The organism is Stenotrophomonas sp. STEN018, from assembly GCF_056760235.1.
Genome location: NZ_JBRREK010000010.1, coordinates 57,093 through 105,984 on the forward strand (window position 1 = coordinate 57,093; position 48,892 = coordinate 105,984).

Annotated in this window: 43 protein-coding genes; 14 read left to right on the plus strand and 29 right to left on the minus strand. The window is 63.4% G+C overall.

Annotation, left to right across the window (positions count from 1 at the left end):
* Positions 1-34 precede the first annotated feature (34 nt).
* From ACVOMB_RS05925 to ACVOMB_RS05950, 6 genes are all read left to right on the plus strand, one after another.
* The gene (locus ACVOMB_RS05925) at positions 35-322 is read left to right on the plus strand and encodes a hypothetical protein (RefSeq protein ID WP_481530336.1); all 288 of its coding nucleotides are present in this window, start codon (positions 35-37) and stop codon (positions 320-322) included.
* Positions 323-522: 200 nt separating this feature from the next.
* Positions 523-1,518 carry a C13 family peptidase gene (locus ACVOMB_RS05930; protein WP_481530337.1) on the plus strand — a complete coding sequence of 332 codons (996 nt, stop codon included), beginning with the start codon at positions 523-525 and terminating at the stop codon, positions 1,516-1,518.
* Positions 1,519-1,606: 88 nt separating this feature from the next.
* Positions 1,607-2,983 carry an ATP-dependent RNA helicase DbpA gene (gene dbpA, locus ACVOMB_RS05935; protein ID WP_481513569.1) on the plus strand — a complete coding sequence of 459 codons (1,377 nt, stop codon included), beginning with the start codon at positions 1,607-1,609 and terminating at the stop codon, positions 2,981-2,983.
* A gap of 36 nt (positions 2,984-3,019) precedes the next feature.
* Positions 3,020-4,111, plus strand: coding sequence for a sensor histidine kinase (locus ACVOMB_RS05940; protein WP_481530338.1), 1,092 nt, complete (start codon positions 3,020-3,022; stop codon positions 4,109-4,111).
* The gene (locus tag ACVOMB_RS05945) at positions 4,108-4,815 is read left to right on the plus strand and encodes a LytR/AlgR family response regulator transcription factor (protein ID WP_481530339.1); all 708 of its coding nucleotides are present in this window, start codon (positions 4,108-4,110) and stop codon (positions 4,813-4,815) included. Before ACVOMB_RS05940 ends, ACVOMB_RS05945 begins: the two co-directional genes overlap by 4 nt.
* A gap of 115 nt (positions 4,816-4,930) precedes the next feature.
* Positions 4,931-6,268: an acyl-CoA thioesterase/bile acid-CoA:amino acid N-acyltransferase family protein gene (locus ACVOMB_RS05950; RefSeq protein ID WP_481530340.1), complete on the plus strand. Its 1,338-nt coding sequence runs from the start codon at positions 4,931-4,933 to the stop codon at positions 6,266-6,268.
* Positions 6,269-6,275: 7 nt separating this feature from the next.
* On the opposite strand, the gene ACVOMB_RS05955 is transcribed toward ACVOMB_RS05950, so the two are convergent.
* The 6 genes from ACVOMB_RS05955 to ACVOMB_RS05980 form a co-directional block, all read right to left on the minus strand.
* On the minus strand, positions 6,276-6,608 hold the full coding sequence (locus ACVOMB_RS05955) for a hypothetical protein (protein ID WP_481530341.1): 333 nt from the start codon (positions 6,606-6,608) through the stop codon (positions 6,276-6,278).
* Positions 6,608-7,390 carry a thioesterase family protein gene (locus tag ACVOMB_RS05960; RefSeq protein WP_481530342.1) on the minus strand — a complete coding sequence of 261 codons (783 nt, stop codon included), beginning with the start codon at positions 7,388-7,390 and terminating at the stop codon, positions 6,608-6,610. The genes ACVOMB_RS05955 and ACVOMB_RS05960 overlap by 1 nt, the downstream gene beginning before the upstream one ends.
* Positions 7,391-7,424: 34 nt before the next feature.
* On the minus strand, positions 7,425-7,967 hold the full coding sequence (locus ACVOMB_RS05965) for an adenine phosphoribosyltransferase (protein ID WP_481516195.1): 543 nt from the start codon (positions 7,965-7,967) through the stop codon (positions 7,425-7,427).
* Positions 7,968-7,982: 15 nt separating this feature from the next.
* On the minus strand, positions 7,983-9,545 hold the full coding sequence (locus tag ACVOMB_RS05970) for a protein adenylyltransferase SelO (RefSeq protein ID WP_481530343.1): 1,563 nt from the start codon (positions 9,543-9,545) through the stop codon (positions 7,983-7,985).
* A gap of 51 nt (positions 9,546-9,596) precedes the next feature.
* Positions 9,597-10,289 carry a glutathione S-transferase family protein gene (locus ACVOMB_RS05975; protein WP_481530344.1) on the minus strand — a complete coding sequence of 231 codons (693 nt, stop codon included), beginning with the start codon at positions 10,287-10,289 and terminating at the stop codon, positions 9,597-9,599.
* A 160-nt stretch (positions 10,290-10,449) separates the two neighbouring features.
* A complete protein-coding gene (locus ACVOMB_RS05980; protein ID WP_054659637.1) occupies positions 10,450-10,659 on the minus strand; it encodes a cold-shock protein in 210 nt (69 codons plus the stop codon).
* Between the two features lie 309 nt (positions 10,660-10,968).
* Here ACVOMB_RS05980 and ACVOMB_RS05985 point away from each other — a divergent pair, with 309 nt between their 5' ends.
* On the plus strand, positions 10,969-11,454 hold the full coding sequence (locus tag ACVOMB_RS05985) for a YaiI/YqxD family protein (protein WP_481530345.1): 486 nt from the start codon (positions 10,969-10,971) through the stop codon (positions 11,452-11,454).
* 3 nt (positions 11,455-11,457) lie between these two features.
* Here ACVOMB_RS05985 and ACVOMB_RS05990 read toward each other — a convergent pair whose 3' ends face one another.
* Positions 11,458-12,327 (minus strand): pseudouridine synthase, encoded by an 870-nt coding sequence (locus tag ACVOMB_RS05990; RefSeq protein ID WP_481530346.1) that lies wholly within the window; start codon positions 12,325-12,327, stop codon positions 11,458-11,460.
* Positions 12,328-12,390: 63 nt separating this feature from the next.
* On the opposite strand from ACVOMB_RS05990, the gene ACVOMB_RS05995 reads away from it, so the two are divergent.
* The 3 genes from ACVOMB_RS05995 to ACVOMB_RS06005 all read left to right on the plus strand — a co-directional run bounded on the left by ACVOMB_RS05995 (position 12,391) and on the right by ACVOMB_RS06005 (position 16,414).
* Complete coding sequence (locus tag ACVOMB_RS05995) at positions 12,391-12,939, plus strand: YaeQ family protein (RefSeq protein ID WP_481508481.1); 549 nt, start codon at positions 12,391-12,393, stop codon at positions 12,937-12,939.
* A 6-nt stretch (positions 12,940-12,945) separates the two neighbouring features.
* Complete coding sequence (locus ACVOMB_RS06000; protein WP_481530347.1) at positions 12,946-14,136, plus strand: BaiN/RdsA family NAD(P)/FAD-dependent oxidoreductase; 1,191 nt, start codon at positions 12,946-12,948, stop codon at positions 14,134-14,136.
* A gap of 208 nt (positions 14,137-14,344) precedes the next feature.
* Positions 14,345-16,414 carry an EAL domain-containing response regulator gene (locus ACVOMB_RS06005; protein ID WP_481530348.1) on the plus strand — a complete coding sequence of 690 codons (2,070 nt, stop codon included), beginning with the start codon at positions 14,345-14,347 and terminating at the stop codon, positions 16,412-16,414.
* A gap of 301 nt (positions 16,415-16,715) precedes the next feature.
* Here ACVOMB_RS06005 and fabV read toward each other — a convergent pair whose 3' ends face one another.
* The 10 genes from fabV to ACVOMB_RS06055 form a co-directional block, all read right to left on the minus strand.
* Positions 16,716-17,975, minus strand: coding sequence for an enoyl-ACP reductase FabV (fabV, locus tag ACVOMB_RS06010; RefSeq protein WP_481530349.1), 1,260 nt, complete (start codon positions 17,973-17,975; stop codon positions 16,716-16,718).
* Between the two features lie 189 nt (positions 17,976-18,164).
* Entirely contained in the window at positions 18,165-19,133 is a 969-nt protein-coding gene (gene secF, locus ACVOMB_RS06015; protein ID WP_481530350.1) for a protein translocase subunit SecF, read from the minus strand.
* Positions 19,134-19,194: 61 nt separating this feature from the next.
* The gene (gene secD, locus ACVOMB_RS06020; RefSeq protein ID WP_481530351.1) at positions 19,195-21,039 is read right to left on the minus strand and encodes a protein translocase subunit SecD; all 1,845 of its coding nucleotides are present in this window, start codon (positions 21,037-21,039) and stop codon (positions 19,195-19,197) included.
* Positions 21,040-21,096: 57 nt separating this feature from the next.
* Positions 21,097-21,426, minus strand: coding sequence for a preprotein translocase subunit YajC (yajC, locus tag ACVOMB_RS06025; RefSeq protein WP_346498323.1), 330 nt, complete (start codon positions 21,424-21,426; stop codon positions 21,097-21,099).
* Between the two features lie 126 nt (positions 21,427-21,552).
* Positions 21,553-22,692: a tRNA guanosine(34) transglycosylase Tgt gene (gene tgt, locus ACVOMB_RS06030; RefSeq protein WP_481516207.1), complete on the minus strand. Its 1,140-nt coding sequence runs from the start codon at positions 22,690-22,692 to the stop codon at positions 21,553-21,555.
* Positions 22,693-22,766: 74 nt separating this feature from the next.
* Positions 22,767-23,768: an ABC transporter ATP-binding protein gene (locus tag ACVOMB_RS06035; RefSeq protein WP_481530352.1), complete on the minus strand. Its 1,002-nt coding sequence runs from the start codon at positions 23,766-23,768 to the stop codon at positions 22,767-22,769.
* Entirely contained in the window at positions 23,758-25,410 is a 1,653-nt protein-coding gene (locus ACVOMB_RS06040; protein WP_481530353.1) for an ABC transporter permease, read from the minus strand. The genes ACVOMB_RS06035 and ACVOMB_RS06040 overlap by 11 nt, the downstream gene beginning before the upstream one ends.
* Positions 25,411-25,482: 72 nt before the next feature.
* The gene (locus ACVOMB_RS06045; RefSeq protein ID WP_481530354.1) at positions 25,483-26,565 is read right to left on the minus strand and encodes a Fe(3+) ABC transporter substrate-binding protein; all 1,083 of its coding nucleotides are present in this window, start codon (positions 26,563-26,565) and stop codon (positions 25,483-25,485) included.
* 93 nt (positions 26,566-26,658) lie between these two features.
* A complete protein-coding gene (gene queA, locus ACVOMB_RS06050) occupies positions 26,659-27,702 on the minus strand; it encodes a tRNA preQ1(34) S-adenosylmethionine ribosyltransferase-isomerase QueA (RefSeq protein WP_481530355.1) in 1,044 nt (347 codons plus the stop codon).
* A 118-nt stretch (positions 27,703-27,820) separates the two neighbouring features.
* On the minus strand, positions 27,821-28,252 hold the full coding sequence (locus ACVOMB_RS06055) for an Lrp/AsnC family transcriptional regulator (RefSeq protein WP_282271858.1): 432 nt from the start codon (positions 28,250-28,252) through the stop codon (positions 27,821-27,823).
* 118 nt (positions 28,253-28,370) lie between these two features.
* On the opposite strand from ACVOMB_RS06055, the gene ACVOMB_RS06060 reads away from it, so the two are divergent.
* Positions 28,371-29,867 (plus strand): aminotransferase class III-fold pyridoxal phosphate-dependent enzyme, encoded by a 1,497-nt coding sequence (locus ACVOMB_RS06060; protein WP_481530356.1) that lies wholly within the window; start codon positions 28,371-28,373, stop codon positions 29,865-29,867.
* Between the two features lie 114 nt (positions 29,868-29,981).
* On the opposite strand, the gene ACVOMB_RS06065 is transcribed toward ACVOMB_RS06060, so the two are convergent.
* The 4 genes from ACVOMB_RS06065 to ACVOMB_RS06080 form a co-directional block, all read right to left on the minus strand.
* Entirely contained in the window at positions 29,982-31,406 is a 1,425-nt protein-coding gene (locus tag ACVOMB_RS06065) for an efflux transporter outer membrane subunit (RefSeq protein WP_481530357.1), read from the minus strand.
* Positions 31,400-32,137, minus strand: a complete 738-nt coding sequence (locus tag ACVOMB_RS06070; protein ID WP_481530358.1) for an SDR family oxidoreductase — start codon at positions 32,135-32,137, stop codon at positions 31,400-31,402. The genes ACVOMB_RS06065 and ACVOMB_RS06070 overlap by 7 nt, the downstream gene beginning before the upstream one ends.
* A gap of 130 nt (positions 32,138-32,267) precedes the next feature.
* Positions 32,268-35,438: an efflux RND transporter permease subunit gene (locus tag ACVOMB_RS06075; RefSeq protein ID WP_481530359.1), complete on the minus strand. Its 3,171-nt coding sequence runs from the start codon at positions 35,436-35,438 to the stop codon at positions 32,268-32,270.
* Positions 35,439-35,544: 106 nt separating this feature from the next.
* Positions 35,545-36,741 carry an efflux RND transporter periplasmic adaptor subunit gene (locus ACVOMB_RS06080; protein ID WP_481530367.1) on the minus strand — a complete coding sequence of 399 codons (1,197 nt, stop codon included), beginning with the start codon at positions 36,739-36,741 and terminating at the stop codon, positions 35,545-35,547.
* A 513-nt stretch (positions 36,742-37,254) separates the two neighbouring features.
* Between ACVOMB_RS06080 and ACVOMB_RS06085 the strand changes: the two genes are divergently transcribed.
* Entirely contained in the window at positions 37,255-38,277 is a 1,023-nt protein-coding gene (locus ACVOMB_RS06085) for a LysR family transcriptional regulator (protein WP_481513544.1), read from the plus strand.
* Positions 38,278-38,352: 75 nt separating this feature from the next.
* Here ACVOMB_RS06085 and ACVOMB_RS06090 read toward each other — a convergent pair whose 3' ends face one another.
* From ACVOMB_RS06090 to ACVOMB_RS06120, 7 genes are all read right to left on the minus strand, one after another.
* Positions 38,353-38,832, minus strand: a complete 480-nt coding sequence (locus ACVOMB_RS06090; protein ID WP_481530368.1) for a hypothetical protein — start codon at positions 38,830-38,832, stop codon at positions 38,353-38,355.
* A 211-nt stretch (positions 38,833-39,043) separates the two neighbouring features.
* Positions 39,044-39,646 carry an inorganic diphosphatase gene (locus ACVOMB_RS06095; RefSeq protein WP_481530369.1) on the minus strand — a complete coding sequence of 201 codons (603 nt, stop codon included), beginning with the start codon at positions 39,644-39,646 and terminating at the stop codon, positions 39,044-39,046.
* A 13-nt stretch (positions 39,647-39,659) separates the two neighbouring features.
* Positions 39,660-40,988, minus strand: coding sequence for a purple acid phosphatase family protein (locus ACVOMB_RS06100; RefSeq protein ID WP_481530370.1), 1,329 nt, complete (start codon positions 40,986-40,988; stop codon positions 39,660-39,662).
* Between the two features lie 59 nt (positions 40,989-41,047).
* Positions 41,048-42,157 (minus strand): phytase, encoded by a 1,110-nt coding sequence (locus ACVOMB_RS06105; RefSeq protein ID WP_481530360.1) that lies wholly within the window; start codon positions 42,155-42,157, stop codon positions 41,048-41,050.
* Entirely contained in the window at positions 42,154-44,670 is a 2,517-nt protein-coding gene (locus ACVOMB_RS06110; RefSeq protein WP_481530371.1) for a TonB-dependent receptor, read from the minus strand. Before ACVOMB_RS06110 ends, ACVOMB_RS06105 begins: the two co-directional genes overlap by 4 nt.
* 300 nt (positions 44,671-44,970) lie before the next feature.
* The gene (locus ACVOMB_RS06115) at positions 44,971-45,483 is read right to left on the minus strand and encodes a hypothetical protein (RefSeq protein ID WP_481530361.1); all 513 of its coding nucleotides are present in this window, start codon (positions 45,481-45,483) and stop codon (positions 44,971-44,973) included.
* 28 nt (positions 45,484-45,511) lie between these two features.
* Positions 45,512-46,078, minus strand: coding sequence for a hypothetical protein (locus ACVOMB_RS06120; protein WP_481530362.1), 567 nt, complete (start codon positions 46,076-46,078; stop codon positions 45,512-45,514).
* A 273-nt stretch (positions 46,079-46,351) separates the two neighbouring features.
* Here ACVOMB_RS06120 and upp point away from each other — a divergent pair, with 273 nt between their 5' ends.
* Together upp and ACVOMB_RS06130 are read left to right on the plus strand one after the other, a co-directional pair.
* Complete coding sequence (gene upp / locus ACVOMB_RS06125; RefSeq protein WP_481530363.1) at positions 46,352-46,984, plus strand: uracil phosphoribosyltransferase; 633 nt, start codon at positions 46,352-46,354, stop codon at positions 46,982-46,984.
* A 164-nt stretch (positions 46,985-47,148) separates the two neighbouring features.
* Complete coding sequence (locus tag ACVOMB_RS06130) at positions 47,149-47,544, plus strand: PsiF family protein (protein WP_481530364.1); 396 nt, start codon at positions 47,149-47,151, stop codon at positions 47,542-47,544.
* Between the two features lie 79 nt (positions 47,545-47,623).
* On the opposite strand, the gene ACVOMB_RS06135 is transcribed toward ACVOMB_RS06130, so the two are convergent.
* Positions 47,624-48,514 carry an MBL fold metallo-hydrolase gene (locus ACVOMB_RS06135; protein WP_481516222.1) on the minus strand — a complete coding sequence of 297 codons (891 nt, stop codon included), beginning with the start codon at positions 48,512-48,514 and terminating at the stop codon, positions 47,624-47,626.
* Positions 48,515-48,892 lie beyond the last annotated feature (378 nt).

Here is a 48,892-nt window from a genome sequence, read left to right on the forward strand (position 1 = left end):
ACTGCTGGCTGTCCGCCATCGCGCCGGGTGCTGTATGGACTACGACAAGTTACGGGATAGCTTCGACGTTCTCGCGCAGCAGGTCGTGCAGGACGCCACCTCGCTCGGCGAATACGAGCGCAAGCAGAAACTGCTGGAGATGCATCAGCTTGTCGACAGGATCGTCGAGGTGGTGCCGGACGATGATGAGCAGGCCAGCATCCTGTGCCGGCTGGAAGCCCTGGTCTACCGTGCCAACAGCGCCATCAATGCCGCCGAGCAGCTTGAAAACCTCAGGAAGAAGTCCGCATTGGCCTATGGCTGGTCATTGCAGGAGGACTGAGCATCAATCCGATCGACAGGGAATTGCCCTGACGGCATTTACCCGGTCGCAGCGCGCGCTGCAGACATCCGCAAGCCGACCACTACGCATCCAGGCTTCAACTCCGGCACCATAGCCATCAAGGCGGCCTGCAGGCAGCCACTGGATGCAGCACGGTCAGCTCGACCTTGCCGCCATACCCACCGTCATGGATAACGGCAATGGCAGCCCAACGCAGCTCGCAGCATTCCCCTCCTCGGCTGATCAAAGCCATCGCAAGCGTATTGCTGGCGGCCTGTGCGGCTTGGCCAGCATTCGTCAGCGCAGCGGAAGAGCCCGCACGACAAGCCACCACACCCAAGCTTGAAGGTAGCCAGCTCACGATGCTGGACGCCGCATTGGCAGGCCTGCCAGCCCAGCGCCCCGGCGTGACCGATATCTACGTACTCGGCGTGGCCGGTGATGCCGATGAAGATGTGTTTCCCAATGAAGTGGCCTACCTGCAGGAGCTGTCGGCCAAACGCTGGGGCGCCGAAGGCCGCATGATCAGCTTGGTCAATCAGCCAGCCTTAGGCCAAGGCGGAGCAACGCCGGTCCTGGCTACCGCCGACAGCATCAGTCACGCATTGCACGGGCTAGGGCAAAAACTGGACCCCAACGAGGACGTGCTGTTCCTCTACCTGACCAGCCACGGCCTGCATGACAACAGCGTCTACCTGCACACCGGCCGCAACCAGGAAGACTATCTGGCGCCGGCGCAGCTTGCGCAGATGCTGGACGACGCGCGTATCGGCAATGCAGTGGTCGTGGTCTCGGCCTGTTTCTCAGGCGCTTTCGCGTCTGCACTGCGGTCTCCGCAGCGGATGGTGATCACTGCCGCACGCAAGGACCGTCCGTCCTTTGGCTGCGGCAATACCGATAGCGCCACCTGGTTTGGTCGCGCCTTCCTGATCGAGGCCTTGAACACGACCAATGACTTCGCCCGGGCTTACACGCTGGCCGCTGGCAACGTGCGGCGCCGCGAGAAAGAGCAAGGTGAACTTCCTTCCGAGCCGCAGTTCCAGAACGGCAAGACGGTAGCCGCGGTGCTGGGACAGTGGCGCGCAGGCTTGCCGGAGGTGCCCGTCGTGCTCTACCCCTTCGTCTACCAGCGCCCATCCGGGGCCAAGACCGTCACCCCCAAAGGCAAACCAGCCACCAGTAATCGCAAGGGCTGAATCCGGTCCGGGAACCGCCAGATGAAGCCTGACGCCAACCCCATTCAGGATGGCGAGCGCCGCCGCCCGGCTTCTGCGAAAATATGTCATGACTGACTTCTCTTCCCTGCCGCTGTCGCCGGCACTCGCTCCTGGCATCGACGCGCTGGGCTATACCTCGATGACCCCTGTACAGGCGCTGGCCCTGCCGCCGATCCTGGAGGGCCGCGACGTAATCGCGCAGGCCCCGACCGGCAGCGGCAAGACTGCCGCCTTCGGCCTGGGCCTGCTCAACCGGCTCGACCTGTCGATCAGCCGCACCCAGGCGCTGGTACTGTGCCCTACCCGCGAACTGGCCGACCAGGTCGGCAAGCAGCTGCGCAAGCTGGCCACCGGCATCCCAAACCTGAAGCTGCTGATCCTCACCGGCGGCATGCCGCTGGGCCCGCAGTTGGCCTCGCTGGAAGCACATGACCCGCAGGTCGTGGTCGGCACCCCCGGCCGCGTACAGGAACTGGCGCGCAAGCGCGCACTAAACCTGGGTCAGGTCCGCACCTTCGTGCTGGACGAAGCCGACCGCATGCTCGACATGGGTTTTGAAGAACCCATCCGCGAAATCGCCGGCCGTACCCACAAGGAGCGCCAGAGCCTGCTGTTCTCGGCCACCTTCCCGGAAGCGATCCGCGAACTGGCGCGCGCCCTGCTCAACGAGCCGGTGGAAGTGACCATCGATGGCCAGGCCGAAGCACCGGCTATCCAGCAGCTGTTCTTCGAAACTGAGCCGGCCAACCGCCAGAAGGCACTCGGTGGTCTGTTGCTGAAGTACACGCCGGAATCGGCCGTGGTGTTCTGCAATACCCGCAAGGACGTGGACGAAGTGGCCAACTCGCTGCGCCAGTTCGGCTTCTCCGCGCTGGCCCTGCACGGTGACATGGAACAGCGCGACCGCGACGAAGTGCTGATGCAGTTCTCCAACCGCAGCTGCAACGTGCTGGTCGCCAGTGACGTGGCCGCACGCGGTCTGGACGTGGAAGACCTGGCTGCGGTGGTCAACTACGAGCTGCCGACCGACATCGACACCTACCAGCACCGCGTTGGCCGTACTGGCCGTGCCGGTCGCAATGGTCTGTCGTTGAGCCTGGTTGCAGGCCGCGAGCGCAGCCGTGCCGATGCGCTGGAAGCGCAGCAGGGCAAGCCGCTGAACTGGCAGAAGACCCCGCTGGCAACCGCGCGTCCGGCAGAACTGCCGCAGGCAGCAATGACCACCCTGCGCATCGATGGCGGCAAGACCGACAAGCTGCGCGCTGGCGACATCCTCGGCGCACTGACCGGTGATGCAGGGCTGTCGGCCAAGGCGATCGGCAAGATCGACATCTTCCCCACCCGCTCCTATGTGGCTATTGCCCGTGAGCAGGTTGGCAAGGCCTTGGCACGGCTGGAAGCCGGCAAGATCAAGGGCAAGCGTTTCCGCGTACGCAAGATGTAAGCAGGTGCCGGCCCAGCCCGGCGCTTGCACGCACACATGTCTACCCGGCCCGACTCCGGCACTTCCAGTTCTACTGGAGACACGCATGCCACGGCATTCCCGTGGCGTGCAGTAGGTGCCGGCTGGCTGTTGCTGAGCCTGGTCACCTTGCCCGCGGTGCAGCTGACCGGGCCTGCGGCAGGCAGCACGACACTGGCCTCACTGGCTCGCTCGCTGCTGTTCCTGCTCGGTATTTACAGCCCCTGGCTTCTGGCAACACCTGGTCTTTGGCAGCTGTGCGCACGCTGGCCGCTGGGCATGGGTGGCGACACCAAGGCGGCGAGCAAGCTGCTGGCCGCCGGGATCTGCATCATTCCGGCGCTGTCGCTGGTTGGCTGGCTGTTCGGCTACCACCTCTCACAACTGGCGCCGCCCCGCGCGCTGCCGGACAACTGGCCGCACGCGGTTATCGCCACAGGCTTGTTTGCGCTGCCCACCTATATCGGCGTAATCAGCATCGGCCAGACACTGGCCTATATCCGCCGCTATCGCCGCCGTGGCGAACTGCTGGCACAGGCGCGCGAACAAGCCTTGCGGGCACGGCTGAATCACCATTTCCTGTTCAACGCACTCAATGCGATTGGCGCACTGGGTTACCGCGATGCCGAGCGCGCTGACGCTGCGTTGGCGCAGCTGGGTGAGTTGTTACGCAATCTGCTGCAGAGCGAGCCCTTCGTCGCCCTGCGCGAGGAAGTGGCGCAGGCCATGGCCTTCGTCGAACTGCAGCAACTGCTGCAGCAACAGCCCGTACAGGTGCAGCTGCAGGCCAGCGCCGATGCATGGGATGCGCGCGTACCCAGCCTGCTGTTGCAGCCATTGATGGAAAACGCCGTGCGCTTCGCCAGCGCCGCGGGTATGGACGACGCCACGATCAGCATGCAGTTCGAGTCGCGCGATGATCAGCTTTGCCTGCAGATCCGCAACCCGCTTGGCGACGCCGCAGCCGGCATGGGCATTGGCCTGCAAGCCAGCCGCGAACGCCTGCAGGCGATCTACGGCGAACGCGCCACGCTTCAAGCGCAGCGCGACGGCGCGCACTACCAGATAAGCATCCAGCTGCCACTGGTCAGCAGCGAGCAGGCCGCATGATCCGCACCCTTCTGATCGACGACGTGGCCTTGGCCCGCGACAAACTGCGCCATCTATTGAGCGCGCACCCAGACATCCAGATAGTCGGCGAGGCGTCCAGCATCGCCCAGGCCCGCACGTTGCTCGCAGCAGCACAGGTCGAACTGTTGTTATTGGATATCCAGCTTCCCGATGAAGATGGCCTGCAGCTCGCGCGCAGCCTGCCCGCGCCTGCACCAGCCATCGTCTTCACCACCGCCCACGCCGAGCACGCGCTGGCTTCCTACGAGCTCGGCGCCATCGACTATCTGCCCAAGCCACTGGATGCGAGTCGGCTCGCTATTGCGCTGGACCGACTACGTCGGCATCTATCACGCGAAGTCGTCAATCCGCTGGCACCACTTTGCATCCGCAATGGCAGCCGCAGTGACTACGTGTCACCGACCGACATCGACTACATCGACAGCGCTGGCCACTATGCCTGCCTGCATGTCGGCAAGCAGGTGCACCTGTTGCGCGAGAGCATCGGCCGGCTCGCCGCGCAGCTGGCGCCAGCCGGCTTCGTACAGGTGCAGCGCGCGGTAATCGTCAATTGCACACGGGTGCGCAGCCTGCTGCCTCGACGCAATGGCGACGCGACGCTGGAACTACTCGATGGCACCCAGCTGCCATTGAGCCGGATTTATCGCGAAGCGTTCGAAGCAAAGATGGGCAAAGCCGGCTGATACGCGCACGGCTCACGCCAAGCCTGGCACTACCTGCACCATTGCTGGCGTCCACCTGTTCCATTGCATTTCCTGCAGCGGCAACATCGCAGGCCGCTCATCGCTCACAACACCCATGCTCAAGCATCTAGTGCTTCCGCTGCTGCTCAGCTGCAGCTCCCTCGCCCTCGCCGCCGAACTGCGCGTACATCCCGTGGACGGTCCAGCCGATCAGCCGGTACAGATCAGCGTTGCCGGGCTGCTGCCAAGCCAAGCCGTGAAGCTGCAGCTTTCCATGCAGGACAGCAGCGGCAACCGCTGGCTTGCACACGCCAACTACCGTGCCGATCACAACGGCATCGCCGATACCGCCACTGCTGGCGCCGAGGCCGGCAGCTACGCGGGTGTCGATGCGATGGGATTGTTCTGGTCGATGCGGCCGGAATCGGGCAAGGGCCGACCCACGCCACTGCCCATGCGCAACGAAGCCGACGGCCTGCGCCATGCGCCAGCAACGATGCAATTGGAGGCTTTCGTCGATGGCAAACGGATCGGTGATCAGACATTACTACGGCGGATCAACGCGGCCGACGTCATTGCCACGCCATTGCAACTGCACGGCGTGGTGGGAAATCTCTATCACCCTGCAGGAGCCCTGGACGATGGCCGCCGACATCCTGTCGTGATCACCCTGGGCGGCGCCGAAGGCGGCATCGATACCGCGAATCTGTATGCCGCCTGGTTGGCGTCCAACGGTTTCGTCGCCGTGGCTGTTGCCTATTACCGGATGCCCGGGCTACCCAAGGATCTGATCCGCGTACCGATCGACCCGGTCAGCAGCACGGTCGACTGGCTGCGTACCCAATCCTTTGCTGGCAAGGTCGGCGTGATGGGCGGCTCCTGGGGCGGCATCGTGGCGATGGCGACAGCAGCACATGATCCACGTCTGCAGGCGGCGGTGTCGTGGGTGGGCAGTCCCGCGCCGTTCCGTGGCATCCGCCGTGATGTGCCGCCGGCGGATTTCCGTGCCGTGGATGAGCCCGCTTTGAGTGTTGGCGGCCGCGATCTGCCCTTCCTGCCTTACGTGGAACAACTGAACTGGAATCACCCCGGCCCACACGCTGCAGCATTGGAGCAGGCGATGCTGCCGATCGAACGCATCAACGGCCCACTGCTGCTGGTCGCTGGCGGCGACGATCAACTCGGCGTCTCCGGCGAGATGGCGGCGCTGGCGATGCAGCGCCTGCAGAAGCGCAGCGAACCGCAGCCCGACGTACTGCTCTATTACTCGGACGCCGGCCACCTGATCACTCCCTTCCTGCAACCCACCACCTTCCGAAGCGACACCGGCCCTTACATCCCGGTCGGCGGCACCGCCGAAGGCTATGCACGCGCCGACCGGGAAAGCGGCCCCGCAGTGCTGGCATTCCTGCGGCAGGCGCTGAGCGAAGGGGAAATCCGGCTGACCCGCTGAGTCTGCTTCAGGCAGCGCGAGCGCGCAGCGTCACCCGGAATGCCGCAGCAACAACCGCTACGCTGGCCGCAACAAACAGCGCCAGCGCGGCGGCCTCACCCATGCCGCGATGGATCAGCAGCAGGTACACGCCAATGCAGGTCGCCATAGCAAACAACGGCCAGGCAACATGTCGAAATACGCGCCAGAGCAACACCACACTCAACAGCCAGCCACAGGCAAACGCCACCGGGTCCAAGGCCGGCGAGAATTCATACACATTGCAGATGACGAACCAGGCGCTCCAGCCGAGCATCGCCAGCAGCAACGCCAATCCACCCAGCCACCGCGCGGCGCGCATCAGGCAAACACCGCCACGCTCTGGCGGCCGCGCATCACCACCCGGCCCTGCTCATCCCATACCTGCATGTCCTGCGACGAATAGCCATCACGCGCATGCTGGCTGAAAGAGCGCAGCAGGAACCATTCGCCCTGCGGTGCAGGTTCAAGCAGCTCCACGTTCCAGGTGATGGAGCTGATCGGCGCAGGCGCACTGAAGCTGGTGAACGCTGCCGGCGGCATCGCATCGCCCATCGCGATCAAGGCTACTGCCGGATCAACCTGACCAGCGTCGCGATGGCGAATCCAGGTCAGCAGCTCCGGCACTTCCGCAGCGGACACCGGCTTCGCACCACCGGCAGGACGCATCTGGAAGTTCTGGGTAAAGGCCGGTGCGAAAGGCATCGCCGCCATATCGAAATCACGGTATGCGGCGTGCCCCTTGGCCGGCAGTTCGCCGGCGAAATCATGCGCAATCGCGCTTTCGCGGGCGCGGCCGAACACCAGCGACAAGCGTGCCGCCAAGGCATCGTCGGAGTACACGTCAACACCGACATTCACCACCGACTTGCCCTCACGCAGCACCGCCGGCACGAAGCGCAGCAGGCCCGCCGCAGGGCCGATGAAGGTCACCTGCATCGAGCGCAGCGGCGGCAGCTGTTCTGCATGGCTCTGCATCGCCGCGGCCACACCCAGCGCACTGAGCACGCCGCCGTAAGCGGTACGCCCCTGGCGCCAACTGTCAGGGAGCAGCAGCCCTTGTTCAACATCGAAGGAAGACAGCAGCTCGCTCAACGTCGGCATTCGGAACTCCGCGGATTAGGGATGGATCAGGTGCTCAGTAAACCAGTGTAGCGGTCAGCGGCAAACCATCCGGCCAGCGCTCACGGCCACCCAGGCCATCCAGCTCGACCAGCACCGCCCCGCCGACCACCTGCGCCTCAAGCTGCGCAGCCAGCTGCAAGGCGGCAAGCAAGGTGCCGCCAGTAGCCAGCACGTCATCGACCAGCAGCACGCGCGCGCCCGGCGGCGTTGCGCCGACACTGACCTCGATACGATCGGTGCCGTATTCCAGCGCGTATTCCTGTTTCAGGGTCGCACCCGGCAGCTTGCCCGGCTTGCGCACAGGTACGAAGCCCACGCCCAGCTCCAGGGCCAATGCGGTGCCAAGAATGAAACCGCGCGCCTCCACACCGAGTACCGCATGCAGGCCAGCATCGCGCCAGGGCTCGGCCATGGCCTGGACGGCGGCACGGAAGCAGGCGCCATCACCCAGCAGCGGGATGATGTCCTTGAACAGGATGCCGGGCTTGGGGAAGTCGGCGATGTCGCGGATCGGGCGCGACCATTCGGGGTAGGCAGAGGTGGTCATATCAGTCATTCAAGAAGAAAGTGCTCAGGAGCTGCACGACAGCATCGAGCAGCCGGCGCGGTCGCGCGCCCATTCTGGGCGCTTGCCGGCAAATGCCTCGCGCCCGGGCTGTTCGTCGTAAGGATGCCGCATCACGCCCAGCAAGTCCGTGATTCCAGCCAGATCGCCTTGTTCGGCACGGTCGATGGCCTGCTGCGCCAGCCAGTTGCGTAACACGTACTTGGGGTTGGCGGCCTGCATGGAATCACGGCGCTGTTGCGGCGGCTGCCCAGCGGCCCGCACGCGTGCCGCGTAGCGCTGCAGCCACTCGGTCAACGCCGGCAGCACCTGTTCGCGCGCTGTCGGCGAGTAGAAGGCCTGCTCCAGCGGGGCTATCTCCGGCGCGTTGACATCAATGGCCGCCAAGGCGCGGAACGCCAGCGTCATGTCCATTTCGCCTTCCTGCAGCAGTTGCTGGAACTGCGCCATCAGCTCGGCGTCGCCGTCGCGGAATTCGCCCAGGCCGAGCTTGGCGACCAGATGCGCGCGCGCTTCAGCTTCGTAGCGTTCACGGAAGCCATCCAATCCAGCCTGCAGCGGCGCCACCTCGGCAAACAACGGCGACAGCGCCTGCGCCAGCCGCACCAGATTCCAATACGCCACCTGCATCTGCGTGCCAAAGCGGTAGCGGCGGCCCTGTGCGTCGGTAGTGTTCGGCGTCCAGTCCGGATCGTAGTCCTCGACCCAGCCGTAAGGGCCGTAATCCAGGGTCAAACCAAGAATGGACATGTTGTCGGTATTCATTACCCCGTGCACGAAGCCGACCCGCATCCACTGCGCCACCATCACCGCGGTGCGGGTGCAGACCTGCGCGAACCAGTCGGCGTACAGCGCCTCGCCACTGCCCTGCAGTTCAGGGAAATCGCGCACGATGCAGAAGTCGACCAGTTGCCGCAGCAGCGCAACATCGCCGCGCGCCGACGGCAGCTCAAATGTGCCGAAGCGGATGAACGAAGGCGCGACCCGGCACACCACGGCGCCGGGCTCGGCCTGCGGATGGCCGTCGTAGAACATGTCGCGCATCACCGTGTCACCGGTGCCGACCAAGCTCAATGCACGGGTGGTAGGCACGCCAAGATGATGCATGGCTTCGGAGCACAGGAACTCACGCAGTGAAGAACGCAGCACCGCGCGGCCATCGGCTCCGCGCGAGTACGGGGTCGGACCAGCACCTTTGAGCTGCAGCTCCCAGCGCTTGCCGTCAGCCAGCAACTCGCCCAAGGAGATGGCGCGGCCATCGCCGAGCTGCCCGGCCCAGTTGCCAAACTGATGGCCGCCGTAGTTGGCCGCCCACGGCTGCATGCCCGCAAACAAGGCGTTGCCACCGAATACCTCGGCAAATTCCGGGCTGGCAACGGTTGCTGCGTCAAAGCCAAGCAGGTCCGCGACCTCGGCCGAATGCGCCAACAAGCGCGGCGCGGCAACCGGCGTCGGCATTACTGCTGACCATGCGGCGCCCAGCACCTCGCGGCGGCGCGCGCCGGTTTCGGGGTCGCCGGGCAGCTCGCGCTGGAAGCGGTTATCAAAATGCGGGGACGTGTCGTTCATCGTCTCAACGTGGGGGCTGACGGCCGTTGCCGCAAGCTCGGCCCGCCGTACTCAGCGAGCGCCGCCGATAAGATCCAAGGTACCGCCACGCTGCTCGGCCCGCTGATAGGCAGGTCGCTCGACGATACGTGCCAGGAAGGCCTGCAGTTTCGGGTAGTCGATCATCGGACCGGCGCGGACTGCCGCCGCCTGGATCGGGAAACTCATCTGGATATCGGCCGCGCTGAAATGCTCTCCGGCGAACCAGGTGGATTGGGTCAGGGCCTGCTCCATCCAGTTAAGGTGCAGACGCAGCTGCGGGCTGATGAAACTCTTCATCACCTTGTCGACGATGCTGCGGGCAATCGGCTTGGCGAAGAATGGCAATGGCGCCTTGCGTACTTTCGCGAACACCAGGCTCATCACCAGCGGCGGCATCGCCGAGCCTTCGGCGTAGTGCATCCAATAGTGATATTGCAGGCGCTCTGGCGCCTCCACCGGCAGAGGCTGCGGTGACAGGCTGCGCTGCAGGTCGTAACGGTCGGCCAGGTATTCGAGGATGGCCCCGGATTCGGCCAGGATCAGCGTGCCATCCTGCAGTACCGGCGACTTGCCCAGCGGATGCACCTTGCGCAGTTCCGGCGGCGCCAGCCAGGTCTTGGGGTCACGCTTGTAACTGACCAGCTCGTAGTCCAGGCCAAGCTCTTCCAGCATCCACAGCACGCGCTGCGAACGCGATTGTTCCAGGTGGTGCACCGTGATCATCACCGGCTCCGTGCAATCGAAATCGAAAGCGCATCCTAACCAAGGCCAGCAGAACCCAGCATCACTCCGCCACGACGTCGCGTTGAAGAAAACACAAACAAAAACGCCGGAAGCTTTCGCTTCCGGCGTTCCAAGCAACCTTACGGTAGCAAGGGGTCGATTAGACCGCCTGCACCTGGTCAGCCTGCATACCCTTCTGGCCCTGCACGGCGACGAAAGTCACCTTCTGGCCTTCCTGCAGCGACTTGAAGCCGTTGCCCTGGATGGCGCGGAAATGCACGAACAGGTCCGGGCCGCTTTCCGGGGTGATGAAGCCGAAGCCCTTAGCGTCGTTGAACCACTTGACAGTGCCGGTCTGACGATCAGACATGTACTAACTCCTGAAACATAAGTTGAAATAATCGCGGCCACCGGGTATCGGGGCCGAGACTGAGTTGCAGGCGTTGGTAAAGCGGATCGATGAGCCGATCAAGAAGATCAACTGCATCAGGCCACGATTCACGGTGACCCTTGCAAGCACAGTGGGATGGACGATACGCCGCTTTGTTCCAAAAAGCGATATTTACCGTATTCAGAAATTCAATATGGTTCAGTTCGGCCATTAAGTTGCTGAAATCAGTCAATTTTCCGGCGATAGCCCGATGACAGCAAAGTCGGCAAATCCAATAGACTGCGCGGCATGAGCCCTGAAGACACCGTTTCCGCCACCCGTTCTGCCACCCGGATCTGGGTCGATGCCGATGCCTGCCCGGTGGTGATCAAGGAAATCCTGTTCCGTGCCGCCGAACGGGCCAAGGTCGAAACCGTACTGGTCGCCAACCAATGGCTGCGCACCCCGTCCTCGCGCTTCATCCGTGCCATGCAGGTGCCGGGCGGGCCGGATGTTGCCGACGACGCCATCGCCGAGCGGGTGAACGCAGGTGATCTGGTCGTCACCGAGGACATTCCACTGGCAGCACGCGTGCTGGAGAAAAAGGCCGTCGCACTGAACCCGCGCGGCGAGCTCTATACCGCCAATACCATTGCCGAGCGGCTGTCGGTGCGTAATTTCATGGAAGAACTGCGCGGTGCCGGCGTTCAGACCGGCGGCCCGGCCACCTTGCATGCACGTGACCGCCAGGCCTTTGCGGCACAACTGGACCGCTGGCTGGCACAGCGGCGCTGAAACTCAGAGCAGCTCACGTGCACTGCGGAACTCCCGCTTTTCGCCATTGAGCGGGTCTACGAACGCCAAACGCCGTGCCAACAACTGCAGCGGCTGCCGATAGTCATCCGGCGCGCGTTCAAGCACCTGCGGGTAGAAATCGTCGCCGATGATCGGCGCGCCCAACGCCGCCATATGCACGCGCAGCTGGTGCTTGCGCCCACTCACCGGCTCCAGCGCATAGCGCCAGACATCACCACGCCGCTCGATGACATCCACCCGGCTCAGCGCATTGGCCTCGCCCGCCAGCTCAGCCATGCGGAAAAACGGCTCGCCACGGCCAATGCGGCTACTGCGCTGCAGCGGGAACTCCAGCGTTGGCAAGGCCGGGGCCAAGGCCTCGTAGCCCTTGTCGATGCGGCGCTCGGCAAACAGCCGTTGATACGAGGCACGCGTCTCCGGGTTGCAGGAGAACAACACCAGCCCTGCGGTGCCGCGATCAATCCGGTGCAACGGCACCAGCTCGCGATTGCCAGTGCTGGCGATCAGCCGCGCGAGCAGGGTCTGGCGCACGAAGCGTCCGGCCGGGGTGACCGGCAGGAAATGCGGCTTGTCGGCCACCAGCAGGTGCTCGTCCTGATGCAGTATCTGTTCGGCAAAGGGCACTTCCGGCTCGTCGGCGACCTCGCGGAAGTACTGGATCTCCTGCCCTGCCCGCCACGGCTGCGCCGGCAACAGCGGCTGGCCATCGCTGCCCAGCACCCGCCCGCGCGCAAACCGGTCCAGCCATTGCGCCTGGCTTATCGCCGGGAACCGCGCGCACAAACCCTCCAACAGGCTGGCCCATGGGCCTGGCGCGAGTTGCAGACGGCTGGGCAGATCATGATCAGGCACGTTGAGACGGGTCCGGTGCGGGGCCAGGCATTATGATGGGCGGTCTTTGTACCCGGTATTCCAATGGCCCTCACCGCCACCATCCGCAAGGCCGAGCTGCAGATCAGCGACATGGACCGCGGCTACTACGCGACCCATAACCTGACCCTGGCCCAGCATCCCTCCGAAACCGACGAGCGCCTGATGGTGCGCCTGCTCGCCTTCGCCCTCAATGCCGAGGACCGGCTGGAATTCGGCAAGGGCCTGAGCAGCGAAGACGAACCGGACCTGTGGCAGCTGGACTACACCGGCGATATCGAGCAGTGGATCGATCTGGGCCACCCGGACGAATCGCGCGTGCGCAAGGCCTGCAACCGCAGCCGCCGCGTGCAGATCGTCAACTACGGCGGCAATGCCTCCGACATCTGGTGGCAGAAGCAGAGCAAGCACCTGACCCGCTTCAACAACCTGTCGGTGGTCGATCTGCCGTCTGCGTTCGTCGAACGCTGGGGTGAACTGGTGCAACGGGCAATGCGCTTCAGCGTGCTGATCCAGGATGGCGAGGTGCAGATCCTCAATGATCAGATCCAGCTGGATGTGATCCCGGTCTGGCGCAAGCGTCCGGCGGAGTAAGCAGTAGTGGCAGACAAGCTAATCCGCTGCGACGTACTGGTGATCGGCGCAGGCGCGGCCGGGCTGATGTGTGCGCTCACCGCCGGCCAGCGCGGCCGTATCGTGCAGGTGATCGATCATGCCAACAAGGTTGGCAAGAAGATCCTGATGTCCGGCGGTGGCCGCTGCAACTTCACCAATACCGGCACCACCGCAGCAAACTTCATTTCAAACAACCCGCATTTCTGCAAATCGGCACTGGCGCGTTACACGCCGGCCGATTTCATCGAGATGGTCGAACGCCACGGCATCGCCTATCACGAGAAGGAACTGGGCCAGCTGTTCTGCGATATCTCGTCCAAGCAGATCGTAAAGATGCTGCTGGACGAATGTTCCGACGCTGGCGTGCAGATCCGCACCGATTGCGGCGTGCAGCAGATCGAGCGTGGCGCCGATGGCTTCCACGTACGCACCGCGCAGGGGCAATTCCACAGCGCCTCGGTGGTGATCGCAACCGGCGGCCTGTCGATCCCCAGCATGGGCGCCAGCGGCTTCGGTTACGAGGTGGCGCGCAACTTCGGCCATGAGCTGCTGCCGACCCGCGCCGGCCTGGTTCCGCTGACCCTGAGCGGCACCCACCAGCAGCGCTTTGCCGAGCTCAGCGGCGTCGCCCTGCCGGTGGAGGCACGTTGCAACGGCCAGAGCTTCCGCAACTTCATGCTGATCACTCACCGCGGCGTCAGTGGCCCGGCGATCCTGCAGATTTCCTCGTATTGGCAGCCCGGCAATGACCTGAGGCTGGACCTGCTGCCCGATCACGATGCAGCTGAATGGCTGCGGCAGATGAAGCGCGAGCGCGGCGCCTCCGAGCTGCGCACCGTGCTGTCCGACGTCATGCCGCGGCGGCTGGCCCTGCGCCTGTGCGAGCAATGGCTGAAGGACAAGCCAATGCGGCAGATGGACGAGCCCGAACTCAAAGCCGCCGCCAGCCTGTTGTCCGACTTCCCGCTGGTGGCCAGCGGCACCGAGGGCTACCGCACCGCCGAGGTCACCCTGGGCGGCGTGGATACGCGCAAGGTGTCCTCATCGACGATGGAGTCGCAGCTGGTGCCCGGCCTGCACTTTGTCGGCGAAGTACTGGACGTGACCGGCTGGCTGGGCGGCTACAACTTCCAATGGGCCTGGGCCTCTGGCCGCGCCGCCGGCATGGCCGTCTAAGCGGATTCATCAAACGGATCCATCGAATCATTGAGACCGTCCCACAATCGGGTGACGCACCGGCCGATATGCACTGCGGCCGGTGGCGACAACGTCTTGAAGCCGGCCTTGAGACTACACTCACGTGTGTACGTCACAGGCAAGCGATCTGCGCATAGACGCCAGCGCCGTGCATCGTGTATTAAACCCCGTCCCCCGGGAGTCCTGAATGCAGAACGCCAAAGACATCACCTTGCGCTTGTTGATCGTTGACGACAGTGCCGAGAACGCCGAGGCCATCGTCAGCACCTTGCGCAACAGCGGCATCGCGGTGCGCCCGTCACGGCCGCAAAGCCCTGACGAGCTGAGCCAGGCACTGAGCCAACCCATCGACCTTGTGCTGGCAGCCAACTCTTACGTCATCCCGCAGTTGCTGCTGACCCAGCAGGTCGCGGCCAGCGGCAAGGACATCCCGATGATCCTGCTGAGTGACAGCATCGACGCGCAGATGCTGCTGGACTCGGCCGCCAATGGCATCCGCGCCATCGCGCTGCGCCATCAGCCGGACCACCTGTTGTCGGTGGTGCAGACCGAATGGACCGACCTGCAGGCACGTCGCGGCCTGCGCCGGATCGAAGCGCAGATGCGCGAGACCGAGCGCCGCTGCGATGCATTGATCTCGTCCTCGCGCGATCCCATCGCCTACATCCACGAAGGCATGCACATCCGCGCCAACGAAGCCTATCTGGACATGTTCGGATTCGAGTCGTTCGAGGATGTGGAGGGCATCTCGCTGCTGGACATGGTGGCGCCGCAGCATGTGGAGAACTTCAAGCAGCTGCTCAAGTCCCTGAGCAAGGGCGAAGCGCCGCCACCGCAGTACGAAGTGCACGCACGCAACCAGGACGGCGACACGTTCCCGGCGACGATGGAGTTCACCGCCGCCACCTACGAGGACGAGAGCTGCTTCCAGATCGTGTTCCGCCGCCGCGAAGAGTTCGACCCTGAGCTGGCACGCGAAGTGGAGGCCCTGCGTCAGCGCGACCAGGTCACCGGCCTGCTCAACCGCCCGACCTTCATGGTGCAGCTGGAGAAAGCCGTAGCCCAGGTCGGCCGCAGCGATGGCCAGTACGGCTTCCTGCTGGTCGAGCCGGATCATTACGCGCGCCTGCTACCCGATATCGGCCTGGATTCGGCCGATGCGCTTATTGCCGCACTCGGCCAGAAGCTGGCCCAGGCCATTGGCGAAGACGCGCAGCTGGCACGTTTTGGCGAACACAACTTCGCCCTGCTCACCGACGGCGACTACGCACACACGTCGCAGATGGCCGAACGGGTGCGCAGCGCCTTTGCCTCCTCGGTATTCAGCATCGGCGAACGCTCGGCGACCGTCACCGTAAGCATTGGCGGCGTGCAGGTCGGTGAGAAGATTGCCAGCGTCGGCCAGGTATTGAACCGCGCCAATGACTGCGCACGCGCCGCCATCGAACTCGGCGGCAATACCTTCAAGGTATTCGACCCGGGGGCAGCTGACCGCGTCGAGGAAGAACGTATCCAGAGCTGGGTGCAGCGCATCCGCGAGGCGGTGGCCGGGGATGGCTTCCATCTGCGTTTCCGCCCCGTGTTGAACCTGATGGGCGAACCGATCCAGCTGTATGACACCTCGCTGCAGATGGAAAACAACGGCGAAATGATTGGCCCGGCCACCTTCCTGCCGATCGCGCAGGAACACGAGCTGCTGGCACCGATCAACCGCTGGGTGGTAGCCAACGCCATCCGCGCGCTGGGCGAGCGCCGCCGTGCCGGCCATCGCACGCACCTGATGGTCCGCATCACCCCTGAGTCGTTCTCCGACCCCGAGCTGCTGTCGGTGATCCGCACTGGCCTGCTGGCCGAAGGCGTGGAAGGCGCGCAGCTGTGGCTGCAGATTCCGGAAGCAAAGGTCTTCACCCATCTGCGCAATGCGCAGCAGTTCCTGGCTGATGTCACCACACTGGGCTGCAAGGTCGGCCTGGAGCAGTTTGGTTCGGGGCTGGATTCGTTCCAGCTGCTGGCGCATTTCCAGCCCGGCTTCCTCAAGCTGGACAGTGCCTTCACTGCCGACCCGACACTGGCCAAGGAGCAGCTGGAGAAGACCCAGGAGATTACCAACAAGGCGCAGTCTGCTGGCATTTTGACCATCGCCGAGTTTGTGGCGGATGCGTCGACGATGAGCTTGTTGTTCAGTGCCGGCGTGGATTACGTGGAAGGCGATTTTGTCGGGCCGCCGACGGTTGAGATGGATTTTGAGTTTGGTTGATGGGTTGCTGTGGGCTGCTTGTTTGCGCCAGGAGCTGCCCTCACCCCAACCCCTCTCCCGCGCGCGGGAGAGGGGCTAGTAATGCGTGCGCTCGCAGTGCACTAGATCCGAGCCCCTCTCCCGCTTGCGGGGTGAAAGGAGCAGCTTGCGAACCAACGGTTCGCTGTTCCTTGAACGACCTTGCGCCAGCGCAAGGGCCGGGGGGCGGAGCGGGGGCTGGGGTGAGGGGAAGCTCCTGGCTGGAAATGCAAAAAAAAGGCCGCGCAAAGCGCGGCCTTCTCACAACTAAAAGCCCAAAAACTCAGACCTCGACAATTCCCGGAATCGCCACATCCGGATTCACATCGGCTTCGTAATCCACGCCGTCGATGCCAAACCCGAACAGACGCAGGAAGTCGGCCTTGTAACCGGCCAGGTCGCTGATCTCGTACAGGTTCTCATTGGTCACCTGCGGCCACAGCTCCAGCACCTTGCTCTGCACTTCCGGCGCCATTTCCTTGTAATCGGCACGCAGACGGCCTTCGCCGTCCACCAGCGCGATCTTGCGGCCCTGCGCATCCTGCAGTTGCTGGCGGATATGCTCGGCCGCGTTGGCACCGCCCTTCGGGCCGTTGTACAGAATGTCGTACAGAGTATCGAGCTGCTCGATGCAGCCTTCGTGCGTGCCCTGCTCTTTCATCACTTTGAACAACAGCGACAGATACAGCGGCATGGTCGGAATCGCCGAGCTGGCCTGGGTTACAACCGCCTTCAGTACCGACACGCGTGCATCACCACCAAGGTTCTGCAGTTTGTCGCGGATGGCCAGCACCTTGTTGTCCAGATCCTTCTTGGCGGCGCCGATCGAACCGTTCCAATAAATGGCCTGGGTGATCTCTTCGCCCACATAGGTGAACGCAGTCGTCGTCGCGCCCGGTGCCAGCACGCCAGCTTCAAGCAGGGCGTCGATCCACATCTGCCAGTCTTCGCCACCCATGACCTGCACGGTGCCGGCGATTTCCTCAGCCGTCGCCGGCTGCAGCGTGGTTTCGGTCAGCACTTCCTTGTCGGTATCCAGACCACGCAAAGTAATCGGCGCGCCGATCGGCTTCAGCGTGGAGCTGATGATCTCGCCGGTCTTGGGGTGCTTGCGACGCGGCGCGGCGAGGCTGTAGACCACCTGATCGACCTGGCCCAGATCGGCCTTGATGATCTCGATGACCTTCTGCTTCACCTCGTCGGAGAACGCATCGCCATTGACGCTGCGCGCATACAAGCCGGCCTGGTGTGCGTACTTTTCAAACGCAGCGGTGTTGTACCAGCCCGCCGTAGCCGGCTTGGTCTCCGTACCCGGACGCTCAAAGAACACGCCCAGGGTGGCTGCATCGCTGCCAAACGCAGCCTTGATGCGTGCGGCCAGGCCATAACCGGTGGAAGCACCGAGCACCAGCACCTTCTTAGGGCCATTGGCCAGCTTGGGCTGGGCCTTGATGTAGTCGATCTGTTCCTTGACCGACGCATCGCAACCAGTCGGATGGGTAGTGACGCAGATGAAGCCGCGCACACGCGGTTTGATGACCATGAAAACCTCGGTTGGCTAAACAGAAGACAGCAGCACAAGCAGTTTGCGCGCTGAACCGGGAGGATCGTAGTGCGCTGCCGCATCGAAAACAACCAACGCCACCGCATGGACCACCCTGCCCCCGTTCGAATCACGGGCAAAAGAAAAGCCGCGCAGGGCGCGGCTTTTCAGCAACGCAGTGCGGATCCGTCAGGGACGACGGGCCAGCTCTTCCTCGTCGCGGGCCTTGGGCAGCAGATCCTGCTTGGTGACCTTGAACGGGCCGATGCTCAGCAGCGGCACGGCGACGATGATCGAGGAGATGACCACGATCACGGCGCCGACCATATGGGTTTCGGCCAGGCCTTCCATCGATTCGCCGCCGAACATGTACAGGGCGAGTGCGGACAGGAAGAACAGCACCGCGGTGATCACCGTACGCGACAGCGTCTGGTTGATCGAGCGGTTCAGCACTTCCAGCGGCTCCACGCGCAGGCTGCGGAAGTTTTCGCGCACACGGTCGAACACCACGATGATGTCGTTGATGGCAAAACCCATCACCGACAACATACCGGCCAACACGGTCAGGTCGAACTCGCGGCCGACCAGCGACATGTAGGCGATGGTCAGGATCAAGTCGAAGAACGCGGTGACGCTGGCGACGATGGCGAACTTCCACTCGAAGCGCGCGGCGATGTAGATCAGGAAGCCGATGACCATGAACAATGTGGCGTAGATGCCGTTCATTGCCAGGTCCTTGCCGACCTGCGGGCCAACGAACTCGCCGGGCTGCACGGTGGCGACGTTATCCGGCGCGGTCACTGCAACGCGGACATTCTCGGCAACCTTCTGCGCGGCATCGGCAGCATTGTTGTGCTCGCCATCGGGCGGCAGGCGGATCATCAAGTCATTGCCGCCGCCGACGCTCTGCACCTGGGCATTGTCGAAGCCAGCCTTTTCCAGACGCTCACGCACCGTGTCGGCGTTGATGCTCTTTTCAAAGTGGGTACGCACCACCGTACCACCGGTGAACTCCAGGGCGTAGTTGAAGCCCTTGAAGCCGATGATGGCGAACGAGACCAGCAACAACACCACCATGATCGCGAGCACCGGCTTGCGGTGACTCATGAAGTCGATGTTGGTGTCGTTCGGAACGATGTGAAGTGGAAACAGTTTCATGCAAGGAGTTCCTTGGAAAACCCGCACCGGTCAGGTGCGGGCTTCTGCGAAGAGATTCGCGTCAGATGGCCACGGAGGTCAGCTTCTTGCGCTTGGCGTAGATCAGCGTCGCCAGCGCACGCGATACGGTGATCGCAGTGAACATGGAGGCGAAAATACCGATGATCATGGTCAGCGCGAAACCCTTCAGCGGGCCGGTACCGAACGCGTACAGCGCCACACCGACGATCAGGCCCGTCAGGTTGGCGTCGAGGATGGTGCCCGAGGCGCGCTCGTAACCCTCCGCGATCGCCTTCTTGGCGGGCATGCCCAGTCGCAACTCTTCACGGATACGTTCGTTGATCAGCACGTTGGCGTCGACCGACAAGCCGACCGACAAGGCCAGACCGGCAAAGCCCGGCAAGGTCATGGTCGCGCCGAACATCGACATCACCGCCACCACGATCAGCAGGTTGAACAGCAGCGCCACCGAGGTGATCACGCCGAACATGCGGTAGTAGATGGCGAAGAACACCAGGGTGAAGATGAACGAGAACACCACAGCCTTGACGCCGCGATCCACGTTCTCTTTACCCAGGCTCGGGCCGATCACGTATTCCTCGACGAAGTCCATCGGCGCAGCCAGCGAGCCGGCACGCAGCAGCTTGGCCAGGCCGTCGGCTTCGGTCTTCTCCAGACCGGTAGTCTGGAATTCCTTGCCGAACACACCATTGATGTTGGCGATTGAGATCACTTCTTCCTTGACCCGGAAGCTGCGCTGCTCCACACCGTTGACCATGGTCACCTGCGGAATCCGCTCGGTGTAGACCACGGCCATCGGCTTGCCGACATTGGCACTGGTGAAGTCGAACATGCGCTGGCCGCCGACGCTGTTCAGCGTCACGCTGACCGACGGCAGGCCGTTCTGGTCAGTGGAGGTTGCCGCCTTGACCATCTGGTCACCGGTGACGATGGTGCGCTTGTTCAGCAGCACCGGCATGCCACGACGGTCGCGGTACAACTTGGCTTCCGGCGGGATACGACCAGTGTCCACGGCATCCTGCGCATTGCCATCCACCACAGCGCGGTATTCCAGCGTCGCGGTCGCGCCGATCATGCGCTTGGCTTCGGCCGTGTCCTGCACGCCCGGCAGCTCAACCACAATGCGGTCTTCACCCTGACGCTGGATGATCGGCTCGGCCACGCCCAGTTCGTTGACGCGGTTACGCAGGGTGGTCAGGTTCTGCTCGATGGCGCCGGAGGCGATCTGCAGCATTTCCGCCTGCGGCACGGTTGCGGTGATGCGATCACCACTTACCGAGTAGCTGAAAGTCGGCTGCGCCTTGGCCAGTGCCGCACGTGCCTTGTCGGCATCGGCCGCGTTGGTCAGGGCGATGGCGATATCGCTTTCGCCACGACGCTCGACCGAACGGTAGGAGACGCGGTTGTCACGCAAGGTGGTACGCACGTCTTCGGTGAAGGCTTCGAAGCGCTTGTCCACCGCGGCCTTCTGGTCTACCTGCAATGCGAAGTGCACGCCGCCGACCAGATCCAGACCCAGCACCATTGGTTTACCGCCGAGATTGGCGAGCCAATCCGGAACGGTAGAGGCCAGGTTCAGGGCGACGGTGTAGTTCTCGCCGGCCGTATCACGCAACACCTCATTGGCGCGTGACTGGGCATCCAGCGAAGTCAGGCGGACGATCAAATTGTTCTCGCCCTCCTTCTCCACCGACTTGGCGGTAACACCGGCCTCGCTCAGCGCCTTGCTGACACGCTCTTGCAGCGCATCATCAATTTGCCCACCACGATTGGCGGTGATCTGAACGGACGGATCCTTCTGGTAGATGTTGGGCAGCGCGTACAGCGCGCTGACCGCCAGAACGATCAGAATCAGGAAGTACTTCCAGCGCGGAAATTCAAGCATTGCAGGATCCTGCGTGACGCCGGTGCGGCGTCACGACGTGACGGAAAGGGATCAGTCTCAGGCAGCGGACTTCAGCGTGCCCTTGGGCAGGACGTTGCCGACCGAGCCCTTCTGTACGCGGATGCGGACGTTGTCCGCAATTTCCACGGTGATGAAGTTGTCGCCGATGTCGGTGACCACGCCAGCGATGCCGCCGGAGGTCAGCACTTCGTCGCCCTTGGAGATCTTCTCCAGCATTGCCTTGTGTTCTTTCTGACGCTTCATCTGCGGGCGGATCATCAGGAAGTACATCACTGCGATCAGCGCGATGGGCAGCAGGAAGGTGCCCATGCCCGGTGCGGCCGGAGCGGCCTGGGCGACGGGGAGCAGGATAGCCATGAGAGTCATTTTGTAATCCTTGATGTTGGGCGGCACCCATGCCGGCCGGATGGCCTGCAGCAGTTACCGCGAAACGGGGTCAGCCGTGAAGTATGCCACGCGTCCGGGAGCACGTCCCGGACCGTGTGAAGACCGCTACTCCCCCGACAACGCCGGAACGTTCAGGCCCCGGGCTGCATAGAAGGACTCGCGGAAGGCCAGGAAGGTTCCCGCCTCGATGGCCGCACGCATGTCGGCCATCAGCTTTTCGTAATAGAACAGGTTATGCAGGGTGCCCAGCATCGGCGCCAGCATCTCGTTGCAGCGGTCCAGGTGACGCAGGTAGGAACGCGTATAGCCACCGGTGCAGGCGTGGCAGCCGCAACCCGGCTCGATCACATCCATATCGCGCTCGTAGCGGGCGTTACGGATACGGACCGTGCCGAACGAGGTGAAGAAGTGGCCGTTACGGGCATTACGGGTCGGCATGACACAGTCGAACATGTCCACGCCGCGGGCCACGCCTTCGACCAGGTCCTCAGGACGACCTACACCCATCAGGTAGCGCGGGCGGTCGGCTGGCAGGATCGGATGCATGTGATCGAGCATGGCGTTGCGCTCGTGCTCGGGCTCGCCCACCGCCAGACCGCCGATCGCATAGCCATCAAAGCCGATCTGCTGCAGGCCTTCGGCCGAGCGGCTGCGCAAGTCGGTATGCACCCCGCCCTGGACGATGCCGAACAGTGCCGCATCGTTGCCCATGGCGTCATGTGCGTTGCGGCTGCGCTGGGCCCAGCGCAGGCTGAGCTCCATCGACTTGCGTGCCACCGGCTCGGTGGCCGGGTACGGGGTGCATTCGTCGAAGATCATGACGATGTCCGAATCCAGCACCTTCTGGATCTTCATGCTCTCTTCCGGTCCCAAAAAGACCCGGGCACCGTCGGTCGGCGAGGCGAAGGTGACGCCTTCTTCGGTGATTTTGCGGCGATGCGCCAGCGAAAACACCTGAAAACCACCGGAATCGGTCAGGATCGGGCCATTCCACTGGCAGAAGCCATGCAGGCCGCCGTGGTCGGCGATCACATCCAGGCCCGGGCGCAGGTACAGATGGAAGGTATTGCCGAGGATGATCTCGGCACCGAGCGCGCGCACCTGCTCAGGCAGCACGCCCTTGACCGTACCGTAGGTGCCGACCGGCATGAAGGCTGGGGTCTGCACGGTACCGCGCGGGAAGGACAGCTGGCCGCGGCGGGCGCGACCATCGGTGTTCTGGAGCTTGAACTGCAATCTGGACATGGAAGCATTGAGGCGTCAGTTGCGCCAATTGTCGCGGATATGGGCCAGCAGGGCGAACTTTCGCCACGGAACAGTCAGTCGGCGAAGCGGACCGGCGCTGGATCGTGCCAGGCAAGGCCGATTTCGGCGCCAATATCGGGCAGCTGGCCGGGGCCGAAATCCAGCTCCAGCCGTTCGCCACTGGCCAAGCGCACCCAGCCACTGCTGCCCGGCCCGCGGAACACCACGCTCTCGACCCGCACGCGCAGTGCCGCGGCGGGGTCAAGCAACAGGCTCTGCGGGCGCACAAGCACCCGCCCGCCCCCGCCAAGGCCGAGCTGCGCCGCCTGGATCACCGTGCCACGGCCGATGAAGCCGGCGACAAACGGATCCAGCGGCGTTTGATACAGCGCCTGGGCGCCGCTCCATTGCAGCAAGCGGCCCTCGTGCATGACGCCGATGCGGTCGGCCATGGCAAAAGCCTCACTTTGGTCATGGGTCACCATCAGCACCGTGGTGCCGGCTGCCTTGAGCAGGTCACGCAGTTCGCCGGCGAGGCGCTGACGGGTGTCCACATCCAGATTCGAGAACGGCTCGTCCAGCAATAGCAGGTCCGGTGCTGGCGCCAAAGCGCGCGCCAAGGCTACGCGCTGCTGCTGTCCGCCCGACAATTCATGCGGGTAGCGCTGCCCCAGTCCCTGCAAAGCCACGTATTGCAGCAGCGCCTGCACCCGCGCCTGACGCTGCGCACGTGGCAGGCCACGCAGACCAAAGCCGATGTTCGCCGCCACATCCAGATGCGGAAACAGCGCGTAATCCTGGAACATCATCCCAACCCGGCGCTGTTCGGCCGGAAGCGCCTGCCGCGCCGAAGCCAGCTGCCGCCCGGCAAGCACGATGCTGCCCTGCTGCAACGGCTCAAAGCCGGCAATGCTGCGCAGTACCGTGGTCTTGCCGCAGCCGGAAGCACCCAGCAGGCAGCCGATCTCGCCGCGCCCGAGCTGCAGCGACAAGCCTTCCACCACCTGCTTGAAACCGCCCGCAACGGGATAGCCAATATGCAGGCCTTCCAGTATCAGCTGTGCGTCAACGTGCATCTTCAACTCCATACGCCGCGCCTGCGCGCGCCAGCAGGATCACCGGCAGCAAGCCACTGACGACAATCAACAAGGCCGCAACCGCGCCTTCTTCATACGTCCCGCGCGCAGCCTCGGCATACAACCAGGTAGCTAGCGTTTCGAAATTCATTGGCCGCAGCACCAAGGTGGCCGACAGCTCCTTCATCGTGTCCACGAACACCAGCAATGCGGCAGCGGCCAGCGCCGGGCGCAACAAGGGCAAATGCACGCGTCGCAACATACCCGCCGCACCCTCGCCCAGATTTGCAGCGGCCTGATCCAGCGACAGCGGAATCCGCGCCAGCCCCGATTCAATCCCGCCCACCGACACCGCAAGAAAGCGCAGCGTATACGCCAGCACCAACACGGCCACCGAACCCATCAACAGCATCTGTGGCTGACCACCGAGCAGCACCAGCAATCGGCTGGCCGTGGCATCCAGTCCCCCCAACGGCAGCAACAAACCGATCGCCAGCACCGTACCGGGGATCGCGTAGCCCAGCGTGGCAGTGCGGCTACTGGCCATGGCCAGGCCATGCCGCCGCCGCGCCTGCGCCAGCCGCAATGCCCAAGCCACCAGCAGGCCCAGCGCCATCGCCGCAACCGTCGCCAACAACGCAACCCTCAGCGTGTTCCACAGCGCGACCAGCAGCTGCGGCGAGATGCTGGCAACCTGCAGGCGCTCCACCGCTTCCCAGAGCAGATAGGCCGCCGGCACCACAAAGCCCAACAGCACCGGCAGCAGCCCCAGCAACAACGCGAGCAAGGCTCGAATGCCACGCAGCTGCTGCGGCTGCAACGGGCGCGGCCGCAACACGCTGGCGTAGCGCTGGCGGCGCCGACCATAGCGCTCCAGTGTCAGCAACAAAGCCACCACACCGAGCATCGCCAGCGCGATCTGGGCGGCGCCCGCCAGATCACCGCGACTTACCCAAGTGGTATAGATCGACACGGTAAGCGTCTGCACGCCAAGGAACTCGGAGGCACCGATGTCGTTGAGGGTTTCCAGCAAGGCCAGCGCTACGCCCACTGCAATTGCAGGTCGCGCCAATGGCAACGCCACCCGCCAGAACACCTGCAGTGGTGTCGCGCCCAGGCTGCGTGCCGCTTCCAGCAAGCCTGCAGCCTGGGTCATGAACAAGGCACGGGTAGTCAGGTAAACGTAGGGATAAAGCACGAAGCCGAGCAGCACGATGCAGCCGCCAAGATGGCGGATATCCGGCAGCCGGAACTGGCGCGGACTGTCATAACCCAGCAGGTCGCGGATCAAGCCCTGCACCGGGCCAAGCGGATGCAGCACATCCAGATAGGCGAAGGCGGCGATATAGGTAGGCACGGCCAAGGGCAGCAGCAATGCCCAGCTCAGCAGCTTGCGCCCGGGGAATGCAAACGCCGTTACCAACCAGGCGCTGCCGGTGCCAAGCACGCCGACCAATACACCAACGCCCAGCAACAACAGGCCGGTATTGAGCAGCGCAGTCGGCAACACATTGGCCCATAGATGCGCCCACAGCCCGGCGCTGCCATCGCTTGCTGCCCACGCCAGGCCCAGTACCGGCGCCAACATCAGCACCGCCACCGATGCCGCGCCCAGCAGCCACGGATTCCATCGCAACGTCATCAAGCACTATCCATCACAGAACAACAGGCCGGCGCCGCATGCACGGCACCAGCCCGTCGGGAGCCGCAAGGTTCAATTATCGAAACCGACCTTGTCCACCAGCTCGCTGGCCAGCTTGCGGTTGGCGACTACCTCAGCCAAGGGCAGCGGGTCCACTTTCATCGGGCCAAAGCTGGCCACCACTGGGTCCAGAGCCACGCCCGGCTTCACCGGATATTCGTAGTTGGCACGCGCATACAGGCTCTGCGAGCTGTCGCTGACTAGGTACTCCAGCAGCTTCACCGCATTGTCGTGGTTGGGCGCATGGCGGGCGACAGCGGCGCCGGAGATATTGACGTGGGTGCCGGTATCGGCGGCGCTGGCGAATACCGGCCGAACCACTTGGATGGCATCGCCCCAGCTGCGCTGCTCGGAGCCTTCTTCGGCATTCTTCATGCGACCGACGTAGTACGCATTGGCCACACCGATATCGCAGATACCGGCAAGGATGTCGCGTGCAACATCGCGATCACCACCGGCAGCCTTGCGTGCCAGATTGGCCTTGACCCCGCGCAGCCAGGCTTCGGTCTTCTCCGCGCCGTCATGCGCGATCATCGCCGCGAACAGGCTGGTGTTATAGGGATGCTGGCCGGAGCGGATGCATACCCGCCCCTTCCATTTCGGATCGGCCAGATCTTCGTAAGTGAAGCCGGTCAGATCCAGATCCTTGTCGGCGTAGACCACGCGGTCACGCAGCGACAGCGCAAACCACTGGCCTTCTGGCGAGCGCAGGTGCGCGGGGATGGCAGCTTCCAGTACCGGCGACTTCACCGCCTGGGTGTGGCCGGCTTCGACCACGTCGAGTAGGCGCCCGGTATCCACCGTCATCAGCACGTCGGCCGGCGAACGCTCACCTTCTGCCGCGAGCCGCTCGGTCAAGCCGTCCTTGAGCAATACGGTGTTGACCTTGATGCCGGTGTCGGCGGTGAACGCATCCAGCAGCGGCTGCACCAGGGCGGGCTCGCGCGTGGTGTAGAGGTTGACCTCACCAGCGGCTGTGGCCTTCTGCGGCGCGGCAGCAGAGGCGGGGTTGTCACCGCTCTTGGCGCAGGCGCCAAGCAGGACGAGGGAACACAAGGCAGCCAGATGGCCGGCGGCACGCTTCGGATGACGCATGGATTACTCCGGAAGTGGTCGTCGGTCCCGGCCACGATGGCCGGACACGGATCAAATGAGAACTTATCTCATTTGATCCGTCCATGCACTGCGTCAAACAGCCGCACCCTCGCCGGCCGGGAACAACAGCATCGCGTCGCCGTAGCTGAAGAAGCGGTACTTCTGCGCGATGGCGTGGGCATAGGCCTCGAACACGCGCTGCTTGCCAGCGAACGCGCTGATCATCATCAACAAGGTGCTTTCCGGCAAATGGAAGTTGGTAACCATCGCATCGACGCTGCGGATGCGGTAACCCGGGGTGATGAAGATCTGGGTTTCGCCGGCATATGGATGCAGCTCGCCCTCGCGCATCGCACTCTCCAGCGCCCGCACCACGGTGGTGCCGACGCCGATCACGCGGCCACCGGCAGCACGGGTGCGGCGCACCTGCTCGACCAGCTCGGCACCGACATTGAGCCATTCGCGGTGCATCACGTGCTGCGAAAGATCATCCACCCGCACCGGCTGGAAGGTGCCGGCGCCGACATGCAGAGTGATATGACCGAACTGCACGCCACGCTCGCGCAGCTGCGCCAGCAGCGCTTCATCGAAATGCAGACCGGCGGTCGGCGCAGCCACGGCGCCAACCTGCTTGGCGAACACCGTCTGGTAGCGCTCACGGTCGTCCACACCCGGCTCACGATGGATGTAAGGCGGCAGCGGCAAGCGGCCTTCGTGTACCAGCCAGGATTCCAGCGATTCGGGGATATCAAAGCGCAGCACATAGAACTCGCCATCGCGGCCAAGCACCTCGGCTTCGCCGCCGGCGTCAAGCTGAATGCGACTACCGGGCTTGGGCGACTTGCTGGCGCCGATCTGTGCGCGCGCCTGCTGGCCACCGAGCAGACGCTCGATCAGGATCTCGACACGGCCGCCACTGGCTTTCTGCCCGAACAGGCGCGCCGGGATGACGCGGGTGTCGTTGAACACCAGCAGATCGCCGGGCTGCAGCAACTCGGCCAGATCACGCACCTGGCGGTCATCGAACGGTGCCGGTGCCGGTGGAACCAGCAGCAGGCGGCTGGCCGAACGCTCGGCCAAGGGGGCCTGGGCGATCAATTCCTCAGGCAGGTCATAGGTGAAATCGGACTTCTTCAAGGCCGGAACTTCGTACGGGGAGCCGACTATTGTAGCCCTCAGGGGCGAGAGAGCTGGTTTTTGGGCTTTGGCGTTGGCTCCGTTTTAAAGCAGAGCCAAGGCAACGCGGCGAACTACCTCACCGCTCAAACTTGGTAGAAAGAATGATCGCGCTGTTGGTCCGCTCCACCCCATCAACCGCACCGATCGCATCGGTCACCACGTCCATCTCGCTGACCCCACCCACCACCACCATCGCAATCAGGTCATGGTTGCCGCTGACCGAATGCAGCGAGCGCACCTCGGTGATGTCGCGCAGCGCCTTGACCACCGCCGGCATCTTCTTCGGCAGTACGGTGATCAGCACGTGCGCACGCACCTGGCCCTGCTCGTAGTCCTCGTGGGTACGCACCGTATAGCCGGCAATTACCCCCAGTTGTTCAAGCCGGTCGATGCGGCTCTGCACCGTGGTCCGCGACAGGCCAAGCCGACGGGCTATCTGTGCGGTGGAGGCGCGCGCGTCCTCGCGCAGCACGGACAACAGGCGTTCGTCGGCAGGGGAAATATTCACATTGCTAACCAGCTTCGTCGATTCGACGAAATTACCCGAAAATCCGTCGAGATCATAGCTGCCATATGTCCAGAATCTCCAGATAATGGGTATATACAAGAAACTTCTGGAGATGAGCATGACCGTACTCGGCCCCCTCGCCCCGCTTCGCGCGCACGCCGGCCACCGCCTGACCCAAGGCCTGGACGACGCCAGCGTTGAACGCTTGGCCGTCGCTCACCCGGACCTGGCCGTCGCCATCGCCGCTGCCGCCAGCGAATACGCCCGCATCAAGGACGAAGCCGCCGACCTGCTGGATCTGGACGAACAGGACCAGATCGACGCCATGCAGGCGGGTTTCGTCAATTTCTATGCCGACGATGCCATCGTTCCCTACATCGCCCTGGCCGCCTGCGGCCCGTGGGTGATCTCGCTCAAGGGTGCGGTGCTGTATGACGCCGGCGGCTACGGCATGCTCGGCTTCGGCCACACCCCGGCCGACGTGATGGCAGCCGCCGCCAAGCCACAGGTCATGGCCAATATCATGACCCCGAGTCTGGCCCAGCGCCGCTTCGTGCAGGCCATGCGCAAGGAAATCGGCCACAGCCGTGGCGGCTGTCCGTTCACTCATTTCATGTGTTTGAACTCCGGCTCCGAGGCGGTCGGCCTGGCCGCACGCATCGCCGATATCAACGCCAAGCTGCAGACCGACCCGGGCGCACCGCATGCCGGCGCCACCATCAAGCGTGTGGTGATCAAGGGCAGCTTCCACGGCCGCACCGACCGCCCCGCGCTGTACTCGGACTCCAGCCGCAAGGCCTATGACCAGCACCTGGCCAGCTACCGCGGCGAGAACAGCGTCATCACCGTGGCACCCTATGACGAAGCGGCGATGCGCAAGGTGTTTGCCGATGCCAAGGCCAACAACTGGTTCATCGAGGCGGTATTCCTGGAACCGGTAATGGGCGAAGGCGACCCGGGCCGCGCAGTACCGGCTAGCTTCTACAAGCTGGTCCGCGAACTCACCCGCGAGCACGGCAGCCTGCTGCTGATCGATTCCATCCAGGCCGCACTGCGCGCGCACGGCACCCTGTCCTTTGTCGACTACCCGGGCTACGAGACGTTGGACCCGCCGGACATGGAAACCTATTCCAAGGCATTGAACGGCGCGCAGTTCCCGCTGTCGGTACTGGCTGTCACCGAGCATGCCGCCAAGCTCTACCGCAAGGGCGTGTATGGCAACACCATGACCACCAACCCGCGCGCGCTGGATGTGGCCGTTGCCACCCTCGCCCGCCTGTCGCCGGAAGTCCGCCAGAACATCCGTCTGCGCGGCGAGCAGGCCGTGCAGAAGCTGGAAGCCCTCAAAGCCAAGCTCGGCGGCCTGATCACCAAGGTACAGGGCACCGGCCTGCTGTTCTCCTGCGAGCTGGCCCCGCAATTCAAGTGCTATGGCGCCGGCTCCACCGAAGAATGGCTGCGCATGCACGGCGTCAACGTGATCCACGGCGGCGAGAACTCGCTGCGCTTCACCCCGCACTTCGGCATGGATGAAGAAGAGCTCGACGTGCTTGTCGACATGGTCGGTCGTGCGCTGCTGGAAGGACCGCGTCGGGCGCAGGCTGACGCGGCCTGAGTTTCTGTAACGCCTAACGAAACAGGCGGCCCATGGCCGCCTGTTTCTTTTTTGTAGCACTAGAAGCTCCCCCTCCCCAAGCAGAGATAGGTTGATGAGAGGGGGAACGCCTTCTCAACGCACGCTGGTAACCGCCAACGCAGGACCAGGTTGCCCGCCCCATCCGCCCAGCGCTTTGTAGACAGCAACGACACTGACATTCACCGAAGCCTCGGCTGCCGCCAGTGCATCGTCTGCAGCCAACTGATTACGCTGTGCATCCAGCAAGGCCAGGAAGTCTTCGGAGCCTTCACGATAACGCAGCTGCGCAAGCGATTCCGCCTTGCGCGCGGCCTGTGCCTGCTCGGCCACGATACCCAGCCGCGCCTGCTGCTTGGCATAGCGGGTCAGTGCGTTCTCGGTGTCTTCCAAGGCCAGCAGCACCGCCTTCTCGTACTCGGCGGCCGCGCCATCGGCCTGCGCCTTGCTGGCACGCAGGCGCGCTCGCACCGTGCCGAAGTCGAATGCCGCCCAGCTGATTGACGGGGTCAACGACCAGGCCTTGTTGTTGCCATTCACCAGGCCCGAAGCATCACCGCCGAGAAAGCCGACGAAGCCACTCAGGCTGATGCGCGGGAACAGATCTGCCGTTGCCACGCCAACACGTGCCGTAGCTGCTGCCAAGCGACGCTCGGCCATGCGCACGTCGGCGCGTTGTCGCAACAAGTCGCTGGTGTCGCCCAGCGGCAAGGCCTTGGCGAAGGCCGGCACTTCGCGTGGTTGCAGCAAGGCATCCAGTGAACCGGGACGCTGCCCGAGCAGCACGGCAAGGCGATGCCGCGACTGCACCTCTGCAACTTCCAGCAATGGAATGTCCGCCTCGATCGCCTTCAAACGGGCACGGCTGCTCTGCACATCGAGCTCACTGCCCGCACCCAGTTCCAAACGGGTTTCGGTCAGCCGCTGGGTCTCACGCAGATTCAGCAGCGTGTCGCGCGCAACCGCAATCCGTTTCTGCGAGCCGCGCAGTTCGAAATAGTTGCGCGCCACTTCGGCCGCCACCATCACCTGCGCATCGGCCAGATTATCGCGTTCGGCACCGAGGTCGGCACGTGCAGCTTCGGCCGCCCGGCGCTGCCGGCCGAACAGGTCCAGCTCCCAACCCGCATCGAAGCCGAGCTGGTAGGTTTCGCTGAAAGCACGCTCACCACCCAGCGACGCATCCGGCTGCATGCGCCGGTCCTGGCTGCCACCTGCAGTGATATGCGGCAGCTGATCCAGACGTTGCTCGGTGAACACCGCGCGTGCGGCGCGCACGCGGGCCATGGCGATCTGCAGATCCAGATTGTCGCCCAGCGCGTCATGCACCAACTGACCCAGGACTGGATCATCAAACTGTGCCCACCAGTTGGCGACCGGCGGCGCATTGGAGAACGCGGGATCCGCCGCACCCTGCAGGCTCACCGGCTCAACCGGTGCTGCCTTGTAGTCCGGGCCAACGCTCACGCAGCCGGCCAGCAAGGCGCTGGCCATTGCGGTTACCAGCACACGTGTCACCACGGCAGCACCTCGCCGAGGTAGCTGAAGCTGCCGGTCGGGCCATCGGCACCGATCAAGGCCATACCCACGCTGGAGCGCGCACCCTCAGCGACATCGATCTCGCCTTCGCCACCGTTCATGTCGGTCCTGACATAACCCGGGTGCACCGCATTGACCTTGATCGGGCCTTCGCGCAGCTCATGAGCCAGCTGCACCGTCCAGGCGTTCAGCGCACTTTTGGAGGCGTTGTAGGCCGGTACCAGGAAACCGTAGATCGAAGATCCAGGCTGCGCATGCAGGGTCAACGAGCCGAGGATGCTGGACACATTGACGATGCGTCCAGCCGGCGCCGCACGCAGCAGCGGCAGGAAGGCCACCGTCAATTCAACCACCGCGAACAGATTGGTATTGAAGGTGCTACGCCAGGTTTCCAGCGACTGACCGCTGGCACCGGCCTGCAGGTCATCGACCAGCACGCCGGCGTTGTTGACCAGGATGTCGAGCTTGCCGTGCTGTTGCGTTACACGCTCCACCGCCACCGCAATGCTGTCGGTATCGTTGACGTCGAGCTGGATGGCTTCCACCGGCAGCCCTTCCGCCTGCAGCTCCTGCGCCTTTGCGGCGGCGGTTTCGTAGTTGCGCCCGGCCAACAGCGTGTGCACGCCTGCGGCGGCGAGCTGGCGTACGGTCTCAAGGCCGATGCCGCGGGTGGCGCCGGTAACCAGGGCAACTTTGGTGTTCTGGGTATTCATTTGCTTTTCCTTGGGGGAATGAACTGATACAAGCCCGATAACATTTCAAACCATCCTTGCCGGTGAAGGTGGCAAGGACTTGCGGGAGGCAACACATCTGCAGCCTCCCGCAATGGAGTTACACCTGCCATCAATGGTGGATGGTCGGCTCGCCATGCTGTACCAACTTGCCACCACCGTTACGTGACACGAACTTGCGCAGCGCCACATAGAACACCGGGGTCAGGAACAGACCAAACAAGGTCACACCCAACATGCCGGCAAACACGGTGATACCAGTGACCGAGCGCACCTCGGCACCTGCGCCGTGCGAAAGCACCAACGGCACCGTGCCAGCGATGAAGGCGATCGAGGTCATCACGATCGGACGCAGACGCAGGCGGCAGGCTTCCAATGCCGCCTCGACGATGCCCTTGCCACCCATCTCCAGCTCGCGGGCGAACTCGACGATCAGAATCGCGTTCTTGCACGCCAAGCCCATCAACACCACCAAGCCTACCTGTACGAAGACGTTGTTATCACCTCCGGTGAGCCATACCCCGAACAATGCCGACAGCAAGGTCATCGGTACGATCAGGATCACCGCCAGTGGCAGCGACCAGCTTTCGTACAGCGCGGCAAGCACCAGGAAGGCCAGCAGGATCGCCACCGGGAACACGATGAAGGCAGCTTTGCCCTGGGTAGCCTGCTGGTAGCTCAGGTCGGTCCACTCCGTAACCATGCCGGCCGGTAACACCTGGCCTGCAATTTCGGTGAGCTTGTTCATCGCCTCAGCCGAAGACAGCATGCGCGGATCGGCTTCACCGGCCAGATCCGCCGCCGGGTAACCATTGAAACGCAGCACCGGGTCCGGACCATACGTTTCCTTGACGGTCACCATCGAGCCAATCGGCACCATCTCGCCGCGATCATTGCGGGTACGCAGCTTGCCGATGTCTTCCACGCTGTCGCGGAACTGACCATCGGCCTGCGCGATCACCTGCCAGGTACGGCCGAACTGGTTGAAGTCGTTGACATAGGCCGAACCCAGGTAGGTCTGCAGCGTGTCGAACAGTTCGGTCAACTGCACGCCCTGCGCCTTGGCCTTGACCCGGTCAACTTCAGCGTCCAGCTGCGGCACGTTGGCCTGGTAGCTGGTGATCGGATAGGCCATGCCAGGCGTCTGCGCAACTGCGCCCTGCATGCTCTGCACCGCGTTCTGCAAAGCGCCGTAGCCGAGATTGCCACGGTCCTCGATGAACATCTGGTAGCCGTTACCGTTACCCAAGCCGAGGATCGGCGGCGGCATCATCGCGAAGGCGAAGCCTTCCTGCAGCCCGGCGATCTTCTGGTTGATCTCGGCATTGATCTGCGCTGCAGTACGCCCCTTGCGCTCGTTGAACGGCTTGAGCGGAATGAAGGCCACGCCGGTGTTGGGCGTATTGGTGAACTGCAGTGCGTTCAAGCCGGGGAACGAGATGGTGTGGGCAACGCCATCGGTTTCCTGGGCAATCTGGGCCACCTTGCGCAGCATTTCATCGGTGCGTGCAATGGACGAGCCTTCCGGCAGCTTCACACCGGCGATCAGATAGAGCTTGTCCTGGGTCGGGATGAAGCCCGGCGGCACCAGCTTGAAGATCACGCCGGTACCAAGCAGCAGTACCGCATAGACCACGAACACCGCACCGCGACGGCCGAGGATGCGTGACACGCCGCGCTCGTACTTTTCCGAGCTGGTCTTGAAGAAGCGATTGAACGGACGGAACACCCAACCGAACAACTTGTCGATCAAGCGGCTCGGCGCATCCTTGGCCGCGCCGTGCGGCTTGAGCAGACGCGCAGCCAGCGCCGGTGACAGGGTCAGCGAGTTGATCGCCGAGATCACCGTGGAGATGGCAATCGTCACCGCGAACTGCTTGTAGAACTGGCCGGTAACGCCGGACAGGAAGGCCATCGGCACGAACACCGCACACAGCACCAACGCAATCGCGACGATCGGGCCGGACACTTCCTTCATTGCCTGATGCGCAGCCGCCGTTGGCGACAGGCCTTCTTCGATATTGCGCTCGACGTTCTCCACCACCACGATCGCGTCATCGACCACGATACCGATCGCCAGCACCAGACCGAACAGGCTCAGCGTATTGATCGAGAAGCCCAGCATGTACAGCGCAGCAAAGGTGCCCACGATCGACACCGGTACCGCGATCAACGGAATGATCGAGGCACGCCAGGTCTGCAGGAACAGGATCACCACCAGCACCACCAGGGCGATGGCTTCCAACAGCGTGGTTACCACAGCCTTGATCGAATCGCGCACGAAGATGGTGGTGTCGTACACCGCCTCGTACTTCACGTCGGCCGGGAAGGTCTTCTGCAGCTCGTCCATGCGGCCGATCACCGCATCGCGGATTTCCAACGCATTGGCGCCGGGCGCCTGGAAGATGCCGATGCCAACGGCGTTCTTGCCATCCAGCTGCGAGCGCAAGGTGTAGTCGCCCGCACCCAGTTCGATACGCGCCACATCCGACAGCCGCACCACTTCGCCGTCGGTGCCGCTCTTGAGCACGATGTCACCGAACTCCTGCTCGCTGCGCAGGCGGCCCTGCGCGTTGATCAAGGTCAGGAACTGGCTGTTCGGCATCGGCTCGGCACCAAGCTGGCCGGCCGATACCTGCACGTTCTGCTCACGCATGGCACGCACCACGTCGCTGGCGGTCAAGCCGCGCGAAGCGACCTTGTCCGGATCCAGCCAGGCACGCATGGCGTAATCGCCGCCGCCGAAGATCTGCGCGTCGCCAACACCCGGAATACGCGCCAGCCCGTCCTTGACGTGCAGACGTGCGTAATTGCGCAGGTACAAGGTGTCGTAGTTGCCCTTGGGTGAGGTGAGATGCACAACCATCAGGAAGGTTGGCGACTGCTTCTGGGTGGTCACACCCTGCCGCCGCACGTCTTCAGGCAAGCGCGCCTGCGCCTGCGCGACGCGGTTCTGCACCTTCACCGCCGCTTCATCGGGATCGGTACCCGGACGGAAGGTGACGGTCATCTGCAGCACGCCATCGGAGCCGGCCACAGACTTGAGGTACATCATGCCCTCAACGCCGTTGATGGCTTCTTCCAATGGCGTAGCCACCGTCTCGGCGATCACCTTGGGATTGGCACCCGGATACACCGTACGCACCACCACCGAAGGCGGCACTACTTCCGGGTACTCGCCAATGGGCAGGAACGGAATGCTGACCAGGCCAGCGGCGAAGATCACGATCGACAACACCGCCGCGAAGATCGGCCTGTCGATGAAAAATCTGGAAAAATCCATGGGAAATCCTTGGAAAAGCTGGCGTCAGGCTGCAGCCGCCCTGTCCGCTCCCAACAGGAGCAGACACTCACGGCCAGCAGCCACGCCGGCAAAGGTAGTTGGCGGCTTAGTTGATGCTGCTCACGGCCTGGGTGGCTGATGCCGCGACGCGCTGTATCGCAACCGGCTTGGCCTGCACCGGCATGCCTGGCATGAACACCTTCTGCACGCCGTCGACGATCACCTTGTCGCCAGCAGCCAGACCTTGTTCGACGATGCGCAGGCCCTCGGCATTGCGACCAAGCTGCACATCACGACGCTGCGCCTTGTTGTCCTTGTCCAGCACGAAGACGTACTTGCGGTCCTGATCGGTCAGCACTGCCTTGTCGTCTACAAGTACCGCCTGGAACTGGCCACTGCCCAACAGCTGCACGCGAGCGAACAGGCCCGGGGTGAACTGGCGACTGGCGTTGTCCAGCAGCGCACGCACGCGGATGGTGCCGGTGCTGCGGGTGATCTGGTTGTCGAGGAAATCGACCTTGCCTTCGTGCGGATAGCCCTGCTCACCGCTCAGGCCAACTTTCACCGGCAAGGCCTGATCGCGCTCGCTCGGACGCTCACCATTACGGGCCATCTGCGCATAGCGCAGGTAGGTGGACTCGTCGGCATCGAAGTAGACATGCACCGTATCCAGCGACACCAGGGTGGTCAGCACACTGGCTGCATCACCGGCGGTGACCAGGTTGCCGGCGGTGACCATCGCGCGTCCGGCGCGGCCATCAATCGGCGCACGCACCTTGGTGAACTCCAGGTTGAGCCGCGCCGCATCCAAGGCCGCCTGCGCGGCCTGTACCTGCGCACCAGCCTGATCAGCACTGGCGCGGCGTTGCTCGGCGGTTTCCGCAGCAATGGCCTGCTGCTCGGCCAGGCGACGCGCACGCTCGGATTCGCTGCGCGCCAAGCCGGCCTGGGTGCGTGCACGGTTCAATTCGGCCTGCGCACGGTTGAACTCGGCCTGGTAGCTGCGCGCGTCGATGGTGAACAGCACATCACCCTTCTTGACCTCTTCGCCTTCGACGTAATTGACCTTGTCGATGTAGCCGGACACGCGCGGACGCAGCTCAACGCTCTGCACCGCCTCGATGCGACCGCTGAACTCATCCCACTGTGCCACCTGCTTGATAAGCACCGGCGCAACGCTTACCTCGGGTGCCGGCGGAGCGGCGTTCTCAGCGTGGCCGCCGCTGCAGGCGACCAGGACGGCCAGACTCAGCGCCGACATGCCAGCCAAGGCAACGCGGCGCAGCGTGGGTGATGGGGAGATACCTTTCATTTCGTGCTCCAAGGGGGAGGTGATCAGGGAATTGCGGGAAAACAAAGCGGAGCTCGACATCGCCGCGGCAGCTGTCCGTCAGGCGACAATTTGCGCAGCTGGACCTTGGTCGGCCAGAACAGCGCCGGTTGCGGCGGGATCACTGTCCCGTCCGCGGAAATTTTTGGACCACCAATGGGACAAAGCGCCCCAGGGCTCGGCGCACCACCGCAGCGCGTTTGCTCCAGAGGGTCCTCGGAGCATCTGCCTGCAAATCACCAAGCAAGGCTTCAAACTGCAATGGATTCAATCGATTGCAGGCAACCCTTGAAGGCAAAGCATTGCGGTAACTGGGTTCGCGGCGTGGCGCTGGCAGGGCCATCGGGGAACGCATGCGCATGACGGCATGTCCGGATCGGGTACAGGCGTACAAGATAGGCCTCTAATCCAGACTTGATTAGTACGGATTGAAGGGAATAATCATCCCGTCGCCGGCACAATTCCGCTGCCGCAAGAGTCCTACCCATGGCCAACGATCTCAACGACACCCTGATCTTCGTCAAAGTGGTCGAACAGGGCAGTTTCACTGCCGCTGCGCGATTGCTCGGCCAACCCAAGACCACGGTCAGCCGCAAGGTGCAGGAGCTGGAGACCCGCTTGGGCGCGCGCTTGCTGCATCGGACCACGCGCCGCCTCGGCCTGACCGAGGCCGGCACGGTCTACTACGAGCACTGCCAGCGTATCGCCCGCGAACTGGACCAGGCTGAGAGCGCGGTCAGCCAGCTGCAGTCCGGCCCGCGCGGTTGGTTACGTTTCACCGTGCCGTACTCCATCGGCACCTGCTGGATTGCACCGCTGCTGGGCCAGTTCCAGAGTGAATACCCGGAGATCCGGGTCGATATGCATCTGGGCAATGAAACCCTGGACCTGATCTCCGGTGAAGTGGACCTGGCGTTGCGCGTCGGCGCACTGCCCGACTCCAACCTGATCGCGCGCAAGCTGGGCAGTCTGCGTACCCAGGTATTTGCCAGCCCGGCCTATATCGCCGTGCACGGCGAGCCCCAGCACCCCGACGAGCTGCAGTTCCACCGCACCTTGGCGATCCGCAAGACCCATCACGGGCAGACTCAGCGCTTTACCTGGACGTTGGCTGAGAATGGCGGCGAGATGCGCGAGTTTCCGGTCAATCCTCTGCTTGTGGCAAACGATCCCTCAGCGCTGAACGCCGCTCTTGTGGCCGGGGAAGGCCTGATGCTCAGCAGCGATGTGATGGCCAAGCCCTTTGTCGAATCCGGCATGGTGCGGCAGATTCTGCCCGGCTGGACCGGCCCGGACTACGACTTCAATGCGGTGTTTGCCGGCGGCCGGCTGGTCTCCCCCAAGGTGCGCGCATTCATCGACTTCCTGGTCGCCAAACTCAACTTCGACGCCAACTACATGATGCTGCAATGCCCCAACGCCAAGCGCCTGGCTGATATCGAGCAGGAATATCAGCAGCGCTCGAAGGGCCACCCGAAGCTGCGCGTGGTCGAAGCGCTCAGCGCCTGAGCACTGTGCCATGCGTCAAACAGGAACGGCGGCCGTGCAGGCCGCCGTTCCTGTTTGCATCAAGCATCTGAAGTATCAGTAGCCGCGGTAATACGGCCACAGCGGCACGATCTGCACTTCCTTGCAGCCGTCATAGCGGCTGCAGCTGCCGAAGTAACCCGGCCCGGAGTAACGCTGGCGGGCATCGCGGTTGTAGGGGCTGTTGTAGAAATCCGGGCGCGAAAGCCGGCCTTCGCCGTAGTAACGGTACGGCGTTTGGCCGATGCTCGATTCGGTACGGAAGGTCTGCGCCAGCACTTGCGCACCGTCGTTTTCGACGTACCCGTTTTCGTTGTCGTAGCGGACCAGCCGGTAATAGATCGTCTCGCCGCCCTGCTTGCGGCTGTGCAGCTGCTCCATCTGCCCGCCGCCGGCATCAGCGTAGGCCTTGCCGCCTTCGAACAGCACCTCACTGGGGTTGACGATCTCCTCCTCCAACGGCGGCGCGGCCCCCGCACTCGCTGCTACTGCAAGCAACATGGCCGCTACAGCCAACTTGTTCCACGTCTTACCCATAATGCGCATGACCACCCTCCTTGATTGGGCACCTGCCGCAAAGCGGCAGCCCGCCGTGATCGCCCAGCCAGCACCCCTGACTGAGCCGTCATTGCTACCTGTTGCCATCACCGCATCAGCTTTGCCGACACATAAGCGATGACCCATCGGGACGAATCCGCATTCATTATAGGAGCAAGCCAACAGCGAAGCCGTGAAACCGGTTCGATGCTCAGCGCGCAGATTTGGCCCGCTGATAGCCAGCCAGTGCCCGGCGTATCACCTGCTTGGCCTCGCCGGCATCGCCCCAGCCATTGAGCTGGATGTCGGCGCCGCCGGGCAGCTGCTTGTAGACCCGGAAGAACGCTTCGATGCGCTGGATCTCCACCGCTGGCAGATCCTCCAGGACGCGCACCTTCGCATAAGTTGGATCGACCGCATCCACCGGTACACCAACAATTTTCTCGTCGGCCTCGCCTTTGTCGACCATCCGCAACACGCCCAGCGGACGGAAGCGCACGACCGCACCCGGCTGGATTGGCAAGCGGGTCAGCACCAGCGCATCCAACGGGTCGCCATCACCAGCCAAGGTCTGCGGCATCGAACCGTAGTTGGCCGGATAGGCGACCGGCATCGACAAGAAGCGATCCACCCGCAGTTCGCCGTGCTCGCCGAGTTCGTACTTGATGGCGCCGCCAGCGGGGATTTCCACCACCAGCAGCGCTTCCTCCGGCGCATTGCCCGGCTGCGGCAACGCGAAGGGATGCAGTAGTTCAGCCGCTGCCACGAGCTGTGACGCCATCGCCAGCACTACGCCGCATATAACTGCCTGCATCGCCTTCATCTGCTCACTCCCAGCAACGGTCGTCGCGACCCTTGGGCGAGACTGCACGCGGGCAATCACGCTGCTGGATGCGGCCTTCGGTGATCTCACTGAACCGCTTACCACCATCGACGTTGCGGCTGATCTTGAAGGCGTCATACAGGCGGCCGGTTGCCGTACGTGCTTCGTAACGCAGCCCCTTGTCGTCCAGCCGCAGCACCTGGAACAACTGGGTATCCTCGGCGGTGGGCTTCATCGTCGCCCGTGCTTCCGGTGACAAGCGGTACTGCTTTGGACCGGCAACGGACGAGATGTACTGCGGCAGCGTTGCACCTGCATCGGCGCGGCGCCCGTAGGTGTGATCGTGGCCCTGCAGCACCAGATCGACCTTGTGCCGCTGCAGCACCGGGCGGATCTCGCTGGCAAGCACTGAGCTGTCACGCTCGGCGCGCAAGGGATACAAAGGCTGGTGCACCACCACGATGTTCCAGGGCTGGCGGCTGCTTTCCAGCACGCCCTCCAACCAGCTTGCCTGTGCCTTGGCGGTACCCAGATCCAGCGCCGAAGTGCCATCCAGCACCACCACACGCAGGCCCTGATAATCGAACCAATAGGTCGTACTGGCAGTAGCTGGCGCGCCATTGTTTGGCAACGCGAAGGTGACTGGCCAATGCTTGCCCAGCACACGCCTTTCCTGTGGCGTGCCCTCGAACTCTTCGAAGTACTCGTGGTTACCAGCGGCCGGTGCGACTGCCGTGCCCGGCAGCAACCAGCCACCGGCGGCAAACCACTCGCCCCATTCGTTGTCGTCCTCGCCATCACCGCCGCTGACCAGATCACCAGCAAACAGCGTCAGCCGTGCGTCTGGCGCAGTCTGCCAGCCCTGGCGGATCACCCGGCTGACATGGCTGAGGTTCTTGTTCTGGGTATCACCAAAGTACAGCACGGTCAGCGGCTGGCCGGCAGCGGCGGCCGTACGGAAGTGCTGCCATGCGCTCCAGCTGCCCTGCCCCTGCACGCGGTAGGCATACAGCGTGTCAGCCTGCAGACCATCAATCAGCGCACGATGGTGCTGGCTGCTGCCGTTCTCGGTCTGCAGCAGCTGGCTGCCAGCACTCAGCTGCTGCACCTTGCCCATATCCGGCGAATCGCCGGCCACGGTGATTTCCAGCAACGCGGGCTGTGCCAGCGGCGCGGTGCGCCACGCCACCGCAAAGCCGGTGCTGGCGTCCTGCGCTGGCGACGCGACGATGCGGTCCGGGAAGCCACTGGCGGCATAGTGCTGGCTCCCCGCCGGCACCTGCGTATTGGGCTCGGCAGCTGGAGCGGCCCCCACCGCTCCAGCTGCGCCCATCAGCGCTGCACTGATCAGCACCAGCGACGGCAGCCGCTGGCACAAACGCACCTGCCCCCTCACTTGCCACAGTCCTGCGGCAAGGACAGTGCCTTGGCGATATCACGCCAATCGAAGGCCACCACGCCCTGATCGTCATGCACCGCATACAGCGCGCCCTGCGGGAAACGCGCCGATACCTGCTGGCTGTTCCAGATGCCGTCGGTGTTGGCCACCGTATTGCCATGGAACGAGCCCACCGGCGCCAAGGTCTTGCGATCGAACAGATGGAAGGTGCTGCGCTGCTTGCCCTGCTCGGTGGTGATCCACCAGCCGCCTTCGCCGCAGGTACGCAGCATCACGCCTTCAGCCTGTGCCTTGAACAGGCCGCGACCAAAGGTCTCGCCACTGAAGTCACCAGCCAGGTTATAGACCTTGAACTCACTGGCATAGCTTTCGTCTTCTTCGGCGATCAGCAGCCGATCGTTGGCCGGATCGCCCCAGATCGACTCGACCACACGCAGCGCACCCTTGGGCGAGCTGTCGCCGATGCTGCGTACGAGCTTGGCCTGCACTGTGCCGCCATCAACCGTGACGTGATAGCGACGCACACGCTCGTTCAACCGCTCCAGCGCCGGCAGGATGTCGTTGCCAGCCGCATCCTCGCCATCGTCGTAGGAGTCGGTGACATACAGGTCGTAACCGCCCTGCACCGGGTTCACCCACAAACCATAAGGCTTGCGCAGGTCATTGTCGGCAAACACGCCCAGCGGCTTGAAGTCCGGCAACTGCAGGACCTGCACGCGGTGGTTGTCGCGTTCAACGATGAAGACCAGGTCGTCCTGCACGGCAATGCCATTGGGTCGGTCGAACTGACCCAGCGCGGTGCCGGTGCTGCCGATGTCGCGCAGATGCTTGCCAGTCTGGCCGTCGTACACCACCAGCTTGTCGGTGGCCTTGGCGGTGGCGATCAGCCACAGCTGGCCATCGGCGCCGCGCCAACTGGCCGGCGAATCGATGTTGTCAGCCGGCGTCATCGGCGTCAGGAAAGCTTCGGCGACCAACGTGGACGGGACAGCGGTCGCGCCCTCGGCAAGATCGGCAGCGGTCGGCGGCGTGGCGGACTTCGGCGTCGGCTGGCAGGCACCCAGCACCAGCGCGACAGCGGTAGCGAGAAGCGCGGCCTTCACATTGCCACCTTCACGCCGATCGCGTAGGTGCGGCCGTATTCCTCGTTCTGCAGGGTGCGCGAGGAAATGCCTTGATAGAGCTCCAGCGGCTCATCCAGCAGGTTGGACGCTTCCAGGTACAGACTCACGTTCTTGCTTAGTTTGTAGTCGAAGCTGAAGTCGAGCTGGGTATGCGGCGCGACATAGATATCAAAGGCACGGCTGTCGCCGATGGTGTCCAGGTACTCGCTGCGATAGACACCGGCCAGACGGGTACTGAGGCTGCCCCACTCATAGCCGATATGCGCGCTGTAGATGTTCTTGGACGCGCGCGGCAGATTGAAATCATCGCCCTCGCGGCCGGCAATGCCCGGATCAAAATCGGTATCCAGCCAGGTACCGCTGGCACCGACCAGCAGGCCAGCCCACGCTCCCGGCAGGAAGCTCAGCTGCTGCTGCCAGTTGAACTCGGCGCCGAAGACCTTGGCCTTGTCGCCATTGATCGAACGGGTCACGTCAAAGCCCGGGTACTCGGGATCGCTGTCGGTCACGGTCTGTACGATGTAGCCGTCGATGGACTTGTGGAACAAGCCCAAGGAGATGATGCCGCTGTCACCCAGATAGCGCTCGAACGAGAAATCCAGATTGGTGGATTCGTACGGATCCAGGTTCGGGTTGCCGATGCGCGCTTCCTTGTCGTCGCGGTTTACTGCCAAGCGCGGCGAGACATCACCGAACGACGGGCGCGCCACTGTCTTGTTGACCGAGCCGCGCAACACCCAATCATTGTTGGTGTCGTAGCGCAGATGCAGGCCCGGCAGCACGCTGGTATAGCTGTTGTTGGCGATGCGCGGCGTCACGACGACGGTCTTGCCGTCGCTGGCGATATCCACGTCGTTGCCGGTGGCATTGAACTGGGTGTTCTCGACGCGCACGCCACCAATCACGCGCAACGCGCCAATATCCCAGGTGCCCATTGCATAGGCCGAGAGGATGTCTTCGCTGGCGATGTAGTCCTCTTCCAGCGAGGTCATCTTGTTGCCGGCGACGTCACCGGACTTGGCGCTGTACTTGCTGCCGTTGGCCGCCCACCAGGCGCGCATCGCCGCCGAACTCATGCCTTGGCCGAGGCTGCCACCGCGATACTCCAGGGTCTTGCCGTTCCAGCTGGAGAGGTCAACTGCCGGACCGGTACGCAGCTCGACCTCATCCACATTGACGTCGCGTTCGCGCCAGCGGCCGAGCACACCGAACTTGTAACTGCCCTTGTCGCCATCGAAACGGATATTGACCTGTGCGCTGCGCTCGCTGTCGTCGATCTGCTTGGGCGAGAGCACCACGCGGTCGAACACATAATTGCCGTTGTCCATCCAGCCGCTATCACTCAGGCTCATGCCTGGAATGCCACTGTTCTGGTTGAGGGTTGCGGACATGTCGCCACCGTCGTAGTCGAAGCGTGCTTCCATTTCATCATTCACGCGCTCGCGCGTCTTGGTATAACCCAGCTTGTAATCCAGCACTGCGCCGCTCAGACGGTTCTCACCACCCAGACTGACGGCCAAGGTGTTCTCTTCCTTGGTGCGGTAGCGCATGCGCTTGCTGATGGCATCGGCCGGCAGATCGTCCACCTGATAGCGGCCACCACCAAGGGCGGTGATTTCGCCGTCGCCGAGACCAAAGATGGTGCGCTGGCGGGTTTCGGCATCGTCGAACTGGCTGTACAGGGTGCGCAGGTAGTAGCGATTGTCGTCATCCGGACGCCAATCGAAATTCAAGTTTGCACCGGTGCGCTCACGCTCGATGGTGTACTTGCGGCGCTGGATCTCTACCGCCACCAGATCATCATCGGCACCGCCCTTGAAGTTGTCGTACTCCACTTCGGTGTTATCGGATTCAAACGTGCGCTTCTGATAGTTCACACCCAGCGCCACACCGAAGGTTTCCGCAAACACTTCGCTGTAGTTGAACGCCGCCTTCGGGCTGGTCTCGCCCGATAGTTCCTGATGGCTGCCTTCCAGCTTGCCCTTCAAGGAACGGCCATCACGATCGAAGGCCGATGCAGACTCCACCACCACCGCGCCGCCGATGGCATCACCCGGCATATCCGGTGTGGCCGATTTGATCACCCGCAGGCGCTCGGTGGACTCGGAGGGAATGACGTCCAACGGCGCCGCACGCGAGGAATCTTCCGGCGTACCGATCGCGATGCCATCGATACTCACGCTGTTCAAGGCTGCATCCAGGCCACGGATCACCACGAAGCGACCTTCGCCCTGATCGCGGGTGACACTGACGCCAGGCAGGCGCTGCAGCGACTCAGCGACATTCATGTCCGGGTAGTCACCCATCGAGTCGGAGGCAACCGCGTCCTGCACGCCATTGGCGTCGCGCTTGAGTTCAACGGCGCGGATCTGCGCCTCGCGCTGCGCACGTACCTCAATGCGTTCCAGATCAATGGCGGCCGCCGCACCGCTGGCGAGCGTGGTTGCGCCATCGGCCGTGGCCTGTTGTGCATATGCAGGCGCGACAGCCATACAGGCCACCGCGGTCGTCACCGCCACCACCAAGACGCTCTTGCGCACTACCGCCCCCAATCTGTGTAAAGGATGGGTGTGCAAGGTATGTCCGTTCAGTTACGCGACAGTTACAGTGACACAGTGGAAATATTTCAGTCTGTTACTTCGCAGGTACAGCGCGGTCAAAGAAAGCCTCCGGCCAGCGTCATGAGCGATACCGCCAGCCCCGGAACCGCCGCTCATCAGCACAGTGTTGCTCGCTCATTTGCAGCGTGCGCCTACAAGAACCTTCGCCTTTCTCCAACTGAAAGCACTCCATCACCTGATCCGGATAACGCTCACTGTGCTGCTGACGCCTTCTACCCGCATTTCGTAGAAACCGTCGGTCTTTCTGATCAGCCGCACCTTGGGGTCGGTCTTGTCCCCAGCGGAGTAACCACCCTGCGTCTGCCGCCACAGCTGACCATTGGCCAGCCTGAACTCGGTATTTCCCCTCCAACCCGTAAACCGACCCTTGATCGTGGACTCAATGCTGTTTGAACTGTCCATCCACGCAGCAAGCGCGCGCTCGATACGCCGCACCCGCAACACCTCGGCACCAACTCCGATCTCGTTGCTCGTCGGACACACGATCACTTCCCCCCGCCGTCTGCCCATGTATCCGGGGCCCGAGCTCACTTCCCACATGCTGCGATCGGACAAGATGATGATCTCGCCAGCGCGTCCCTCCAGCCGTTCGGGCGCAACCACGTTCGCCACATGGCACTCTCCGCCCCAGGCAAGGCCCGGCAATAGCAAGACCACACCAGCCATGCATTTCATCACGCGCATGCACGCTCTCCCGCCGCCGTGAAACACATCAACGCCGCCGCACCATGATCGTGCCGGACTGTCCATCAACCTGCATCTCATAGTCGGCGCCCCGCCGCGTCAACATCACGCGGGGCGAATGGCCTGATCCGCTCTGTCGGCGTCCATCAGTCTGTTGCCAGATCTGTCCGTTCTGCAGTTGGAAAAGGGTTTTCCCGCCCCATCCCTCAAACCGCCCCGCTATCCGGCTTTCGATGTCATAGCTGGCAACCGTCAGCACCGAGCGCGAGGCACCCCTGCCGGGGACGGTGTAAACAACGTCCACCTCCGGGCCAAACTCCAGCACGGGTTCGGGTTCTTTGACGTAGCCGAATTCCGCGTCGTAGCGGACCAATCGGTAATACACCAGTTCTCCGTTCTGTCGACGCGTGTGTAGCGACTCAAACCGGCCACGGCCCAGATCGACATAGGCCACGCCGGAACGGAAGATCACCTCGCTGGGATTCACGACCTCCTGCTCCAATGGTGGCAGCACTGGCACGGCGGCAGCGCCCCCGGCCCACGACGCCAACAGCAACAAGCCCATCCGCACCCATCCATCGTCAGCTACCCGCATGCTCCCCCCTGTACTGCACTTTCGGCCCGGCGCGGGCAACCGACATCATCTCTGGAAACCAGCCCATGAACCACCCAGCATTGGAATCACGCTTCCGCGCGTGAACCGGGAGCGCCGCGCCGGCAGCCATCGACTGGTGCACGCGCTCAGGCCTTGCCGCGTCGGCCGCCAATACGCTGCATCTGGCGGCTCTGGCCCTGTGGCCCTGCCGCAGAGGAGACACACGCACAGAGGCGCTAAAATAGCGGCTCTCCCTCCTGCCCGATCACTCCCATGAAAATCGTCGAAGTCCGCCACCCGCTGGTCCAACACAAGATCGGCCTGCTCCGCGATGCATCCATGAGCACCAAGGATTTCCGCGAGGTAGTCAACGAGCTGGGCACGCTGCTGGCCTATGAGGCCACCGCAGATCTCGAGACCGAAAGCCACACCATGCCAGGCTGGGCTGGACCGGTGCAGGTACAGCGCATTGCCGGCGCCAAGATCACCGTGGTGCCGATCCTGCGCGCGGGCCTGGGCATGCTGACCGGCGTGCTGTCGCTGATTCCGGCTGCGCGCGTGAGCGTGGTTGGCCTGCAGCGCGACGAGGAAACCCTGCAGCCGGTACCCTACTTCGAACGCCTGACCGGTCGCCTGGAAGAGCGCGACGCGCTGATCCTGGACCCGATGCTGGCCACCGGCGGCACCTTGATCGCCACCATCGACATGCTCAAGCGCGCCGGTGCGCGCCGCATCAAGGGCATCTTCCTGGTCGTCGCACCGGAAGGCCTGAAGGCACTGGAAGCCGTGCATCCGGACGTTGAGGTGTATACCGCCGCCATCGACGAGCGCCTCAACGAGAAGGGCTACATCCTGCCAGGCCTGGGCGATGCCGGCGACCGCATCTTCGGCACCCGGGTCGGCTGAGCCGCGCCAACGCATCACGCAGCTGCCGGCACCTGCCAGCAGCTGTTGCCAGCTTCAACGTCCAGGACAGGAGATCTCGATTAAATAAGTTTCATCTGCAGCTGACAAATATTTACTCCCCCACGGGCGGATGCTCACTCCACCACCCGCGAAGGAGCCACACCATGTACCGCCCTGCCCTGCTCGCCTGCCTGCTGTTGGCCACCGCACTTCCCCTTGCCGCAAGCGCCGCACCCGCCGCTACGCGTACCCCGCAACAACAACGCATGGCCGATTGCTCGGCCAAGAACAAAGGCATGAAGGGCGACGCCTACAAGCAGGCGCAACGCAGCTGCCTCACCACCCATGCAGCCCCAGCTGCAGCAGCGGCGCCCGCAATGGCTGCACATTCGACAATGGCGGCACCTTCACCGGCTGTACCGACGCCGGCAGCACACACCGCCACCGCGGCAGTCACACCGCAGCAGCGCATGGCCAGTTGCAACACCGATGCCGCAAGCAAACATCTCGCCGGCGATGCTCGCAAGACCTTCATGAGCAGTTGCCTGCGCACCCACTGAGCCCCATAGGCAAACAACGGAAAAGAGCGGAACCATGGGTTCCGCTCTTTTCGTTTGCTGCACAAATTATTGACTGAAGTCAGGCAGCCAACGAACGCGCTTTCAACTCACCCACTTCATGGGCGGTGGCAAAGCGCCCCTTCTCATCACGCACCACCTGCGCCATCGCGCACTGCGGATCATGGGTGAAAAACAGGTGCACATTGCGCGCCAGTTTGTCTTCAAGGAAGGCACGCTTCTCGTCGATCAACAACTCGGCGTTGCGGTCGTAACCCATGGTGATAGGCACATGCACCCAGGAGCGGCCCGGGATCAGATCGGCGCAGAACACCACGCCGCCACGCGGCTGGCCATTGACTCGCTCAGGACCGACGATCTCGGCAAGCATCAAGCCTGGGGTATGGCCGTCGCTGAAGCTGAAACGCACCGACTCGCCCAATGCTTTCGAATAGGCGCCGCTGACGATTTCCAGGCGCCCACTGGCTTCCAGCAATCCGGTCAATTCGGGAATGAAGCTGGCCCGATCACGCGGATGCGGATGCTTTGCCCGCTCCCAGTGCTCGGCACCAATCACGAAAGTCGCGTTCGGGAACAACAGCTCCGGCTCACGGCCTTCCGACCACGGTGCCAGCAAACCGCCTGCGTGATCGAAATGCAGGTGGCTGAGCACGACCACGTCGATGTCTTCATGCTCGAAGCCTGCTTCACGCAATGAGTCGATCAACACATGCCGCGGCTCCTGCACACCATAGCGCTCGCGCAGCTTGGGCTCAAAGAACGCACCGATGCCGGTTTCGAACAGCACGGTCTTGCCGCCCAGCGGGCTGGCCAGCAAGGCACGGCAGGCCAATTCAATACGATTGGATTCATCGGCCGGCGCCCATCGCTCCCACAACGCCTTGGGTGCGTTGCCGAACATTGCGCCGCCATCGAGTTTTTGCGAGTTACCGCGAATCGACCATAGTTTCATATGAAAAATTCTACCCGCTGCGCGTTAAATATTCGCAAGGATCTGGTGGCGGATAATTGACGGGGAGCGGTACAGATGGGGAGCGCAGTGTTGCTCGCGATTTTTTTGAGCCGGCAATTGCCAACAGCTTTAGTACAGGACTGGCGTGGGCTGGCATTGCATTGTGGGAGCGGGGGGAGCCCCCCCCCGGGCGCCCCCGGAACCCCTGGTTATTTTTGGGAAGGGTTAATTTAAAAAATTGCCGGGGGGGCCCGCGCCCCCAAAAAAAAAAAAAAACCCCCGGGGGCCGTTGGCGCGCCCCCGCGGTAAGCCCCGGGGGCGCCCCCGATATACACCCCCCACGGCGCCCCGGTGGGGAGGGGGCAGGGGGCGGTGGTG

Bases quoted from the DNA above. Each gene is read 5' to 3' on its own strand.
- ACVOMB_RS06095 (WP_481530369.1), bottom strand. From the start codon at position 39,646: ATGCAGGCAGTTATATGCGGCGTAGTGCTGGCGATGGCGTCACAGCTC.
- ACVOMB_RS05995 (WP_481508481.1), top strand. From the start codon at position 12,391: ATGGCCCTCACCGCCACCATCCGCAAGGCCGAGCTGCAGATCAGCGAC.
- ACVOMB_RS06100 (WP_481530370.1), bottom strand. From the start codon at position 40,988: ATGGGCGCAGCTGGAGCGGTGGGGGCCGCTCCAGCTGCCGAGCCCAAT.
- ACVOMB_RS06060 (WP_481530356.1), top strand. From the start codon at position 28,371: ATGACCGTACTCGGCCCCCTCGCCCCGCTTCGCGCGCACGCCGGCCAC.
- secD (WP_481530351.1), bottom strand. From the start codon at position 21,039: ATGCTTGAATTTCCGCGCTGGAAGTACTTCCTGATTCTGATCGTTCTG.
- ACVOMB_RS05985 (WP_481530345.1), top strand. From the start codon at position 10,969: ATGAGCCCTGAAGACACCGTTTCCGCCACCCGTTCTGCCACCCGGATC.
- ACVOMB_RS05925 (WP_481530336.1), top strand. From the start codon at position 35: ATGGACTACGACAAGTTACGGGATAGCTTCGACGTTCTCGCGCAGCAG.
- ACVOMB_RS05965 (WP_481516195.1), bottom strand. From the start codon at position 7,967: ATGACTGATATGACCACCTCTGCCTACCCCGAATGGTCGCGCCCGATC.
- secF (WP_481530350.1), bottom strand. From the start codon at position 19,133: ATGAAACTGTTTCCACTTCACATCGTTCCGAACGACACCAACATCGAC.
- ACVOMB_RS06110 (WP_481530371.1), bottom strand. From the start codon at position 44,670: ATGGCTGTCGCGCCTGCATATGCACAACAGGCCACGGCCGATGGCGCA.
- ACVOMB_RS05980 (WP_054659637.1), bottom strand. From the start codon at position 10,659: ATGTCTGATCGTCAGACCGGCACTGTCAAGTGGTTCAACGACGCTAAG.
- ACVOMB_RS05945 (WP_481530339.1), top strand. From the start codon at position 4,108: ATGATCCGCACCCTTCTGATCGACGACGTGGCCTTGGCCCGCGACAAA.
- upp (WP_481530363.1), top strand. From the start codon at position 46,352: ATGAAAATCGTCGAAGTCCGCCACCCGCTGGTCCAACACAAGATCGGC.
- ACVOMB_RS05975 (WP_481530344.1), bottom strand. From the start codon at position 10,289: ATGATCACGGTGCACCACCTGGAACAATCGCGTTCGCAGCGCGTGCTG.
- fabV (WP_481530349.1), bottom strand. From the start codon at position 17,975: ATGGTCATCAAACCGCGTGTGCGCGGCTTCATCTGCGTCACTACCCAT.
- ACVOMB_RS06040 (WP_481530353.1), bottom strand. From the start codon at position 25,410: ATGACGTTGCGATGGAATCCGTGGCTGCTGGGCGCGGCATCGGTGGCG.
- ACVOMB_RS06090 (WP_481530368.1), bottom strand. From the start codon at position 38,832: ATGGGTAAGACGTGGAACAAGTTGGCTGTAGCGGCCATGTTGCTTGCA.
- ACVOMB_RS06070 (WP_481530358.1), bottom strand. From the start codon at position 32,137: ATGAATACCCAGAACACCAAAGTTGCCCTGGTTACCGGCGCCACCCGC.
- ACVOMB_RS05940 (WP_481530338.1), top strand. From the start codon at position 3,020: ATGTCTACCCGGCCCGACTCCGGCACTTCCAGTTCTACTGGAGACACG.
- yajC (WP_346498323.1), bottom strand. From the start codon at position 21,426: ATGACTCTCATGGCTATCCTGCTCCCCGTCGCCCAGGCCGCTCCGGCC.
- ACVOMB_RS06045 (WP_481530354.1), bottom strand. From the start codon at position 26,565: ATGCGTCATCCGAAGCGTGCCGCCGGCCATCTGGCTGCCTTGTGTTCC.
- ACVOMB_RS06135 (WP_481516222.1), bottom strand. From the start codon at position 48,514: ATGAAACTATGGTCGATTCGCGGTAACTCGCAAAAACTCGATGGCGGC.
- ACVOMB_RS05950 (WP_481530340.1), top strand. From the start codon at position 4,931: ATGCTCAAGCATCTAGTGCTTCCGCTGCTGCTCAGCTGCAGCTCCCTC.
- dbpA (WP_481513569.1), top strand. From the start codon at position 1,607: ATGACTGACTTCTCTTCCCTGCCGCTGTCGCCGGCACTCGCTCCTGGC.
- tgt (WP_481516207.1), bottom strand. From the start codon at position 22,692: ATGTCCAGATTGCAGTTCAAGCTCCAGAACACCGATGGTCGCGCCCGC.
- ACVOMB_RS06130 (WP_481530364.1), top strand. From the start codon at position 47,149: ATGTACCGCCCTGCCCTGCTCGCCTGCCTGCTGTTGGCCACCGCACTT.
- ACVOMB_RS06035 (WP_481530352.1), bottom strand. From the start codon at position 23,768: ATGCACGTTGACGCACAGCTGATACTGGAAGGCCTGCATATTGGCTAT.
- ACVOMB_RS05955 (WP_481530341.1), bottom strand. From the start codon at position 6,608: ATGCGCGCCGCGCGGTGGCTGGGTGGATTGGCGTTGCTGCTGGCGATG.
- ACVOMB_RS06085 (WP_481513544.1), top strand. From the start codon at position 37,255: ATGGCCAACGATCTCAACGACACCCTGATCTTCGTCAAAGTGGTCGAA.
- ACVOMB_RS05960 (WP_481530342.1), bottom strand. From the start codon at position 7,390: ATGCCGACGTTGAGCGAGCTGCTGTCTTCCTTCGATGTTGAACAAGGG.
- ACVOMB_RS05970 (WP_481530343.1), bottom strand. From the start codon at position 9,545: ATGAACGACACGTCCCCGCATTTTGATAACCGCTTCCAGCGCGAGCTG.
- ACVOMB_RS06120 (WP_481530362.1), bottom strand. From the start codon at position 46,078: ATGCGGGTAGCTGACGATGGATGGGTGCGGATGGGCTTGTTGCTGTTG.
- ACVOMB_RS06005 (WP_481530348.1), top strand. From the start codon at position 14,345: ATGCAGAACGCCAAAGACATCACCTTGCGCTTGTTGATCGTTGACGAC.
- ACVOMB_RS05930 (WP_481530337.1), top strand. From the start codon at position 523: ATGGCAGCCCAACGCAGCTCGCAGCATTCCCCTCCTCGGCTGATCAAA.
- ACVOMB_RS06115 (WP_481530361.1), bottom strand. From the start codon at position 45,483: ATGCGCGTGATGAAATGCATGGCTGGTGTGGTCTTGCTATTGCCGGGC.
- ACVOMB_RS06075 (WP_481530359.1), bottom strand. From the start codon at position 35,438: ATGGATTTTTCCAGATTTTTCATCGACAGGCCGATCTTCGCGGCGGTG.